The sequence below is a fragment of the Pedobacter sp. UYP1 genome, assembly GCF_040547305.1.
Classification (GTDB): domain Bacteria; phylum Bacteroidota; class Bacteroidia; order Sphingobacteriales; family Sphingobacteriaceae; genus Pedobacter.
Map to the genome: position 1 here is coordinate 1 of NZ_JBEPPL010000022.1, position 57,671 is coordinate 57,671.

Annotated in this window: 42 protein-coding genes; 13 read left to right on the plus strand and 29 right to left on the minus strand. The window is 39.0% G+C overall.

The annotated features are described in order from the left end of the window. The 4 genes from ABIB30_RS25785 to ABIB30_RS25800 form a co-directional block, all read right to left on the minus strand. On the minus strand, nucleotides 1-1,568 hold a 1,568-nt coding region (locus ABIB30_RS25785), incomplete at its 3' end, for a condensation domain-containing protein (RefSeq protein ID WP_354305908.1). 118 nt (nucleotides 1,569-1,686) lie between these two features. Beyond that, on the minus strand, nucleotides 1,687-2,781 hold the full coding sequence (locus tag ABIB30_RS25790; protein ID WP_354305909.1) for a glycosyltransferase family 2 protein: 1,095 nt from the start codon (nucleotides 2,779-2,781) through the stop codon (nucleotides 1,687-1,689). Between the two features lie 44 nt (nucleotides 2,782-2,825). After that, nucleotides 2,826-3,548 (minus strand): thioesterase II family protein, encoded by a 723-nt coding sequence (locus tag ABIB30_RS25795; RefSeq protein ID WP_354305910.1) that lies wholly within the window; start codon nucleotides 3,546-3,548, stop codon nucleotides 2,826-2,828. Nucleotides 3,549-3,593: 45 nt separating this feature from the next. Further along, nucleotides 3,594-4,136 carry a UpxY family transcription antiterminator gene (locus ABIB30_RS25800; RefSeq protein ID WP_354305911.1) on the minus strand — a complete coding sequence of 181 codons (543 nt, stop codon included), beginning with the start codon at nucleotides 4,134-4,136 and terminating at the stop codon, nucleotides 3,594-3,596. A gap of 653 nt (nucleotides 4,137-4,789) precedes the next feature. Between ABIB30_RS25800 and ABIB30_RS25805 the strand changes: the two genes are divergently transcribed. From ABIB30_RS25805 to ABIB30_RS25825, 5 genes are all read left to right on the plus strand, one after another. Next, nucleotides 4,790-4,975 (plus strand): hypothetical protein, encoded by a 186-nt coding sequence (locus ABIB30_RS25805; RefSeq protein ID WP_354305912.1) that lies wholly within the window; start codon nucleotides 4,790-4,792, stop codon nucleotides 4,973-4,975. Nucleotides 4,976-5,848: 873 nt separating this feature from the next. Then, nucleotides 5,849-6,202: an SHOCT domain-containing protein gene (locus ABIB30_RS25810; protein ID WP_354305913.1), complete on the plus strand. Its 354-nt coding sequence runs from the start codon at nucleotides 5,849-5,851 to the stop codon at nucleotides 6,200-6,202. 109 nt (nucleotides 6,203-6,311) lie between these two features. Beyond that, a complete protein-coding gene (locus tag ABIB30_RS25815; RefSeq protein ID WP_354305914.1) occupies nucleotides 6,312-6,644 on the plus strand; it encodes a hypothetical protein in 333 nt (110 codons plus the stop codon). 156 nt (nucleotides 6,645-6,800) lie between these two features. Further along, nucleotides 6,801-8,117 carry an alkaline phosphatase family protein gene (locus tag ABIB30_RS25820; protein WP_354305915.1) on the plus strand — a complete coding sequence of 439 codons (1,317 nt, stop codon included), beginning with the start codon at nucleotides 6,801-6,803 and terminating at the stop codon, nucleotides 8,115-8,117. Next, complete coding sequence (locus ABIB30_RS25825; RefSeq protein WP_354305916.1) at nucleotides 8,101-9,870, plus strand: cytochrome-c peroxidase; 1,770 nt, start codon at nucleotides 8,101-8,103, stop codon at nucleotides 9,868-9,870. The genes ABIB30_RS25820 and ABIB30_RS25825 overlap by 17 nt, the downstream gene beginning before the upstream one ends. An 88-nt stretch (nucleotides 9,871-9,958) precedes the next feature. Here the strand turns inward: ABIB30_RS25825 and ABIB30_RS25830 are convergent, their stop codons facing one another. After that, nucleotides 9,959-10,345, minus strand: a complete 387-nt coding sequence (locus ABIB30_RS25830) for a hypothetical protein (RefSeq protein WP_354305917.1) — start codon at nucleotides 10,343-10,345, stop codon at nucleotides 9,959-9,961. A gap of 301 nt (nucleotides 10,346-10,646) precedes the next feature. Here ABIB30_RS25830 and ABIB30_RS25835 point away from each other — a divergent pair, with 301 nt between their 5' ends. Next, the gene (locus ABIB30_RS25835) at nucleotides 10,647-12,422 is read left to right on the plus strand and encodes a tetratricopeptide repeat-containing sensor histidine kinase (RefSeq protein ID WP_354305918.1); all 1,776 of its coding nucleotides are present in this window, start codon (nucleotides 10,647-10,649) and stop codon (nucleotides 12,420-12,422) included. 95 nt (nucleotides 12,423-12,517) lie between these two features. Here ABIB30_RS25835 and ABIB30_RS25840 read toward each other — a convergent pair whose 3' ends face one another. The 13 genes from ABIB30_RS25840 to ABIB30_RS25900 form a co-directional block, all read right to left on the minus strand. Continuing rightward, nucleotides 12,518-14,806, minus strand: a complete 2,289-nt coding sequence (locus ABIB30_RS25840; protein ID WP_354305919.1) for a Gldg family protein — start codon at nucleotides 14,804-14,806, stop codon at nucleotides 12,518-12,520. A 10-nt stretch (nucleotides 14,807-14,816) separates the two neighbouring features. Continuing rightward, a complete protein-coding gene (locus ABIB30_RS25845) occupies nucleotides 14,817-17,600 on the minus strand; it encodes a M16 family metallopeptidase (RefSeq protein WP_354305920.1) in 2,784 nt (927 codons plus the stop codon). A gap of 7 nt (nucleotides 17,601-17,607) precedes the next feature. Then, nucleotides 17,608-20,271: a MutS-related protein gene (locus tag ABIB30_RS25850; protein ID WP_354305921.1), complete on the minus strand. Its 2,664-nt coding sequence runs from the start codon at nucleotides 20,269-20,271 to the stop codon at nucleotides 17,608-17,610. A gap of 2 nt (nucleotides 20,272-20,273) precedes the next feature. After that, a complete protein-coding gene (locus tag ABIB30_RS25855; RefSeq protein ID WP_354305922.1) occupies nucleotides 20,274-22,583 on the minus strand; it encodes a Gldg family protein in 2,310 nt (769 codons plus the stop codon). 14 nt (nucleotides 22,584-22,597) lie between these two features. Beyond that, nucleotides 22,598-23,521, minus strand: coding sequence for an ABC transporter ATP-binding protein (locus ABIB30_RS25860; RefSeq protein WP_354305923.1), 924 nt, complete (start codon nucleotides 23,519-23,521; stop codon nucleotides 22,598-22,600). A gap of 59 nt (nucleotides 23,522-23,580) precedes the next feature. Next, entirely contained in the window at nucleotides 23,581-24,339 is a 759-nt protein-coding gene (locus ABIB30_RS25865) for a hypothetical protein (protein ID WP_354305924.1), read from the minus strand. A gap of 18 nt (nucleotides 24,340-24,357) precedes the next feature. Next, nucleotides 24,358-25,803, minus strand: coding sequence for a RagB/SusD family nutrient uptake outer membrane protein (locus ABIB30_RS25870; RefSeq protein WP_354305925.1), 1,446 nt, complete (start codon nucleotides 25,801-25,803; stop codon nucleotides 24,358-24,360). Nucleotides 25,804-25,814: 11 nt separating this feature from the next. After that, nucleotides 25,815-29,264, minus strand: coding sequence for a SusC/RagA family TonB-linked outer membrane protein (locus tag ABIB30_RS25875; protein ID WP_354305926.1), 3,450 nt, complete (start codon nucleotides 29,262-29,264; stop codon nucleotides 25,815-25,817). Nucleotides 29,265-29,454: 190 nt separating this feature from the next. Then, nucleotides 29,455-30,630 carry a FecR family protein gene (locus ABIB30_RS25880; RefSeq protein ID WP_354305927.1) on the minus strand — a complete coding sequence of 392 codons (1,176 nt, stop codon included), beginning with the start codon at nucleotides 30,628-30,630 and terminating at the stop codon, nucleotides 29,455-29,457. A 113-nt stretch (nucleotides 30,631-30,743) separates the two neighbouring features. Then, nucleotides 30,744-31,337 carry an RNA polymerase sigma-70 factor gene (locus ABIB30_RS25885; RefSeq protein WP_354305928.1) on the minus strand — a complete coding sequence of 198 codons (594 nt, stop codon included), beginning with the start codon at nucleotides 31,335-31,337 and terminating at the stop codon, nucleotides 30,744-30,746. A gap of 183 nt (nucleotides 31,338-31,520) precedes the next feature. After that, a complete protein-coding gene (locus ABIB30_RS25890; RefSeq protein ID WP_354305929.1) occupies nucleotides 31,521-32,555 on the minus strand; it encodes an AI-2E family transporter in 1,035 nt (344 codons plus the stop codon). A 502-nt stretch (nucleotides 32,556-33,057) separates the two neighbouring features. Further along, nucleotides 33,058-33,816: an SDR family NAD(P)-dependent oxidoreductase gene (locus ABIB30_RS25895; RefSeq protein WP_354305930.1), complete on the minus strand. Its 759-nt coding sequence runs from the start codon at nucleotides 33,814-33,816 to the stop codon at nucleotides 33,058-33,060. Between the two features lie 433 nt (nucleotides 33,817-34,249). Then, nucleotides 34,250-34,837: a Crp/Fnr family transcriptional regulator gene (locus ABIB30_RS25900; RefSeq protein ID WP_354305931.1), complete on the minus strand. Its 588-nt coding sequence runs from the start codon at nucleotides 34,835-34,837 to the stop codon at nucleotides 34,250-34,252. A 452-nt stretch (nucleotides 34,838-35,289) separates the two neighbouring features. Between ABIB30_RS25900 and ABIB30_RS25905 the strand changes: the two genes are divergently transcribed. After that, complete coding sequence (locus ABIB30_RS25905) at nucleotides 35,290-35,793, plus strand: hypothetical protein (protein ID WP_354305932.1); 504 nt, start codon at nucleotides 35,290-35,292, stop codon at nucleotides 35,791-35,793. A 331-nt stretch (nucleotides 35,794-36,124) separates the two neighbouring features. Next, a complete protein-coding gene (locus tag ABIB30_RS25910; protein WP_354305933.1) occupies nucleotides 36,125-36,946 on the plus strand; it encodes an FRG domain-containing protein in 822 nt (273 codons plus the stop codon). Nucleotides 36,947-36,969: 23 nt separating this feature from the next. Here the strand turns inward: ABIB30_RS25910 and ABIB30_RS25915 are convergent, their stop codons facing one another. The 3 genes from ABIB30_RS25915 to ABIB30_RS25925 are packed head-to-tail and all read right to left on the minus strand — an operon-like array spanning nucleotide 36,970 to nucleotide 39,548. Continuing rightward, complete coding sequence (locus ABIB30_RS25915) at nucleotides 36,970-38,523, minus strand: LA2681 family HEPN domain-containing protein (protein ID WP_354305934.1); 1,554 nt, start codon at nucleotides 38,521-38,523, stop codon at nucleotides 36,970-36,972. Beyond that, nucleotides 38,520-38,669: a hypothetical protein gene (locus ABIB30_RS25920; protein ID WP_354305935.1), complete on the minus strand. Its 150-nt coding sequence runs from the start codon at nucleotides 38,667-38,669 to the stop codon at nucleotides 38,520-38,522. Before ABIB30_RS25920 ends, ABIB30_RS25915 begins: the two co-directional genes overlap by 4 nt. A 9-nt stretch (nucleotides 38,670-38,678) precedes the next feature. Continuing rightward, entirely contained in the window at nucleotides 38,679-39,548 is an 870-nt protein-coding gene (locus tag ABIB30_RS25925) for a hypothetical protein (RefSeq protein ID WP_354305936.1), read from the minus strand. A gap of 447 nt (nucleotides 39,549-39,995) precedes the next feature. Here ABIB30_RS25925 and ABIB30_RS25930 point away from each other — a divergent pair, with 447 nt between their 5' ends. Both ABIB30_RS25930 and ABIB30_RS25935 read left to right on the plus strand, forming a co-directional pair. Further along, on the plus strand, nucleotides 39,996-40,697 hold the full coding sequence (locus ABIB30_RS25930) for a hypothetical protein (RefSeq protein WP_354305937.1): 702 nt from the start codon (nucleotides 39,996-39,998) through the stop codon (nucleotides 40,695-40,697). A gap of 65 nt (nucleotides 40,698-40,762) precedes the next feature. Continuing rightward, entirely contained in the window at nucleotides 40,763-45,541 is a 4,779-nt protein-coding gene (locus ABIB30_RS25935) for a caspase family protein (protein ID WP_354305938.1), read from the plus strand. Between the two features lie 146 nt (nucleotides 45,542-45,687). Here the strand turns inward: ABIB30_RS25935 and ABIB30_RS25940 are convergent, their stop codons facing one another. Together ABIB30_RS25940 and ABIB30_RS25945 are read right to left on the minus strand one after the other, a co-directional pair. Continuing rightward, the gene (locus tag ABIB30_RS25940) at nucleotides 45,688-45,879 is read right to left on the minus strand and encodes a phage integrase SAM-like domain-containing protein (protein ID WP_354305939.1); all 192 of its coding nucleotides are present in this window, start codon (nucleotides 45,877-45,879) and stop codon (nucleotides 45,688-45,690) included. Beyond that, nucleotides 45,873-46,247 (minus strand): Arm DNA-binding domain-containing protein, encoded by a 375-nt coding sequence (locus ABIB30_RS25945; protein WP_354305940.1) that lies wholly within the window; start codon nucleotides 46,245-46,247, stop codon nucleotides 45,873-45,875. Before ABIB30_RS25945 ends, ABIB30_RS25940 begins: the two co-directional genes overlap by 7 nt. 448 nt (nucleotides 46,248-46,695) lie before the next feature. On the opposite strand from ABIB30_RS25945, the gene ABIB30_RS25950 reads away from it, so the two are divergent. After that, a complete protein-coding gene (locus ABIB30_RS25950; protein ID WP_354305941.1) occupies nucleotides 46,696-47,043 on the plus strand; it encodes a helix-turn-helix domain-containing protein in 348 nt (115 codons plus the stop codon). Nucleotide 47,044: 1 nt separating this feature from the next. Here ABIB30_RS25950 and ABIB30_RS25955 read toward each other — a convergent pair whose 3' ends face one another. The 3 genes from ABIB30_RS25955 to mnmE form a co-directional block, all read right to left on the minus strand. After that, on the minus strand, nucleotides 47,045-48,241 hold the full coding sequence (locus tag ABIB30_RS25955) for a site-specific integrase (RefSeq protein WP_354305942.1): 1,197 nt from the start codon (nucleotides 48,239-48,241) through the stop codon (nucleotides 47,045-47,047). A gap of 3 nt (nucleotides 48,242-48,244) precedes the next feature. Then, nucleotides 48,245-48,811, minus strand: a complete 567-nt coding sequence (locus ABIB30_RS25960; RefSeq protein ID WP_354305943.1) for a helix-turn-helix domain-containing protein — start codon at nucleotides 48,809-48,811, stop codon at nucleotides 48,245-48,247. 328 nt (nucleotides 48,812-49,139) lie between these two features. Then, nucleotides 49,140-50,510 carry a tRNA uridine-5-carboxymethylaminomethyl(34) synthesis GTPase MnmE gene (gene mnmE, locus ABIB30_RS25965; RefSeq protein WP_068400661.1) on the minus strand — a complete coding sequence of 457 codons (1,371 nt, stop codon included), beginning with the start codon at nucleotides 50,508-50,510 and terminating at the stop codon, nucleotides 49,140-49,142. A gap of 95 nt (nucleotides 50,511-50,605) precedes the next feature. On the opposite strand from mnmE, the gene ABIB30_RS25970 reads away from it, so the two are divergent. After that, nucleotides 50,606-51,727: an AI-2E family transporter gene (locus ABIB30_RS25970; RefSeq protein WP_354305944.1), complete on the plus strand. Its 1,122-nt coding sequence runs from the start codon at nucleotides 50,606-50,608 to the stop codon at nucleotides 51,725-51,727. 75 nt (nucleotides 51,728-51,802) lie between these two features. Here the strand turns inward: ABIB30_RS25970 and ABIB30_RS25975 are convergent, their stop codons facing one another. The 3 genes from ABIB30_RS25975 to rocF form a co-directional block, all read right to left on the minus strand. Further along, nucleotides 51,803-53,146, minus strand: a complete 1,344-nt coding sequence (locus ABIB30_RS25975) for a deoxyguanosinetriphosphate triphosphohydrolase (protein WP_354305945.1) — start codon at nucleotides 53,144-53,146, stop codon at nucleotides 51,803-51,805. A 178-nt stretch (nucleotides 53,147-53,324) separates the two neighbouring features. Then, nucleotides 53,325-55,106 (minus strand): arginine--tRNA ligase, encoded by a 1,782-nt coding sequence (gene argS, locus ABIB30_RS25980; RefSeq protein ID WP_354305946.1) that lies wholly within the window; start codon nucleotides 55,104-55,106, stop codon nucleotides 53,325-53,327. 4 nt (nucleotides 55,107-55,110) lie between these two features. Beyond that, a complete protein-coding gene (rocF, locus tag ABIB30_RS25985; RefSeq protein ID WP_354305947.1) occupies nucleotides 55,111-56,061 on the minus strand; it encodes an arginase in 951 nt (316 codons plus the stop codon). 102 nt (nucleotides 56,062-56,163) lie between these two features. Here rocF and ABIB30_RS25990 point away from each other — a divergent pair, with 102 nt between their 5' ends. After that, a complete protein-coding gene (locus ABIB30_RS25990) occupies nucleotides 56,164-57,555 on the plus strand; it encodes an arginine decarboxylase (RefSeq protein ID WP_111635898.1) in 1,392 nt (463 codons plus the stop codon). Nucleotides 57,556-57,671: the final 116 nt, after the last annotated feature.

Sequence of the window (57,671 nt, forward strand, 5' to 3'; positions counted from 1 at the left end):
TTCAGGATACCCAGGATTGCCACAAGCATCCATTCGCTCCGCTCCAGGCAGATCCCCACCAGATCACCGGCCTGTACCTGGTAATTTAAACGAAGATAATGGCCAAGCTGGTTGGCCAGCCCGTTTAACTCCTGGTAACTTAGTTGTTTCTCTTCAAACACCACTGCTGTACGACTTCCATGTGCTGTTGCCTGAAACTCGAAAAGCTCAGTAATCGTCTTGTCTTTCGGATAACCTACTTCTTCTCCGGTAGCTAACAGCGCTGCTTTTTCGCTTGTATCCAAATATGACAGATCGCGGATCAATAAGTCAGCAGTATTATAGCACGTATTTAATAAATTATTGAAATGTTTTAGTAATCGTTCAACAACAGCAGGAGTAAACAGATCTTCCAGATAATCTACTGATAATATCAGATCTTCACTTGAGGAGTATTCTAACAAATGAAATACAAGATTTTCCAGTTGTTCCCCGCTATTGATATATTCAATTGAAGCATTTAAATCATCAAGCTCATTTTTATAACTATTCTTTTGATAAGAAAAATTAACATGATAAATATTTCCCCTGATATCCAGATCTTGTAAAATATCATATAATGAATAACGCTGATGCTTATAGCAATTCTTTAACTCATTTTTAATGAGAATGAGTACTTCAGCAAAGGTAGCGTGTTCATCAAGATCAACAGAAAAAGGTAAAACATTTACAAATGTTCCGATTGTGTTTTTAAACTTCTTCGTTCTGCGATTAAAAACAGGAATACCAATAATGCCGCTATCATTATTATAAAACTTGTTCAGGATAAATAATATGGAAATGAAATAATGAAAGGGGGTGCAATTGTGAAGCTTAGAAAAAGCCTCAATTTCATTATATAAACGTCGTGGAATAATAAGGTTTCGACGTTTAGAAGTAAGAGATTTTGAATTTTCAGTTATAGTACATGATTCAAAAGCTTTAGATACCGGCCCCGATTTTAATCTGTTCTTCCAAAACGTTGCATCAGCTTCGAATTCATCAGATAGCCTATAAGCTTTATCATCATTAATAAAATCAGCGTACGGATATATATCAGTTACTGAAGGCAGACTAGCATGTGTTATATATGCTGTATAAAGTGTAATTACTTTATTAAAAAAAAGCGACATGGAATATCCATCAAAAATCAGATGGTGAACTTTAACGTACCAATAGCATTTGTCATTGGCAGCCTTAACCAAGCTGATTTTTAAAAGATTCTTATCCACTTCAAATGGAATGTGCATATCCTTGTGAATCCAGTCAAGACAACAGCCATCAGCATCTTTTTCCGTAGAAAAATCAATCGTAACTACATCATAACTGATAAAATCTTTATTATCAGAAAGAGGTATATCATTAAAAGCGTAATATCCAATTGCTATCACATCAGTTGTTGAAAGTACCTCCCTGATTGATCTTACTAATAAAGGTTCATTTAGTTTTCCATCTAAAAATCCATATCCTCCAACGTTATAAAGTAATGATTGTGTGTGTATATTCTGACTTAACCATATAGTTTCTTGTACTGCGGATATATTTTTCATTAATGGAGATATTTTAACAGATACCAATTGAACACGAAATATTAACCGACAGAATATTCACGGTTTATGTTCAGATCACTTATATTTCAGAGAACAACAGCATCACTAATGCTTAGATTTATTCAACTACAATCATTTTACTTCTATCATGATTAAGAAAGACCTCTCCTTCTCCCCATCCAGCACTATTTACAGAAATACGGTCTTCTAAATCATTATCTACGTATATTTTACGGTTAATACACTCTCCATATCCCATTACCACATCGTAATAAACTTCAGTTCCTTCTTCGATCCTTACCCAATGTATTGTTTGCTCTTCTGTTTTTGAGAATACGATTCCAGAATCATCTTTCACATAAGTGATAATTCTGCCATCTTCCAGTTCTAACGTTAAATCTTTGGCTGTTTCCTTATAATTGCCTTGCTTGTGACCATCTTTTTTTATACCCCATCCACCATACGTATTCACCCATTCCTTTTCGTCTTTTGTAACCAACCTATAATCTACCGAGAAAAAAGCATCGCCGTGCAGCAGATACAATACTTCAGCCTCATTAGTAAGTTCAGAATGCACCACATATACATTTTTCAGATTATTTAATAAGAAGTGATTCTCCAAACGTTCCTTCATGGTATGCCCAATAAACTTCAGATACTTTTCGTCATCTATGAAATATCTTTTACCATTGGCCTTTTCCATTCTACTTACCAGGTCGACATCATCAATGCCGTAACCAACAAGAGATTCATCAAACCCCCTTGTCAGATGTAATAACTCTCTTGAAAAACAAAGTTTACCACCCTGATCCCGTAAAGGAATATATGTTTTACGAATGGTAGTCATAATTGTATTTTTTCCATTTCTAAAAAACACCGAGTTTATCCACTCCGCATATTTTGGTCCGGCATAATTATCCGCATCAACCATACAAACGATATCACCGGTAGCTAACTTTAAAGCCATGTTTTTAGAATGAGATAAATCAAAATACTGCGGTTTATCTGTCTTATAATATTTCAGAATATTCGATTCTATGTATTCAGACATGTTTTCTTTTACCCACTCTTCCAATCCATCCTGAGAATTATAATCAAGTAAAACAAATTCAATATTTGGATATCCCATATTCTCTTTGATGTTTACAGGAAGTGTTTCTCGCAAATAGGTAAGTCTATTCATGCAGACAGTACAAATTGATATTTTTTTCATTTCTTAAATTTAATTATGAGGACAGGCTACAGCTTATTTATTTTTTAGATTGATGGAACGATATTATTCCTATAAATTTTATTGGTTACGATCTCCATTATTTCTGCAGGATAGTCCAAAATAAAAAAATGCTTTCCAGGCATCTGTTGAAAATCAATATTATGGGTTGTTTCTTTTTGCCATAATTTTATGTCTTCCATTTTCAAATCTTCATCAGTCCCGGTAATAACTGTAACCGGTATTTCAAGAAGTTCAGTAGTGGTATACATAAAAGTTTCTGAAATCCTAAAATCAGCACGCAGAATAGGTTCGAAATAGTCTAGCAGTTCATCGTTATTCAATACTTCTTCAGGGCATCCGTCGAGATCTCTTATTTCCTGAATAAATGCTTCTTTACTCATTAAATGACGCTGCTTTTCTCTTCTGGAATTGGAAGTAGGACCAGTAGTTCCAGTTATAAAAAGATGTTTCGGGGGTTTATGATTGCCTGCAATTAACTTCTTACATAAAAAGAAAGCCATAATACCTCCCATACTGTGTCCATAAAATGCATATTCATTTTTCCCGATATTTTTAATAATATCGATATACAAATCATCGATCAGATCATCAATATTTGTCATGAATTCTTCTTTAGTCCGCAACCCCCTTCCAGGGTACTCCATAGTAATCATATTAACACCTGGAAAGATAAATTCTTCAAAATCGCGGTACGAATACTTATTTCCACCTGCAAAAGGGAAACAAAACAGATCAAAATTTTTCATCAAAAAAAATTAAGTTTAGTATCTATGAGCTACGCCCACCAATTCTCAGTTGTAAACGAGACTGGCTAACCCGGTAGTCATATTTTCACAGATCAGATAGTCAGGCAATAAAGAAAGAATAATGCTCCTTTCAAGAATGCTTACTCTAACAAGGGCTCTGTTTTCCCCAAGGTATTTCACTATTTCACAATTCAGTCCAATTAATGGCCCATGTTGAATAATCATTTTCTGGCCCGGCTGAAACTGTCTTTCGGAAACCAAAATATCTTCGTCATTATTTAAAACCAATTTCAGATCATCAATTACTTTATCGTTTACCCGCACAATTTCCTTCCCCATTCTTATATAAGACACAACTCCATCTATTTCTAATACTTTTAAAAAAGTATTTATATCATTTAAGTAAATGAAAATATAAGAAGGAAAAAGTGGCACATCTATATATTTTTTTCGATCACTCCATGCTTTAAGCTTTCGGGTCAAAGGGAAAAAGAATTCAATCTCTTTATCTCTAAGCTGGTCACATATTTTTTTCTCGTGACGTGGTCTTGTATAAATAACATACCAACCATCATTAAAGTGCTTCATAAGCAAATGATAAAAATGAAATATAAATAACTATTAAGTTATAACATTAACAAATAAATAATAAATAATCTAAAAATGTTAAAGCTATCGCTGCCGTAAGTCACAAAAAAGCATTAATTACCTGATAACAACTATAAAATTAGTCTGAATAGAAAAACATAATAATGAAAACAGTTATCATTATGAATCAAGTTCATATCGCAATGTATATAATTATTTTATCTTATAGAATTTTAATTTCAATTAATTTCGTAAGAAATTACATAATCCAACAAAATAAATTCTAATCCAAATCCATTATCAGACAGAGGTAAGATGCGCTTCCAAATATTAATTATTAATACAATAAACAAAGAATAAATACATTATAAAACTATTTTTAGAACAATAATTTACTAACAATGCATTTTACTAATAAAACTCACCACAAGAGTGTTATTCATTAATTTGAAAAAAAAGAATGGCTCATTAAGTTAGCCAACAGGCGGCTTATCATTTAGTATCAGATACAAAATATCATTATTATGATGTTTGATAATTCTTTATTAATCCTTAAATTTAATGAATACTCGCTGCGAACTTGTAACAGCAGGTAGTATCATTATTGATTAACACAAGTGGTATCGTTACTGGTTAATATTTTAAATTGAAAAATGAAACAGAAATTCGGAAAACTATTTGTTTTAATCCCCGTTGGACTTCTTTTAATTTCTACTACAATTATTGCAATAAAAACGATGAATTTACCTGACTCGTTAGCAGGAATACTTTTCGGAATAGGGATCGGTCTTGAGGTCTTACCATTTATATTAAGTAAGAAAATAAAAGAGACAAATTAAATCAAGAAGAAACGTGCTGTGTAAGGTAATACTGGCAGTAACAGCATTTCTAAAACATCGTTTATAAAAACAAACTTAGTTCAGGTGAATAGGCCTTGCACTAATTTAAAACGACTTATCCCCTTTATACCAATGAAAACTTTTCGTAAGTTTCCGGAAGGCTTCTACTAAATCATCATTTGTCATAAACTTATTCGTAAAATGGATAGGTTTTTCTGTAGATGTTCCATATTGACTTTTTAAATCTTCCATTATGTGTCAAAAGAATTCCGCCTACACAGGAAGATCAATTTTACACTATAACCCTGTTTACCAGCACATTAACCAAATTTTCGAATTCTGCATTTTTATAGAGTTTCCAATCAATGTCTCTCCTGTTTGAACATGTTCTCCAGTTTGCTATAGATAATGTCTCAGTATCTTTAATACCAAACACTTTGGCTAATGTTTGAAAGCCATCATCATAACTGGAATTGAAATCCGCATATTTTTTATATGCAAGGAATAGTGGGATCTCGCATTCCCGGTATGATATCGAAAATATCAATACTTTTTTAGATTGCATTTACTTTACCCAGGCAGCACCGATTTCACTTCTTACCCATTCAGATTGCAAGGCTTAAGGTGACATAATTATTGCTAGGTATTCCTTTCCCTGATTCCATTTTCTATCTTCCATATTATAGAGTCTTCAACACCTATTTCCCATTTATCATACTATACTTCTATTCCAATTCGCTTTAAATCGCGATTAATTAGAGATAGAAATACGCTTCTTTTTCCCATTAAGCTTAAAAAAAACCTTTGTTACGGAAAACCTGAATTTTAACTTATTAAACACTTGTACTTTGTTTAAAATTCAAAAACAAAATTATGGGATTATTTATAGCTTGGTTTATTGGTGCAATAATAGCTGCAGCTATCGCTGACAACAGACAACTTGGAGCAGGATGGGCATTTTTTATTGCGATAATCTTTAGTCCGATTGTTGGAATCATAGTAGCCCTGGCATCATCCAAGAATATTGATGTGGAGTTGAAGAATAAATTAATTTTGACTCAGGACGAACTAATAAACAGAAAGGGTCATAATAGACTTACTACCGCTGAAGAGATAAAGCAGTATAAGTCTCTTTTGAATGATGGAATTATAACATCAGAGGAATTTAAAAAAAAGAAAAAACAACTTTTGGATATTAACCGTTCTTCAGAAGAATCCCCATCCTAAATTAATAGTATCCATCATTAGTTTCTACTGCTCCTGTAACAATTTAGTAGTTGAAATTTCACCCCGTTAGGAAAATACACCAATAAACTGTAGTTTCACCCATTCACTAATGGATCGCAAAAACAGAATCGGCATTTTCATTTTCACCCTGGGGGTGTTTCTGTTCCTGCTACGGCCCTTTCTGATCTATCAGGCAACTTCTGCTGAAAGCTACAAAGCAGATCCAATACGTGCCTCAAGTTTATTACAGCGCCAGATTAAAAAAAAGGACGATAACCACGAACAAGTGGCAGATATAGCTGTGATCCGGATACTTACTGAAAAGATAGCCGCTTGTCCGATTAGTTACCTATTTAATCATATTACGCAGGTTCCGGCTGTATATTACACGCTATGGAATCAGTTGATCTCCTATCACTGTTTCCAGCCAGGAGCACCATAGATGACATTTTTTTAGCTAAGGTAAGCGGGAACAATTCAGCTAGTGATGATCTTCTATTTAGTTAGGAATGAGATCTATCTGGAGATAAAACTCCCGAAACAAAGTCCACAATAACCTAGTCAATCTTAAATTCAATTTATATTCGTTCGATATTTTATGAGAACAATTCTCAAAAACTCATTTCTTTTACTGACTGTTTTCAGTTTAGGAACAGCACCGGCATTTGCGCAATTAAGTAAAGTGAAACACGTTGTAGTCATCTACATGGAGAACCACAGCTTTGATAATTTGTACGGGCAATTCCCTGGTGCAGACGGTCTGGCACAGGCGAAACAGGAAAATATTATTCAGCTAAACCAGGCAGATCAACCTTGCAATAGCCTACCTCCGATTCCACGCAGCAGCGCTTTCCCAACGAATCTGCCTAATACTTATTTTAACATCGATCAATATATAGCTGCTGATCAGGTGAGCCCGGATGTTACACACCGCTTTTACCAGGAACAGTTGCAGATCAACGGAGGTAAAATGAATAAGTATGCACACTATAACTTTACCAAAGGCTTCGCTATGGGTTATTACAGTACCAAAGATCTTCCGCTCTATGAGCTTGCAAAAAAATACACTCTTTGTGATCATTTCTTTCACAGTGTCTTCGGAGGTTCATTTCTGAATCACCAGTGGTTGGTCGCAGCTGCCACCCCCATGTTTCCCAATTCGCCTGCAAGTATCACAGCAAAAGTGGATGCTGATGGTCAACTAATCAAAGATGGTACGGTAACACCGGACGGTTATGCAGTGAACACAATCAATTCGGTCAATCTGCATCCTGCAGGTGCAAACCCTGCTTTCCTGGTACCGACACAGACCGGTCCCAATATTGGCGACAGAATGTCGGATAAAGGTGTTTCATGGGCATGGTACTCAGGTGGCTGGGACAATACCATCGCCGGCAAACCTGATCCTTCCTTTACTTTTCATCACCAGCCTTTTGCTTATTTCACCCGTTACGCTGAAGGAACGCAAGGCCGTAAAGAACATCTGAAAGATGAAACTGAATTTTTAGATGCTGCAAAAAAAGGGACATTGCCTGCAGTTTCATTTGTTAAACCTATTGGATTGGAGAATGAGCATCCCGGTGAATCGACTATTACTGGTGGAGAAAGTCATGCAGTGGAACTGATCAATGCGGTGTTGAACGGTCCCAATGGTAAAGATGCGGTCATCATTCTGACCTATGATGAGAATGGCGGCTTCTGGGATCATATCGCTCCTCCGCAAATTGATAAATGGGGACCTGGGACACGCATACCGGCCTTGATTATTTCGCCTTTTGCAAAAAAAGGTTATGTAGATCATACTAGTTATGAAACTGTGAGCATTCTTTCTTTTATTGAAAAGAGATGGGATCTGGAGCCATTGAATAACCGTGATAAACAAGCTGATCCTTTGAGCCATGCGTTCGATTTCTAAACTTGTTACCCTTGGTCTTTCTGTACTGTTAGCCGTGCCCCTTCTCTCGCTCCGGCAAGAGAATGTGCGTACAGAACAGATTAAACAACAATTAATTTGCCAGACGGATAGTTTATCGGATGCAATTCAATTGCTGCAAACGACAAAACTGGATATTAGCCAAAGTCAAATATTACAACAACGTTTCCGTATGGTACGGCTAGCTTATAAGCGGCTGGAGTGGGCTACAGAATATTTCGCCCCACTAATAGCAAGGCAAGTAAATGGTCCGCCTGTACCAGAAACTGAACTTAGCGGGCTGGTTATCCAGCCCAAAGGGTTACAAGTCATTGAGCAGTTCATTTTTCCGCATTTCGACCCGGATAAAAAAGCAGAACTGAAAGATTTGCTGGGTCAGCTGGCAATCAATGCGATTGAATTCCGGGAGTATTTCCGACACGCAGACTTACAGAACTGGCAGATTTTCGATGCAGCAAAGCTGGAGGTCTTTCGCATAGAAACAATCGGACTCAATGATTTTGATGATCCGCTTTCAAAAGGATGCTTTACTGAGTCAGCCACAGCATTGCAAAGTTTACAGGAAGTTACTGATCGTTATGGTCGTGTGACTGAATTTAATCCAGCTATTAATTATTTAAAGTATCCGGTGACTTTTGATCTTTTTGATCGTGCCGATTTTATTACCCATTATGCCAACCCACTGACCAGATCGCTCAAGCTATTAAAAGCGAGTATAACAATGCCGGATGTACGTTATAATCGTTTGCTTAATCAGGACGCGGCAACTCTTTTTGACACTAACGCTTTTAACCGCAATGCCTACACAGCTGAGCCAGGAGATTCAGCCACTACAAAAAAGATAATTTTAGGAAAAAAACTATTCTTCGATCCTATACTTTCTGGTAATAATAAACGCAGTTGTTCTTCTTGCCATAAGCCCAACCTGGCTTTTACTGATGGGCTCGTCAAAAACCTGGATGTAAGTGGTAAAAGGACGATTCAGCGTAATACGCCAACGTTGATTAATGCAGCTTTACAACCTGCCCAGTTTTATGACATGCGAGCGCCTTCTCTTGAAGATCAGGTTATGGCCGTAGTGCAGAACCGGGAGGAGATGCACGGCGATATGAAGATAGCTATCCGTAAACTCTGGGCCGATAGCAGTTATCGTAAATTGTTTAGTCTTACTTATCCGCAACAGGAGCGTAAAGGAATTGACACCTCTGAAGTAATGAATGCATTAGCGAGTTATATACGTAATTTAACAGCGTTGAACAGCCGTTTTGACGCTTATATGCGAGGTAATAAATACGCTTTGAAAAATGCAGAAATAGCTGGTTTCAATCTTTTTATGGGTAAAGCACGCTGTGGAACCTGTCATTACTTACCGCTGTTTAACGGGGTACAACCACCTCGCTATATGCAGATGGAAGCCGAAGTGCTCGGGGTACCGCAAAAAAGAGGCGGTAAACGTATAGATCCTGATCTGGGTTTATATAACGTTCAATCTTTAGATTTTAATAAACATGCTTTTAAAACAACAACTGTTCGCAATAGTGCACGGACTGCGCCTTATATGCACAATGGCGTATTCCGCACAATGGAAGAAGTAATCGATTTTTACAACAAAGGTGGTGGTATTGGGGCTGGCATCAGAGTTCCAAACCAAACGCTGGACTCAGCACCTCTGCAGTTGAATCAAAAAGAGAAAATCAGACTTATCGCTTTTATAAAGAGTCTGAATAGTATTTAAGTTTTATAAAAAAGGCCTGTTAGTTAAACTGCCCCCAGAAAGTGTCTGACTTTTTTTGTGCATTGCTAGTTAACAGGCCTTTTTATAATTAGGGTTGTGCTCTTGTTGCTTTGTCAAAGGATAATACAAGATTCTTCTGATCGATTTCTGTTAAAGGAATTTCACGTGTATTTTTCCCGGGACCAGCAGTAAAATAAACAGAGGCCTTAACTATTTTTCCTTTTTCCAGTCCGTCTTCAAATAAAGCAATCCCGAATAAAGTGCTGTCTACTTTAGAAGAAGCAATAATACTTACGGTACCTAAATTATAGTTGCCATTGTTTTTCAAGGTAACAACTCCGTCTTTGTAGGTATAGCTGAGCCCTTTAACTGTCGCAAGATAGGTTTTATTCTTACTGGTGACAGGTTGGTAGGTTTGGGCATAGCCTGAAATCCCAGCAATTAATAAAAGTGAGGCTAATAAGAATTTCTTCATGTGTTTTTTAGATTTGCACAAAAATAGTTTTTAAGGCAAAGATTTCAAAAGGCAGTTGGTATCATTATTTTAACACCAAACTATTATCTTTGCTGCCTGCCCTGTCCTGGTAATTCTTATGTCAATTTTGCGTACGTTCCTCCTCTGTTTATTTCTATCCTGTTGTTTTCAGATACTTTATGGTTTTCAAAAACCTGTAAAGTCAGGCCCTCCTGTACTGGATATCAGTGCCTGCGAAAAGTTAGTTATTCATTACCGTTATGACAAGCCCGATTCTGCTTTGTTTTTTGTAAATCTTGGGATGAAACTTGCAAAAAAGACTAAAGACGAAGAAGGTATAGCAAGAATGCTCAACCAGATGGGTATGATTGATGATAATTCAGGGAATGCTGTGTCTTCGAGACAACACTATCTGGAAGCACTCGAAATCTACAAACGCCTGAATAATTATAAGGGAATTATTAAAGAAAACATCCGGCTGGGTGTTGTGGAGAACAGGAAAGGTAATTCGGCAATGGCAATTCCCTATTTTCTTCAGGCATTAAAAATAAGTGAGCAAAATAAGGATAAGAGCGGAATTATGGAATCATACATTACTCTTGGTGAAGTGTATGCTTTTCGACATGACTATCAACGTGCAATCTCTTATTACAAGAAAGCTGAAGCGATCGGCACTACACTTCCTTTTTCAAGTTTGAAGTTAAATACTTGCCTGAACTTTGGAATTGCCTATAGGGAAACCGGTGAGCTATCCAAAGCCATTTATTACTTTGAAAAAGGTATCAGTCAAAGCAATTATCCTGAGATGATGGGATTAAATATTTCTCTTACGAATGGGCTGGCACAGGTATATGCAAAATCAGGAGAAACGGCAAAAGCCATTGAACTTCAGAAGGGAGCTTTGTTAAAATCAAGAAAGATCAGTAATAGCATCCGGGAGTTTCAGAGTTTAATGGCATTGGCAGAGAGCTATGAAACTTCCAACCGGGCAATTGCACTAAATTACCTTCAGCAAGCACTGAACGTTGGACAAACTAAAAAAGCTAATAAGCAAATTCTTGAAGCCTTATCTCATATCGCTGCCCTTTATGAGAAATCAGGAGATTATAAAGCCGCTTATCGGGTAAAGACAAGGCAATATAGCATCGCTGATAGTTTCTACTACAAGGATATATCACTTAAAATATCTAATCTGCAGGCACAATATGAACTTACGAAGTCTCAGGCCAAAGTTACACAGCTGAAGTTTGTGAACAATGAACAGTTGCTGGAACAAAGAATTATGTTCTGGATAATATCAGGTGTTACAGCTTTAATGCTTGTCCTGGGCTTTTACTTTTTTAAAATCAGGAAATTGAACCGGCTGATGAACAAGGCTAATGAAGATCTTGTACAGTCGAATAATGTAAAAGACAAGTTATTTTCAATTCTTGGGCACGATTTGAAAGCTCCGCTGGCTTCAATTCTCAATCTTCTTGTGCTGATAAACAGAGGCTGGTTATCTGACGAGGAAAAGGCGCTTATGCTCGGTAAGCTGGAATTACAATGTAATGCTACATTAGAGACGCTAAATCTTATTTTACGTTGGGGGCAAATGCAGTTAAAAGGCGTTATGATTAATCAGAGCGATGTAAGTCCGGAAAAGAAAATTAAACGCAATGTTTTGCTGCTGAAGGAAATGGCTGCCCAGAAATCAATTACTATTGAACAGGATATTGAACCGGATTTAAGAGTTTTTTGTGATGCAGATCATCTTGATTTTCTAGTTCGTAATATTATGTCCAATGCGATAAAGTTTACTCCTGTTGGAGGAACTATTCGTATCGCGGTAAAGGCTGATCAGGATAACCAGGTAATTTGCTCTTTTAAGGACAGTGGGATCGGAATAGAGAGTTCACGTTTGAAATCTATATTTAGTGTGAACAATGTGAGTACGATGGGTACGAATAATGAAAAAGGTACAAGTCTTGGTTTGGTTATTTGTAAGGAGTTTATTAATGCGAATGAGGGGAATATCTGGGTGGAAAGTGTAGTTGGTGAGGGTTCTGAGTTCTTTTTTACGCTGAAGAGGAAATAATCGGCTTTGCCCGCCAGCTTGCCCTGAATTTTATTTCGGAGCAAGCTTTTGGGAAAAAGCAAGTACCAACCGATATTTTAAAACGGTTAGTCATATTATTTACGTTTTCTGCGAATCAGGATCACCATTCCCATTAGAAAAATTACGCCTGGAATTACACCATTATAAATTATCTGTAACGCTTTTACACTGGTTCTTGTCAAAGTTGTTGCATTGTCCTTAGGCTCTGGCCTGCTCGTATCTATCGGGAATTCTCCATAAGCAAACCATTTAAAAATACCCTGTGCAAAACCTCCGTTAATAGTGGTCATGTTCATCCTGGACAATTCTGCATTACTTAAAAAGTCGGCGTCCCCAGACACCATGATCCGTTGTTCTCTATTGTTCCGGTTTCTACTGAGCATCAACGCAGTAGGAAAGCTCCCCTTCTGATCTTCAGCTTTAGCATCAAATACAGCTGCTGCCGAATCCAGAACGAGTGCACCTTTTTTCAACCAGCTATTTTCCGGATTTGTCATCAATAGCGGATGAATAGCAAAAGGCCCATTGGAATCATAGCTTAAGGTTGAGGCACCTGGCATGGACACTACCCACTTCTTCAAATAGTAAGGCTGTAATTCTGGAGTCATAGCCACTGCACCGGCAGCTAAAGTTGGTGTCAGCAGGTCATTTGAATAGTCTTTGCTCTGTTGAACAAGCATTCCGTCCAGCATTTTAACCCCTATTGACTCCAGCAATGGATTGATGACGCCTTGCTTACCTGGCTCTCCTGCAACCATCAGATTTCCTCCCCGATCGATATATTTCCGGAGTTTAGCAATCGCCCGCAGACTAAATGCCACTTTAGGATCAGCAATCACCAATGCTGCGATTCCCGCAGGTATTTCTCCATTTTCTAAAGAGACGTTATCTACATCAAATCCCTGATTGACCATTGAGCCTCTGCTCAGCTTTGTATTCGCCAAGGTTTTATAATCTCTATCTCCAATTTTATCAATGCTGCGCTGATATCCATCCGTTACAAAAACAACTTTAGAAGCCTTCACAAGCAGTCGTTTTAGTGCTGCGCCAGTTTCTGCTTCTTTAGGCCAAAAAAAACTATCAGGAGAAAATGTCCTTAAAAAAGTTGATTTGCCCTTATATTTTAGCTGCATCACCACACGTGCATTTTCCCCTTTCAGGTTAATCTTCTGCTTGATTTCGGCGGGCGTTAAAAACTTACGAAGGTCAAGTTTCATCAGGTTAGACATGAACATCACATAATGGTTAAATGTAAAATTCTGCTGTTTCAATTGTTCAGTGATCCCAGGTATGCTATCATAATAGTAGACCCATTTCATCTGAATATTGGGTTTAAACCGCAGGTAAGGTTCCCAACGGGCAATATCTGCAATCCGCTTATTTGGCGTCGCCTGGTTATAAGAGTCTTCCAGACCATTCACATATTCAGTCATCTCCACAGGTTCATCACCCATGTTTTTTAGAATTTCCTGCGTATTTTTACTGATTGTATTCTGTTTAGTCGCCGTTGCATCGTAATAACCAATCATCTGCTGACGGGAGCTTACATAGGTAATGGTTAGACCAACCAACACAATTAGCCCATATCTCATCACTTGTTGCAACGCTGTTTTCGATACCCGCTCCAATTCCAGTTTAGTAATTGTTAAAGCAAGAAAAATCCCGGAAATCACCAGGTAATAAATGACATCACGGCTATTCAGTAATCCCGACATCATACGTGCGGTACGATCCGGCATAGAAAGGCTATGGGTCAGGTCTCGGATAAAATCAATCCCCTGTCCAACTCTACCAATATAATTCATGAAAGCGAGCACGACAAAAGTACTGATCGCAGCTACTGCCTGATAAGTAGTTAAGCTGGATACAAAAATCCCTATGGCTGCAAAAGTATTGAGCATTAAATAAATGGCCAGTAGTGCAACTAAAATATGCGGGTAATCGAAATGAGGGATATAAATAGCTCCAATCACCACAAAAAGACAGATCACTACCATAATCATCAGGTTATACAACATCATGGATAAAAACTTCCCGTAGACCACATGGCTTAATTTCACCGGAGAAGAATACAGTAATTTTATACTCCCACTGCTGGTTTCCCTGCTGATGATGCCCATCGTAATCAAAGGAATATAGAGGTACAACTTATCCAGAACAGCACTCAGGACGCCCGCATATTCCATGTTTACAAATAGCTTATCTGTAAGCGCGTTGAGTGTTTGTCCGCGTGCCAATTCAGGTAACCTGGGGGTAAAGCCCATAGTCATTTGTACAAATAGGATGAGCAACATCAGCCAGGCAATCGGTGAATAAAATAGCAGGCTGAGTTCCAGCCTGGCTATTTGTATTATTTTCTTCATATGTCTATAATCAAGGGTTAGTTTTTTCAGGCATTAAAACCAGTTTCACATAATTTTTATCCTGAATGTATTTTGCAGCCGCTTCCTGAACTGATTTTGTGCTGATACCATTTAAAGCCGCATCATAGTCATAAAGCTGTGTTAAAGGTTCTTTATTCATCAGCTGCGATGCCAGGTAATCTACCCAGAACTCATTGTTTTTAGCACCTGTTTCCAGTCCGGCTTTACGCGCTGCCTTAAACTTCTGGAGGTTTTCCAGAGAAGGACCAGATGTTCTCATTTTATTCAGTTCATCTTGTACGGAAGCAGTCAGCTTCTCTGCATTCTTTGGAGCACAATCAAACGAAACGATCATTGCAAATCGTCTTTTCGGATATTTAGATAAACTCAATTGTACATTTGGGGTATAGGTTCCTCCCTCTTGATCACGAAGACGCTGAATAAGACTGATTTTCAGGGCATCAGCAATTGCACTCATCTTAATTGTATTCTCAAAATTGTAATCGAAATCACCTGAATAGGCTAAAATTACACTTGATTTCTGTTCTGTGCCTTTATACACAGTCTTAGCAATCCGGCCCGCAGGAATATTAATTCCAAGATCCTTAGCCGGCTCAACAGATCCTTTCGAAGGCAGGGAGCCCAGGTATTTTTCCAAAAGTGGTTTAACTTTTCCGGCCTCTATATTTCCTACAAAAAGGAAGGTGAAAGCAGCAGCATTAGCAAACCGTTCTTTATAAATCTCATAAGCCCTATCCAGCTTAATCGCTGCCAAACGACTGATGTTTTGTGGCTTTTTACGCAAATGATAATTTCCTAACACCAGGTTCACTGTGTCCATAAATACCTGGTTGCGATTATCCTCTTTATTGATTAGTTGTTCTTTTGCCCTTCCTAAAAGTGTCTGATAGGATTCTTCATCTTTACGCGGTTCTGTAAAATAAGCATACAACAATTCCAGTGCAGCTGGCAGGTCTTCTTTAGTCGTACTGCCATTGAACCCCTGGTACTGATCTGATATAAAAGGACTCAGCTGAACCTTTCTTCCGGTCATAAATTTATCCAACTGTAAAGCATCATAATTACCAGCACCCGCAGCAGCAACGATATTTGCCGCATTGAGCGCACTTTCATAATCTGCATCCCCAGCTAAAGAAGTTCCTCCCTCGGCAATGCCTTTAAATAGAATCTGATCGTTCTGAAAATCTGTTTTTTTCAACAACACCGTCATGCCATTGCTTAAACTGATCTTTTGAATACCGGCTTGTTTTATCTCTTCTACAGTACTGATCTTTCCTGGGATAGGTTCTTTTTTAAGCAGAGGAAGTTCCAGTTCGTCTGCTTCCATTGGTGGCAGACTTTGCGTATAAACATTTTCCAGCCATTTCTGTAAGGTCGCTTCATCCGGAAGAAATGCTTTATTGTACGCTGATGATTTCGCAATGATATCACGATCCTCAACTTTCATGTATTCCTTCATCAGCTCATTAATTTCATTCAATGTTACCTCAGAAAGTAATTCTTTAGTCAGTTCTGCCTCTTTATTAATACCAGGGGCTGCATTGCCAGTTAAGAAATGTTGCAGATAAGGCTTGATCAGCAGTTCTGAAGCAGTCTTATCTTTTTCTCTCAAAGCTTCATCCATTTGAAACTGGTAAGCTTTCTTAACCCTTTCCAGTTCTCCTTTTGTAAAACCCTGTTCCTCCATCCGGCGAAGTTCCAGCCATATACTTTTCAATGCTTGCTCTGTCTCTGCTGGTTTAGTTGTCAAGTTCACAGAAAAAGAAGTTAAGCCACCCGACAACGGTGCAAAACCGACAATAGGGAGTCTTCTAAACCGGATACTTACCAGCTCTGCCAACAACTTTTTCTTGAGGTTCGCACGATAATCTGCTGTCGTAAGGATGGTGTCAGACAGTTGCTTCTTAATAATTTCTATGGAGATTCCAGTAAACTCTGAATCCAGGAACTGCATATACTGGTTTTTCCCGGTCAGGCTGACACGATAAACAGGACGTTCTTTCTCTTTGTCCGGGTTACGCAGGTCTGAAAATTTCGCCTTAACGCTCTTCTCCATCTGATTCACATCAATATCTCCTACTATTAAAATAGCCTGAAGATCAGGCCGGTACCAATTCTTATAGAAACTGCGAATTTGTTCTGGTGTAACTTTTTGTAACACCTCTTCAGTTCCGATAGGCAAACGCGAACCATAACGGGAATTATTGGTATAAAAGGAAACACTTTTTTCCTGAAGACGTTGTGTAATTCCCTGCCGGAACCGTTTTTCTTCCAAGATTACATGACGTTCACGTTCTACGTCTTCCGCTTCTATATTGGCATCCTGAGCCCAGTCACGCATGATCTGCAGACCATTGGCCAATAATTCCGGATTATCCGAAGGTAAAGGGAGCTGATATACGGTTTCATCAAAACCAGTGTTCGCATTGATATCAGCTCCAAAACGCACCCCTGACCTTTCCAGATAATTGGAGAGTTCTTTTTTAGGAAAATGTTTGGTCCCATTAAAATTCATATGCTCTACAAAATGAGCTATACCCCTTTCCTGATCTGTTTCCAGAATAGAACCAACTTTATTAGCCAGATACATGGTCACTCGTTTTTCCGGTGTTTTATTTTTGCGGATGTAATAGGTAAAACCATTGGACAGCTTACCCATTCTTACTTCGGGATCCAATAACAACGGCTGTGCATCCTGACTCGTTTTACAAGCAAAAGGAATACAAAGCACCACAAGAAATAAAAAGCTTAAATATTTTTGTTTGATGAACATGATATATTTATAAGGATTTAGTCGTTACCAGATTGTTTGCTTTAATGATATCCACGATCTTTTCATTTTCAATGATGATCATTCCCTGCCGGTCGGTTGTAATACCGGAAGCTAGTGTATATGGATAGGTCGGTTTGCCATCTTCCATTACTGTAGGCAGGAAGGAGAACTGCAGGTTATCACACAATTTCCCTAAAGCTTCGCCTACTTCAATAATGTGTGTAGAGACGACAAAGAAACTATTTCTATTTTCTGCAAAAGCTTTAGTGACCGCCAACGTGGCATCGTACGCATCTTTTACATTCGTACCTTTAAACAACTCATCAAACAAGACGTAAAGATCCAGGGATTCGCTCACTGCTTTGGCCACGGTTTTGGTACGCAATACTTCTGCATAAAAATGACTGTAGCCCATATCCAGATTGTCTGAAACGTTGATGGAAGAGAATAAACCATCTTTCACTGAAAACTCCATATTTTTAGCCGCTACCGGGAAGCCCATATGGGCAAGGTAAACTGCAATTCCCATTGATTTCATGAAGGTAGATTTCCCCGCCATGTTTGCACCAGTTAAAAACAGGACATTACGGTCTTTAGTTAAATGCAGGTTATTGGCTATGCCATTTCTCAATCCTGGATGGCGGAAACCTTGCATATTCAAGACCATTTTATCGGCAGGCAAAGCTTTTGCATATACAAAATCATGCTCGGCGGCAACTGCTGCGACACCTGCAAATACATCAAGCTCATAAATGAGTTTTAACAAAATTTCCATCTGGTTCATCATCGCATGACGAATTACATAGTCATTTTTGATGAGTTGTATTAAAGAGGGTTGTTCTTCTTCTTTATTTAAAATGCCCTGAAGTCTGGAATCCTGGAGGATATTTACTGCTGTACTCAGGTTTTTTTGGTAAACTTCTATTCCTGGTTTGGCTTTCAGTTCTGAAAAGAATACCTGAAATGCCTGTAAAACTTCAATAGCAACTGATTGTCCGGCTTGTAATTGAAGCAATTCAGCACTATGGAAAAGCGTTTGCTGGATTTTTTTAATAAAAATTCCCCATGCCACTCTTGGCAATGCAGCACCTGCTCCACCAGCTAAGTAGTCTTCCATCGACTCTACCTGGGATCGGATCACCGGGAAAATCACTCGGTGCTGCTGAAAAAACGCGAACAAAGCACTGCGTTCATTGATCAATTCTGGTTGATTCAAAGGTTGCGCGAACATAGCTTCCAGTGCCTTCTCTCCACCTCTGGTTTGCAGGCGATTGAACAGACTGTAAATAGATTGCTGTTTAAACTTTCCCTGCAAATTCAGATCCTCAATAGTTTGCCTATCTGCAGTAAGATTTGTCTGTGTTTTTTTTGCTTGTTTTTTATCGCTGATCAGTTCCAGTACACCTTCGTTATTAATAATGATCATTCCATGCCTGTCGTCGGTAATCCCTTCGGTTAGTGTATAGGTATAAACAGGTTTGCCATTCTCCATCCGGGTAGGCAAATAGCGGAAAATCATATTGCTGCATTTCTGCTGTAATACAACTCCGGCTTCCATAATGTGTGTAGAAATCACAAATAATGAATGTGGCTTACTGGCAAAAGCTTCCATGATGGCAATGGTGCCTTCATAAGCATCCTTTACATTGGTTCCACGAAACAACTCATCAAAAACGACGAACAAATTCTTTCCGGCCCCAAGTTCAACCGCTACTTTTTTCACCCTTAATACTTCTGCATAGAAATGACTTGCTCCCATGGCCAGGTTATCCGGCAAATTAATAGTAGTGTACATGCCATCACATACCGAGAACTCCATTTGCTTTGCAGCAACCGGAAAACCCAGATGTGCGAGGTACATCGCAATGCTGAGTGATTTCATAAAGGTAGACTTGCCCGCCATATTGGCCCCGGTCAGGAAAACAATATTGCTATCTGGCGTCATCTCCAAAGCGTTAGTCACTGGTTTATTCAACAGAGGATGGCCTAAACCTTTCAACTTTAACCGGTTGGCATCGCGCTTGAGCGCGGTAGCAAATATATAATCCCGTTCCTGGGCCACCCTGGCGATGGAAATATAAACATCCAGGTGATAGATTTGCTGAAGGATTTTCTCTAGCAGCGGACGTTGCTGAAAGCGTAAAATATTGTCGTATTCTACAATTTTACCGGATGAGATTTTTCCTTTACCATAGTCTGTAAAGATGATTTCCAATGCCCTGGAATTCAATAATTCCAGGATTTTTTCTACTTCTTTACCATATGGATTTTGCGATACCTTTGGTTGAACTTCCAGCATAAAGCTTTTTAAGCCCTGTAGAATTTCCGTTAATGCAGTTACACTTTCTCCGGCAGCCTTAAAGTCTGACATGCTGAAGCCCTGATTAGAAAGCCGGCTGCGGGGATCGGTATTAGCCAGGTATCTTTCTGCTTCTTCAAAACGGTTTCCCTGTAAAGGGAAAACGGCTTTATTTTCTTGAAAATACCGCAGAACAGCCACTCTTTCATTGATCAGTTTTTCATCCGAAAGCGGATTCCGAAACAGGTCTTCCAGTAGTGCCGCCCCGCCCTGAGTATAGGTTTTATTAAAAATATGATAGATTGAATCACTCCCCGATCTGGAGAAGATATTCAAATCATCGATCGTTTGTTTATCAGTTATAAAGCTCATAATTATTTACGTTTTCTGCGAATCAAAAGCACTATTCCAAACAGGAAGATTGCACCTGGAATCAGCCCATAATACAATATTTCTAAAGTGCTGACACCACCTTTGGTCAGCATTAATTTATTATCCCTGGATTCTGGACGAGACATACTTACCGGGAATTCCCGATTGGCAAACCAGCTAAAAATACTGATGCCAACAGACCCGTTCATAACTTCTATATTATTCCTTGACAGTTCTTTATTACTGAAGAAATCGGCATCACCGGTTACTATAATATGCTGTTCCTTATTCTTCAATTTCCTGGTTAGCATCAATGCAGCAGGAAAAGCCCCGTTTTGATCACCGTTCTTTGCATCAAATACTAATGCAGCGGAATCCAATACAAATTGTCCCATTTTTATCCAGGCTGTTTTTTCATTCGTCATTAATAGCGGCTGAATAGTAAAAATCCCCTGATGTTCTTCGCTTAAAGCTGCGGCACCAGGCATAGAAACTTTCGCTTTCTCTTTGTAAGCCTTTTCCATGTCAGGCGCCATTGCTACGGCCCCGGCAGCCAATTTTGGCGTAACCAGCCCATAAGAAAAGTCAGCGCTGCTTTGAACAAGTGTGCCATTGCGCATTTTCACTCCCAAAGAATCCAGTAAAGGATTAATAACAGCTTGCTTACCTGGCTCTCCTGCAATCAGCAAATTGCCACCATCTGCTACATATTTCTGAAGTTTAGTTTTTGCAACCGGACTAAACTGAACTCTGGGATCTCCAATTACCAATGCGGCAATACCTGCTGGAATATGGTCATTATCTAAAGAGACACTGTCTATATCAAAGCCAACATTGATCATCGAAGCCCTCCCGGATTTATTATTAGCCAGCATTTTATAATCCCTGTCTCCGATCTTATCCATGCTCCGCTGATATCCGTCTGTTACAAATACTATTTTAGGTGGAGTCACAATCAAGCGTTTCATTGCTGCGGCAATTTCAGGCTCATCAGGCCAGAAACTGGCATCGTCAAAAGTTCTTAGAAAAGTAGTTTTCCCTTTATATTTCAACTGAAATACCAGTCTGTCATTTTCACCTCGCAGGTCTGCCTGTTTACGAATCCTTTCAGGATCTAAAAATCCACCAGTGTCGATTTCAAAAGCCTTCGCACGTTCTAAAAACAACGTTTTTAAGCTTTTTCCTTGATTAATAACATAAAACTGAGGATCACGATAATCATAGTAATAGACCCATTTGAGATTGATATTGGATTTAAAGCGCAGATAAGGTTCCCAGCGGGCAGTAGCTGGAATACGATTTACAGGTGCACCAAAGCTATATGACCCATGTAAGACATTCACATAAGCAGTGACCTCCAGAGGTTCCTCCCCCATGTCTTTTAAAATCTGCTGAGTCGCTTTAACAATTGTATTAACTTTTGTATAGGTCGCATCATAATAGAAAATTACAGGCTGGCGGGAGCTTAGATAAGCAATTGACAATCCAACCATCAGCACCAGCATATACCTGGCTGCATGATAAAGGAAGGGTTTGCTTACCCGGCCGAGTTGCAGTTTAACAATTGTAAAACCAACAAAAATCCCTGAAACAACAAGGTAATAGATTACATCACGACTATTCAAAAGGCCGGCAACCATACGTTCAGCCCTGCTTGGCATAGAGAGGCTGTAAGTAAGATCCCGCACAAAAGCAAGACTTTGCCCGAAATTACCTATGTAATTCATAAAAGCTAGTACGGCAAAAGTACAGATCGCTGCCACCACCTGATAAGTGGTCAGACTGGACATAAAAATCCCGATTGCGGCATACGCACTCAGCAGTAAAAAAGTAACGAGCAAAGCCACCAATGGGTGCGGATAGTCAAAATTATCAATAAATAAGATCCCGATAATTAGAAAAAGTCCCATTAAAGCGATGATCACTAAATTATAAACCAGCATGGCGAGAAATTTCCCATAAATGATCTGGCTCAGTTTTACTGGTGAAGAGTACAGCAACTTAATCGTCCCGCTGCTGGTTTCCCGGCTGATCATTCCCATCGTCACCAGCGGAGTATACAGATAGAGGCTGGAAAGAATACCAAAAAAGATTCCATAAGGAAGATTCCCTAATTTAATACTGGTCGTAAAAAACTTATCGGTTAAAAAAGAAAAAGCGGGAATAAAATCTTGTATATGTTGTATTTCATCTATAGCCGGAATCAGATCAAAACTCATTTGCAAAAACAAGATCATGATCAGCAACCAGGCTATAGGGGAATAAAATAGCAGGCTAAGTTCCAGTCTGGCTATTTGTACTATTTTTTTCATCTGTGTGGTCGTACTTAATTAGAGAATCTGGACAATTGGGCAAAGGTTTCATCTAATGAACTTTTCTCCATATGGAGCTCACGCAACCGCCATCCTTGCTTTGCACTCTCCAGCACGAGCGTTTCAGAGATGCTCCGATCACCATTAAAATATAGTCTTAGCTGCTTTTCAGTCAGATATTCTACTCTGGTGATGCCTTCAACAGACAGCAAGGTATCGGCGGCAGGCGCGTTTTCCATCAGCACCATCATGCTGTGCGGAGCTACATAATTGTCGAAGGCTTCCATAGTATCCGAAAACACAATCCTTCCGCTTTCGATCATTACGATTTGTTTACACAGATATTGAACTTCGGTAAGTACATGAGTGGAAAGGATCACGGCCCGTTCTGTAGCAATGTCCTTGATCAGTCCGCGGACTTCGATAATTTGATTGGGGTCCAATCCGTTAGTTGGCTCATCAAAGACCACCAGTTTTGGATGATGAATAATGGCCTGAGCAATACCTACCCTTTGTTTATAGCCACCGGATAAGTTCTTAATCAGTCGTTTATTGATGTGGGTTAATCCACAGCGTTCTTTCACTTCTTCCATCGCAGCTTTCAGCTGTTTACTTTGGATAGACCGCAGAATTCCACAATGTCTAAGGTACTCATCTACTGTTAAATCCATGTATAACGGTGGAGTCTGCGGTAAAAATCCAATTTCTTGTTTGGCACGTTCAGGCTCTTTGCTCAAATCAATCCCATTAATGATGACTTCTCCTGCGGTTTGCGACAGCACACCACAAAGAATATTCATGGTCGTAGATTTACCTGCTCCGTTGGAGCCTAACAAACCTACAATCCCACTCCTGGGGATTTCTATATTGATGTCACGTATAGCCCAGCTGGTACTATAACGATGCGACAAACCGCTAATACGAACGATTGGTTCCATAGTTAAATATTGGATTAGAAAATGTATTGAAGAGCAGGCCTGAAAAAGCCTGCTTTGTGTTAATAGTTATTGAACAAAAAGGATTTTTGTTTCAGCTTTTCAGTGCTTTCACCAGGCAAGCCGATCAAGGCAATGGTAAAATTTCTGAAGCGCCATGCATTCTCAGAAGGCTTTCCTAAGCCTATTGTAGTATAGCTGGTTATAAGTTGTTGTGATTGCTGGTCCCGGATTTCAAAAGTATAATCGCCGGTTTTTAAAGTTGCGCTATAATTCTTAAAGCCAGTAACCCCTTTATATGCCAGACCTTCTACTTCTTTACGTTCCCCGGCTGATGCCAGATAAACATTTATGGGTTTGCTTCCGGGAGACAGGTTTATAAATCTGATGCCGAATGTACTGTCTGCTGCCTGATGAGCAGGTGGCAGATAGGTGTCCAGCAAATAATCGGGATGCGCAACACTACCTAAAAAGTACAAGCTATTGATACTCCCTTTAGTTAATTTAAGATTGAGATCCAATAATGGCTTAATGGATGACAGTGTATCCGGATAGCTGTAAATCGCTAAAGGCTGATCTTCTTTGGTAATCGCATACCTGCCACCTATATCAAAAACACCATAATAAAACAGGCTGGCGAGATAATAATTATTTAAAGGTACTGTTCCTCTAAAGCTAGGTAACAACTTTTCTTCTCCAGGCATCGCATTGAATAGTGTGAGGTGCGTAATCACAGGTGTTTGGTCCGTTTTTTTGCAGGACACAAAAGCAAAGGACAACAAGCTGATTAATAAGATATAGCTAAGTTTATACGTTTTCATATTGTTCAATTCAGAGGATTAGTAACCAGGGTTTTGAGTCAGTTTATTATTTGCCTGGATCTCAGGAACAGGTATTGGATACAGCAACTGATAATCTCCCGCCCAGGGTTGTTTAACAGGGATAGTGGAGAGTACATCGTGTGCCCTTCCGGTTCTTTTCAGGTCTAACCAGCGGTGTCCCCATTCTGCGAATAACTCTGTTCTTCTTTCTTTTTCAATAGCGAGTAATACAGCCGGTTTGGAAAGTCCCAACGGGAGAGCAGTAATCCCGGCACGGGCACGAATGACGTTCAGGTCAGCAATGGCCAGATCCAGTTGAGAATTACCAAGCGTTAAGGCTTCTGCTCTGATCAAGTACTGTTCTGCCAACCTTAACATGGTGTAATACTCTGTAACCGGACCATTAACAGAAGAGTTCCCGAAACCTATTTTGTACTTATCCACGTAATAAGTGGTAATACCTGCATTGGTAACTGGCATCAGCCATGAAGTTTTTCTCTTGTCCTGGTCTTCAAATTTCCCAACCAGATCATCCGTAAGACGGTAACCGATATACTCACCTGGTATAATCGAAGGATGAGCTTTGAAGGCATAACCTTCGGGGGTGGCATTTCCATGAGGGGTAATCAGATTGCTCTGCTGTAGTTGCCAGATGGCTTCTTTATTATTCATTAAAAAAACATCCGTTAAATCAGCTCTCAGTTCAAATAAAGCAGTTTGATTAATTACTTCCGTTGCAGCTGCGACGGCATTCGCATAATCTCCTGTAAAAAGATAAACTCTTGCCAGCATTGCTGTTGCCGCCCATTTATTGGCACGAATGCGCTCTCCGAGTTTTGATCCCGAAAAATCACCAGCCAGGTTTGCTTTTGCATCCTGCAAATCTTTAATGATCTGCACATATACTTCAGCTTTGGGTGTACGGCTCATTTTAGCCGTCTGATTAAAATCAGCTGAAAGTGCCAAAGGGACATCTCCAAAAAGATTGACCAGGTAGAAATAGCTATAGGCCCTTAAAAACTTAGCCTCAGCGGTCAGTTTTATTCTGAATTCAGTATGGAGTTTTGAAGAAGTGGAAGCACTAATTCCCTCAATAATGGCATTGGCATTGTAAACATTCCTATAAGCGCTAATCCATAATTGGCGCGTGTCACCATCTTCTGTTGGTATTTTATTGATGTAATATGGACTCGGATTAATGGCAGATATACTCAATTCATCAGCTCCCATACTGCATAATAAAGTAATTGAACCACTTCCAAAACTAATACCTCCTTCAGCATTAATTAATTGAGAATAGGTGCCAGTTATCGCAGAATTAGCCTGATTGTCATTGTCAAAAACCTTATCCGTAGTAATCGTATTGATGGGATCAGGAATGGCGATCATATCCTTACAAGAAACACACGTCAGCATTACGGCAACCATCAAGGTATAGCTATTTAAATTTCTTTTAATTGTCATCTCCATAGGAATTAAAAAGTTAACGAAAGGCCACACAAATAGATTTTGGCGGGTGGAAGCGCCCCAAATTGCTGTACATCAGGATCAAAACCTTTGACATTGCTGATCACAAATACATTCTGGGCATTCATATAAACCCTCAAAGATTCTGCACCTAATTTCTTTGCCCAATTTGGATTCAGTGTATAAGAAAGGGCCAGATTAGACAGCCGGACATAAGAAACCGTTCTATACCTGCCATCGGAATTTGCAAACATACTTGTTCCTTCATTGAACATCGTGGTTGCTTTTGGATATAAGGCATGATCACCTGGTGCTTTCCAATAATTCCCAAGGATTTGTCTTGGCAGGTTACCTAAGTTTCCAGCATATACGTCTGCATTATAATTGGGATCAGCTCCTATAAAATTGTTGTAATTAAAGGTAGTACTCAGGCTAAGATTTTTGTAGCTAAGACTACTAGTCAGTCCAGCAGTAAGTTTTGGAGAAAGATCTAAGGCAATATATTGGTCTCCCTGACCAGCTAGTCCCGTATTTTGTGTAACACTACCATTCTGGTCGTAATCTTCCATTTTATAAACTCCAGTCAGCGGATCTACACCTAAATAGTGAAAAAGGTATTTGGTATTGATAGATTCACCCACTTTCATTGTATTCACAAAAGGGGAATGTGAGATATCCGGATAAGAAACTAATATATTCTTATTTCTGGAAGCAAACAGCGCAACCGACCAGTTAAACTTCTCATTTTTGATCAAGTTCGCATCCACCGTCAAATCCCAGCCTCTGTTGTCTACAATCGCAGGCCAGTTAGCAATTACACTTGGAAAACCAGTATAATTCGGGATAGGGAATTGGATTAATTGGTTGTCGCAGCGTTCGCGGTACATATCGAACTGGACGTTAATACGATTTTCTAAAAAACCAATTTGTATGGCGCCTTCCATTTTTTTATTCACCTGCCATTGGTAATTTGGATTTAAGGCCAGAACGCTGACCAGAGAACCAGAACCATCATAATCAGGTAATGGATCAGCGTAAGATTTATTTTTAGCCCATTGAGCCAAATACTTATAGTCTCCAATTGCATCACTGCCCGTTAAGGCATAACTTCCTCTCAGCTTCAGGAAACTGATAAAGCCTGGAAGTGTTTTTCTTATGGCCGATTCTTCAGTTAAAATCCATGCTGCTCCAATAGAACCGAAATTACCAAACTGGTTGCCTGGCCCAAAGCGGGAGGAGCCGTCTCTGCGGAAGTTGATGTTAAGGATATATTTCTCTTCCCATTTGTAATTGAGCCTGCCAAATACGGCAGCATATTTATAATAACCAACATTTCCAGTTGGATTAAAAGTTGCAGGTGCCAGATTAATTGATTCCAAAAAATCATCAGTATCATAACCAATACCCGTTATAGAATTGGCCCTCGTTATATTTTTCTGCAAAGACCCGCCTAACAATAAGGAAAGTTGTCCGTTGCTTATTTTCATCTTATAGTCCAGCTGAGGCTCTACCAGGATATTCATATTGGTATTGTCGCCAAAAAAGGATGATCCTGTTGGTTTAGTGATCGGATCCTGCGCGCGGATATAGCTGAAGTACTTATTGGTATTACTGCTGTAATTGTATCCAAAATTGGTAGAAAAATTCAGGTTATCGAGAATCGCATAGCTCAATCGCAAGTTACTGGTGACCATGTGGGTATCAGAATAATATGGATTATCCAGCACACCAAAAGGAAAGGTCACCTTTGAATCCGGAGGCGTTCTCCATGGCTCAAAATTAAAGAGGCCATCGGCTCCATAAATATCCGGCGCATTGGGTGGTAACATAGTCATACTGGGAAAAGCAGTGGTATTGACGGTTGTATAAGTATACATGCCTCCAAAATCGACCTTAAACTTCCTGTCTGCGGTTTGATGTCCCAGGTTAAAGGCTAATCCTGCCCTTTGATTACTCCCTGTACTGGTCAGGATCTCCGTCTGCTTTCCATAATTGGCACCAATACGAAATTGGGTTTGTACATCTCCCCCTGTTAAACTCATCGTCACATTCGACTGTTTACCGATATTCCCCCAAAGTATTTTTTGCCAGTCAGTTTGTTTATTCTGGTCCCAGTATACCAGATCAGGTGCATTGATAATGTCGGGAGTGATATTGTCATTTTTAAATGCTTCTCTTCTGATTTGAAGATATTCCTGAGTACTGAGCACATCCCAATGTTTGGTCACTTCACTATAGGCCTGCTCTACTCCTACAGAAAATTTAGTCGCTCCAGGCCTGCCCTTTTTCGTCGTAATCAAAATTACCCCATTGGCGGCCCTTGAACCATAAATAGCGGTTGCATCACCGTCTTTCAAGACTTCGATACTTTCAATATCTTTGCTATTGATATTAAACATTGGACTTTGACCTCCGGTAGGAGAAAGCAGGTTCTGTGTAATTCCTGTAGAACCGGTCTCGTAAGTGGACATTCCCCCTACCTCTAAATTATTTTGAGGCACCCCGTCTATTACGTATAAGGGATCAGAAACAAAAGCAGAATTAATTGATTTCCTTCCTCTTATCTCTACTTTTACCGGGCTGCTCGCATATCCATTGGTTGGAGTTACGATTACCCCAGGAATCCTGCCTTGTAAGGCCAGTAAAGGATTCATCACCGGTTGTTGTTCCAGCTCTTTTGAGCTGATTTTAGAGATGTTACCTGTACTTAAGCGGCGATCTGTGGTTCCATAGGCCTGCACTATAACTTCATCCAGAAATGATACTGACGGCTCCATCATTATAGTCAGGTAAAAGCCTGAAGCTGTTTTGACCACACTCAGGTTTTTGGAAAATGAACTGGTATTGGCAGCCATTTTTTCAAATTCACTCAAACTAACCTGTAAAGAATCAAAGCCGACGAAACTGAAGGTAATTACACTATTGTCCTCCATTTTAGGCAGGAAAAAATCGCCCTTACCGTTAGAACCAGCTCTTATTTTTTTATTTTTCACCTTAAGTGTAACACCACTCAAGGGTTCGTTGGTCTTTTTATTGATTATATTTCCGCGCACTTCTATATCACCAGCAAAAATTGCCACCACACGGTCCAGGATTGCCGGAGCTTTTGCCTTCAATAAAACTGTTTTATTTTCAATCTTGTAACTGATCGGCTGGTCGTCAAAGCACTTCTCCAGAACCTCTTCTATAGCTGCATTTTTTACAGATACAGAGATTGGCTTACTGGACTTCATCAGCGCCTCACTAAAAAGGAAGTCGTAACCACTTTGCGACCGGATGTCCTTTAATACTTTCTCCAACCTGGCATTTTTGGTATTCAGGGTAATGCGCTGAGCGAAACTACTCGCACTTACCTGCATCATTGTGGCTATTAAAATAACGGTGGTGAATCGTATCATTAATAAAATCTTATTCGCATACTTTTTAAGTACGGATTGGTTCGTATAGGTTTTATACATTTCATCTGGTTTAGGACAAAGTCTTAGCGGCCGATGAAACCGTAACATTGCATTAACTCACAATATTTGCTAAGTTTGTTTGTCTGGTTTGGTTGATAGGATCTCAAATTTTTATGAGCGTATTCCAGATTCGGTCAGGAGTGTTTCGAGCACTTCTGGCCTCTTTTCAGGATGACGCAATAAATAGTAGCTATTTCTTTACGATAATCCTCCTTCCTTCAATTTTGAAGTGTACATTCCCTGTATAATCAAGCATATTCAGTAATTCAGATATATTTTTATCTCTGGAAATCTCGCCTCTGAATTTAAAATCAGGATCAGGCGGGGTTTCATAAACTACCTCTACATCATACCACCTGGAAACTTTAGCCATGATAGATTGCAGGTTGTCATTGAATTTGAAGTAACCATTTTTCCAGGCCAGTACATCTTCAAGGTCTACGTCAGTAATCACTTTCATCCTTTCTGGAGACACCTGGGCTTGTTCACCAGGTTTAAGAATTAGGGACTCAACACCAGGTTTTGAGGAATTCATTCCATTTGCAGAAACTTTGACACTTCCGGATAGCAAGGTGGTTTTGACAGTTTTTTCATCGGCATAAGACATGATGTTAAAATGGGTTCCCAATACTTCTACCATTTGCCCTTTTGCAATTACCCTGAATGGAGATTTTTTATTATGGAAGACTTCAAAATAAGCTTCTCCCGTTAACTCTACCTTTCTTTCCTTAGCTGCAAAACTTACAGGGTACTTTAAAGTCGAGGAAGCATTTAAAAACACTTTCGAACCATCCGGCAAAATCACTTGCCACTGGCCACCCCGGGGCGCTTCAATCGTATTGTATTCCGAGGTACTTTTGCCAGAGGCATTTGGCGCAGTCTGATAGATTAACTGGCCTTTTGCAGTTTTACTGATCGTTACGCCCTCCTGTTGTGCCAGCTGCCCATTGATAGCATCTGTCAAGCTTATTTTTCGTCCGTCAGACAAAGTAAGTACGGCCTTGTTTTTACCAGGATTGATATCATTTTTAACAAGCTGAGGTGTGGCAACATTTTTATGATTTCCATAGAATAACACTGCTGTTACCGCAATCACTAATACAGCCGCAGCAGCTATACTATAGCTCAGAAATGAATTTCTTTTAGGGCGGATATCTAAAGAGTGTTCAGTTAGTGTGGGTTCAGTTTGCTGATCAATATTTAGCCACATCTGATGTTTTACATTCAGATAGTCGATGTCTTCAGGATCTTGTTGCTGGATTTCAGATTGCTGAACAAACCAGTTTTCGACCAGGCGCATTTCTTCTTGTGAAGCAATGCCTTCAGTATACTTTTTGATCAATTCTGTCGCCTGTTCCTTATTCATCTGAGTTTTATCCTGATTTATAAGTAATAGCGATGAAAAGTGGTAAGGGCGTAGATGAAATTGATAAAAATCAGAAAATAATTTTAATCAACTGATTTACAGAGTTAAAAAAATTAATATCTCTTGGAAAGTTCAATGATAATTAGTCCGAGGGGAACGTAAACGGCTAGTTTCGAACGAAGAATTTTCAGGGCATTATTGACTTGCTTTTTTACAGTTTGGTCTGAAAGACCTAGTTTTCCGGCAATTTCAGCATGAGAAAGGTTATCCCTGCGGCTCATTTCAAATATGATTTTCATTTTAGGAGGCAGATTATCAATCTCCCGCTGTACAATGATTTTCAACTCCCGTTCATCAATTTCCTGTATCGTTTCCATACTAACTTCTGAAGCATATTGTGCTAAGGACGAAATGTGATCATTTTTAAGTTTGTTGCGCTGTATGAATTTCAACACGCGGTTTCTAACCCCAATGTAAAGGTAACCTGCAATATTATTGTTTTCCTGAATCAACTCTGGCTTATCCCAAAGGCTAACAAATAAATCTTGCACAAGATCTTTAGATGGCTCTTCGTCCCTTAGCATTTGATTTACTTTGTAAAACATCAGCACTGCATATCTGTTATAGATCTCTGCAAACGCCTCATGATTTCTGTCTTTTATAAGACGAACCAATTCCGCATCTGTAAATTCAGAATACATTTTCATTATCGATATTCAATGCCACCGAGCAATTTAAAAGAAATAAAACAAGAGTTGAGAATTAGGAGGCGGTTGTTAGCTGTTAGGTAACAATATGATAATCGCCTCTTAACAAACTTACATAAATATTTTTAAAATATTTCATCCACAGTATCCTGTACTAATTGGCCCGTTCTATAAAAGGAAAATCTATTGCTCTGTTTCCATTTTTTTCACATACAATTCATCAACAAGGATAATTATAATCGCCAGCAGCGGTACAGCCAGAATAATCCCAAGTGCTCCGGATAAGGTACCCATAATAACCTGACTGATAATTGTAAGTGCGGGAGGCAGATTGATCATCCGCTTTTGAATTAACGGGGTAACGATATTACTTACTATAGTTTGAGAGATGACATAAATCAATGCTACAATAATTGCCGTATTTGTACTTACAGTAAGTGCCAGCAAGACACCTGGAATCATTGCTGCCATAGAACCAAAATTCGGAATCAGTTTCAACATCCCGGTAAACATTGCCAAAACCATTGCGCCTGGAATTCCCATTACGGTCAAACCTGTTGCAATCAGCAATGTAATCAGCACCATAGATAACATGGTACCTTTTAACCAACCTTTAAGTGCAGTACTGATGCGGTCAATTGCAACTCTTGCCAGTGATTTATTTTTAGGCGGTACCAGCATAATAATTCCATTTTTATAAATGGAAGGGTTTGCAGTAAAAAAGATAGCCAGTAATATAATCACATACAGATTACCCATTATGCCAAAGCTGGTACTAAAAAACTGCTGGGCAGTAGAGAATAGTTTTTCAGAGTTATCACCGGAAAGATAAGTAAGTATTTTACGGCCGGTATGGGTTTCATCCATTTTAACCTTTGCTGCTGTAATGGTATTAGGCAGTGAGTCTGATAGTACCGAAATCTGATCCTGCATTTTTGACCCCATAAACCATAACAACGTACCCAGAAACACAAAAGATCCTCCAACAGATATGATCATACTCAACCTTCTGTTTAGCTTCGTCTTACGCTCAATCAAATCACCAAAACCATGAAAGTAAACGGCAATCAGTACACCCGCTAAAATCATTAATAAAACATTGAAAGCAACTCTGGCAATAAGTATAACTACAACCAGCAGCGCAACAATGGCTACAGTTTGCCAGACCTTTTGGATATAGGATAGTTCTTTATTGGTATTATCGGATGATGAATTCATAATTTTCAATTTTATAATATTCCGGAAAACGGGATATACCAGGTACAGAAATATTATTCAGGCTATAAACTGAAGCTTTTAGGGAGAGCGTTTAAGAATAATTTCAAAAATGCAAAGATAGTTAACAATAAGTTTATTTTTCCATTTTATCATGAAATAGCGAATATCACTATTAAGGAACTGACAATGAAGGCGCTTCAGTACCCTACTTTATCCAGACAGGCTAGCACGACTAAAATCGGCTTATCTTAATTTCGCCTTACAAAGGTATTTGTTACATTGAAAGCCGCAGCCGCCCCCCTAATTCTTCGGTCGCAATAGCGACCTTTTCTTTGAGCTCGATAGCAAAAACTAAAATTACTTTATTTTTATGGCACACAGGGCAGGTTTGATATCTATAGTCAAACCATGCCCCTATGCACTTTTTAAAGCTTAATAAAATTCTGGTCGTTTAGTAATCAAAACCTGGAAATCATTGGCCAAAAATTGATTAAAATTTGATTTAAAAACCATACATACCACCAGAAACGCCAATTTGCTCTCCTGTAATCCAGGCTGCATCATCCGAAGCAAGAAATAAAACAGCTTTCGCAATATCTCCGGGCTGGCCTCTGCGGCCAAGAGGTGTTTTGGCAACAAACATTTTCTCATATTCACTACCAGGGGTTACACCTGCACTAGCTGCACCTTCTGTATCCGTAGCGCCTGGTAAAATAGAATTGATACGAACATTCTTTGCACCCAGTTCTTTCGATAAAGCAATCGTCATAGCGTCTAATGCAGCTTTAGTTGCAGAGTATAACGAGGCGCCCGGAAGAGGGTATTTGCTCGCACCCGAACTTATATTGATGATATTGCCGCCCTTATCGCCAAACGCTTTTAAAGATGCCTGGATAGTCAATATAGGCCCCAGGACATTGACGTTGAAATGCTGATGAAAAGCTGCTACAGATATCTGTTCAACAGGTAAGTATCCCTGATAGACCGCGTTGTTTACCAAAATATCCAACGGGCCGAAAGCTGTATGGGTTTCTTCAAAAAGCCTGATGACATCGGCCTCGTCAGCTACATCTGCTTGTACGGCAATGGCCAGGCCTCCATTGTCGGTTATCTCTTTAACCACCCTATCTGCCTCTTCTTTACTTGAGGCATAATTCACAACCACTTTTGCGCCTGCTGCCGCAAAGTGTTTTGCGATAGATGCACCTATTCCTTTTGCTGCACCGGTAACTACCGCTACTTTGTTTTCCAATTTACTCATGATTTCTATATGTTAATATATTATATTCTTCAGGTGTATTTCCGTTCTGAAGTATATACAAAGATGCAGTCCCTTAACTGACGGCTTATTGACATGAATCATTAAGTAGGTTTGACTTAGGTCAACTCATTATCATGACCTAAATCAACTTAATTATACAAACAACTGTAAAACAACAATTTAAAACAGAAGTAAATACCCAGGAAACAAAAATCAAGAAAGACCACAATATCATATTTTGCTTTGTTGGGTATTTTTTGCATTCAAAAAGTATATCGATGAGATTTCTAAAGCAGCAATTGAAAATCATCACCTTTCTGGGAAAGCTATATTAAAGCATTTTGTTGCGGGCATTTTATGGGAGGCTCCTGTCCGGGTAAAGAATAACGTGGCATTTCTTATTTTAACACCGAATTTCATCCTTTCATAAGATCTATTTAAAAGAGTTTTTTCTTATTCTGCTCAATGTTTCCGGAGATAAACCCAGATAAGAAGCGATCATGTTTTGCGGGAACCGTTTTAGAAAATGAGGATAATTGATAATTAGGTCCTCATAACGCTCTTCAGCTGTATAGCTATAAGCGGCCTGCATCCTTTTCTGGGTTGCAATGGTGTAATTTTGACTAATGATGTTCTGCATCGCTGAAAAGGCTGGGATATGCTTAAGAAACTCCTCAATTTGAGCATTGGTTGATTGAAGAACCTCCAGATCCTCCAGTGCCTCAATATTAAAGCGACTTGGCGTCAACAGGTAAAAACTTTCAAAATCAGCCAACCACCAATTTTCCAAAGACAATTTCAATACATTTTCATGCCCCTTTTCATCTACAGTAAAGGTTCTGGCGGATCCTTTTACAATAAACCCAATATATTTGCATACATCTCCTTCTTGTAAAAAGTATTGTCGTTTTCTAAGTTTTTTGGGCTTGAAATGTGCCATCAACAAATGCTTGTCATCTTCTGAAAGCAGTTTGTCCGATATTTCTTGAATGTAATCGAAAAGCACTTCAAAATTAGACATCGTTAAAGCATATAATAATTCGCAATTTACTCAAGCTACCTGGTAAAAACTAATATCCAAAATTGCATTGATTTAGTTTATAAATCAATAGGATAGGATTTAATTGGTGGTAAGAACTACTTCCCAATACAGAATTTAAACGACACTGATAATCAGTAAATTAAATAACATAAGAAACAAATAGGGAACAATTTTGAATATATTAACAATAAAAAAAATAATAAACATTACAAAGATCAAAACTAATGTATTTTAATTAAAAATTTACTTTGATATTACAAATACACCTCTTATATTAATATCCATCTTTTAAAGTCCAGCAAAGTATGATGAATGTCAACCTCAGGGACTATTGTAGCTAAAATCCCGGTCGTAGTATTAGTTTAACCTATAAAATTGTAATTTTGTTACATACGTGAAAGCAGTTTTATCAAAAAATCTATTTCTAACTTATGACCATTTTAAGCTTTGCAGTCTTTAATCCTAAAGAATGGGGCACGGTGTCTGATTGGGTAACGATTATAGTTTATACAATCACAGGATACCTGATATATCGCACTTTACGCTCTCAATTGTCTATTCAACAAATAGAATCAAATCGAGCTGCTAGAGAAATACGCCCAGTGTTTTCACTTCTTACAATTACATCCGGTAATCTCTATACTATAAAGCTTGTTTGTGAACATAATATAGCATTCGATGTGCACACTTCATATAATATTGATGCTTCTATGGACAATAAAGAAAACCTAATTTTTCAAGGCAAAAGTCATTATACGTTTATAAAACCAGGAGCACCTTCTTGGGATTCTAGTGGTAACGTAGGTGAATATATGCCAAATGGCTTTCTACAAGTTAGATTTAAAGATGAAGATGGTAGGCAATATCAACAGCGTTTGTCCTTCTCCGAAGACCACTCTGTTGAAAACGATTTGCCCACGCTGATAAATCGATAATTATCATCTACCTGATTGATATCCTATTATTTTGCCAAAATCAATTTTATTTACATCATAAGTGTTAGTGGTTATTGGGCAATTTAACTGTATTAGGTTCCTTGATCACGCAAAGATTTCAATTTCCATTTTCTATGTTCTGTCAGCCGGATAATAATACCCGCCAGACCTACTAGAATTAAAATTCCCAGCACCGACAGTAATGCACCATTTCCACAACAAATGTCAACTCAATCAGGATTATTATTCCCCTTATATAGATTATGCGACGACTCGGATTCCATTTGCTATTAAGCCAAAAAATGTTGAATTTGGTAGTAAAATTGATACGATGAACGCTACTTCAACCGATTCTGTGACCGGATTTCGCAACCTCCGGGAACTTTACCTGGGGCTGCGGGAATGTGAAGCTTGTCCTCCACTTGCTAACGGGATGCCACGGTTCCTATTTAGGGCAGAACGTGATGGATATCCCAATACCTTTACTTCAATGGACCGGCACTATCACGACCAGAATTTGTCACTTGATGCTTTCGACGAACTGGAAGACATCACTGCATTTGTCATGCAGCAGCCATTCCCGGATAAAAAACTGATCGGCCGCGAAGCTGGTGCCTTTGCACAACACTACGGCCTGCCCACACAAATTTTTGATTTTACATCGAGTGCCAAAATCGCGATGTTTTTCGCAGCTAACCTTGCCAAACACACGCCTCCCGCATTAGGAGGGAATATGGCTATCCTGAATGTTGAAAGGGCATTGGATGCTGGTTGTACAATCGACGACCTTAGACATCACAGTTACGCAAAGCGTTCCTGCATGCAATCGGCATACGGCATGCTCTATATGGGTTTTAACTCAGAAGGATTTTATTGCCTTAAAGATCCTGAAATCATTTCCAAAATAGGCCTTGCTTGGTGCCCTTTTGTTCATTTAGAGAACGATGTTGCCTTTTTGAATGAGATCGGAGTAAACATGAACATACTTTCGACAGAGGGCGATCCGTTCACAGGTCTTGCCCAGGAGTTTATAGATGAATTTGTGGTTTCCAGGGGCCATTTAAGCCAGGAGGCTGCCAGAATTCTTTCCATAAATGTTCCCGCGGTTGGAAGAAGTCAGGAGGAAAATTTCAAAAGATGGGCATCAGCCTAAGTCTTTCCTTCTATCTGCCATCATTAACCTCTGAGAAAGTCAGGTACTATTCCGGATTGTACAGGATAGGAGGGTTTTCCTGAATGATCTCTTCTTCTTTCTTCGTGTACTATTGCTATGGCAAGATAAATAATGGCGGCTCTAGTTAGCTTTAATAAATTTAAAGTTTTAGCCTCAAAATCCCGTTTTGATATTGCGTAGGAAATATCTTCTTCGGTAAAAAAATTAGGGAGAAGCGGTCTGTCTGAAACGACTTTAAATCCCTTATGCTCTATATAGTTGCGGATTAAGGCGATTTCTTTTGCTTCAGGATCTAACACCGTATCAAAATCTCTATTTTTCTCATAAAGGTCTTTACTCAGCCAAAATAACCCCCTTAGCGCCCAGTTCTCACTTTTGGTAAAAAAATCACGCAGAATCATCTTATCTTCCTTTTCATACCACAGCCCCCTAAAACTCACCTTCGACGGCTTTATATGAAGATCCAAATAATCGTTCAGTAGATATGCAATCTTATCCAGTATGGAATACGACAATCTGAATGCAATCTTAAGCTGCTCTATAGAGTAAGAATAGCAAATCGACTCCATGGTATCGATAAGAGGAATGTCAATATCTGACAGATGTTTACCGGCAGTCGATTGATATTGAAAAAAGGAATACCTGGCGGTTCCGAATTCCTGCTTGACCTGGTTATATAAATTCAAACTAACTGGTGCCCGTTTAACCGACAGTGTCAGGGTTGGCAAATGAAGGCAATCATGACTTGCTCTCGCAAATGGACCAAGATCGTTAAGGGGATTGATGAACAACTGGTTTTCTAAACACCATAATCTGTAGTTTTTCAAAGCCTGATTATCTCCAAGATCAAAATCATCAAGATCGGGGAACCTTTTAAGATAGGAATCATGAAAATTCCTGCCGATATATGATCCCAGATAATCACGATAGTATCTGAATCCTTCTTTTGCTTCTATATGAAGGCTATCCCCATATTTTAGTGCTGCGACGAAGTAGTGGTAAGCAAATACCTGGAATAGATTAGCATGTATAGTATCAAATAGTACCTTCCCATAGTAAGATAAGCCATTGGCTTTGTTTCCGATGGCCATCGCAAAATCCGGTAGAATAGCCAGGGCCTTGTTCCAATATTGTTGGGCTTCGACAAACCGGCCGATAAAGTTTAAAGATCCGGCCAGATTGGTATACATCTGACACTGCCGGTTTGAATCCAACCCATTGAATCCTGTTGAATTAATCGCTCTCCGTAAGCACAGTATTTCGTTTTCCAGTTCCTCTATCTGAAACTGCCATCCCTGGGCAGACTCAGCATATTTAATTTTTCGTTTTGAGCTCCAGGCATTCGCCAGGAAGTAATTGATCAGAGTGTAATTCTCATCCACCAATTTATCCATTTCAATCTGACCGGCAAGATTAATCCCGTGTTCAAGACCCTGTTCGCTTGAATGGTCATGCGCCAAGTCAAAAAGTGATGCAAGTATTTCTAATTGTTCCGATTGCGACAACAATTCCATACTTGTGATTTTCATTAATTGTACTAACGTCACCCTTTTCATAATTCAATTTTGCTAATTTCTTCAAATCCTGGGTGACGCTCCCACCGGATCTCGCCATGCTTGTCCTTTACGGCTGCACGCAGCCTTTCAAGATTACTTCCCTCTAATGTTCCCGGCTTCACATCTGAATTGATGCCTACCTTCATGTTGTATTGTCATAACTCCAACGCATTTACAATGCCGTCAATGGCTTCTTCGACATCATAGTATTCAAATACTATTCTAATGACATCTTCTGTTCTCAGATCAGTGATGATATACCTGTGAACGACTTTGTTTCTTTCTTTATAAAGTAATTCAAGCCGGTCAAAAAGCCCGTGATCAACAATCTTCTGATCTAATGCCATCTGATAGATACGCCGCTCCATGATAACCTTATCCTGTTCATCTTGAAACAGTAAAGGCACATCAATTTCGTCATTCTGATCCTTTAGCTGATTGGTGAGCATGATGGCAAGTCTCAACAGCGCATCAATTCTATTTGCAGTTAGGATAATGATTTCAATAAAGGAGCCATTTTCGAGTGCCTTATTTCTAAGATCAATTGCTGCCGCTATTGCAGACATAAACATTACGTACCTGCGTTCGGCCAAAAGTCTATCACGATCTTTTGGTTTGATGTATTTTATAGACCGGAGGCAACCCCGAACGTTTTCAAGTTGTTGCTCTGCCTGCTCAGCAAAATCCTTTTTATAGATGTATGTGGACAGTAAAAAATGATCTTCAATCACGGCCATCCAGATATATGATACCATGTCCCCTATTTCAAAAAGTCGCTCATGGAACTTTAGTTCTTCACCACACTTATGAATTGGCAATTTGTTAGCTACCATCAGGTTAGAGATTTGTTCATTCACCGGTTTGCAGCTTACCTGAAATGCACCCATATCAACGATATAGCCACCAAAAGCGTGTGGCTCTGATGGTGTACGGTCCATACCGGGATTCTTGTATTGAAATCCTATTGGGGTGAGCATTTGAAACTTCCCGTACTGATCTGTAAATAATTTCAAATCTTCATTCATATCGCAACTTATTAATTAAAATCAAGTTTATTAACTCCGACCACAAAGATAAACGGCAAACTACGCAGCCTATTTGCGCAGTTTAATAAACAAATTATTTCTTGAGTTTAACTAACAATTGGACTTTAGATACTGACTCAGATAAAGAACAGAACGGGAATATGAGCAAAAAAACCTTCCTCACTATTTTATACAGGGTTTAGGTACTAAGCTTATTGAGATCAAAATCTAAGAAGCCCTCCTTAAGGTGGTTAAAAATAAACACCCCGCGGTGGGTGACTAGGTCGCTACCATAATACTCAGGAATCACTGAAGAAAAATGGTTGGCATACCAGTACCATCTTCTAATACAAAATATGCAAAATTCTGATTATCAATTTTTATACTATTTTAGTAAAAAAAAATCACTTTTGTCATAAAAATAATGAAAATCCCTTTTTAACACTTATGAATGAGAGTCACCCCGTACTTGTCAAAGAAGTACTGACAAAGAAAGAATTATCCTATATCCGGAAGTCAGTTGCACGCTCAAATTTTATCGACTGGCTGAAAAGCAACTACCGATCCATCCGTTGCTATCATGCTGCCCGGCCAACGAATATTGACTTGTACTTTGAAAATGGCTTCCTGCCTGGTGACCTCCAGAAATCGCTCGCATCTTTTGAAGAGCTATTAAAAGAAATTGGCTATAAAGGGCTGGTAGATCTACAGGAAACCATGGAGCTATTCGACGGTAAAAGCAACCGCTTTATTTACTTCATACTGGACAAATACGATTTTATAGACCTCGCGCCCCACTATTGGATATACGGCAGTGAATTTATGCTTTGCCTTGCACAAAATACTGCATTTCATATTAAAGAATATCTCAGGAAAACGGGTATACCAACCATTTTTGCATGCGATATTCCGTTTATCAAAATTGAAGATAGAGAATTACTTAGCCTACACGATCGTATTTTACAGACAACTGGTACACTTGAACAAATGCTCAATGACATTTTCTCTAACTATTCGATTATTATCGAAGGTCATGTGGATGCTGCTTACATTTCGGGGCACGAACATCCGGTAGAAAGGGTTTATGATGCGCATGATAGCCGTTATTATCTGAATGATATAAAAACGTGTTCCAGGTGCTCAAATTGATACCGTACATTCGTTTAAATTAGTTGCAAACAATATGATTACATTTGTTAGATAAGCGCAACTCAATGCAAAGGGAAAGTTTTATTTTAGCTATAGGGATTGATAATTATCCCGGCCCTCATTTTGGGCCGTTGGATAATGCGAGCGGCGACGCTAAACGCTTTTCCGATCTGCTAGTTAGTCGCTATGGTTTCCAGGAGGTTATACCGCCACTGCTGAATGAACAAGCAACGCAGGAAAATATTACTAACGCCCTGGATGGCTTGGCCTTCCGGATCAGTAAAGAGGATAATCTGATTATTTACTTTGCCGGGCACGGCGGAAAAAACCCTACCAGCGATATCGGCTATTGGGTGCCTATTGATGAGGGGCAAAAAACATTTCAAAGGATTCAAAACAGCTACGTACTGGACTGTATCGAAGGAATAACCGCCAAACACATCATATTGATTTCCGACTCTTGTTTCTCGGGAACCCTATTAGAAAAGGATCGGGCAGGCAACCCCGACCTTTCCCATGAATATTTAGACAGTTTAAATTCCGGCTGGATACTGGTTTCCGGCGGCATTGAGAAAGTAACAGATGGCGAAAAAGGGAAAGGCACTCCATTCAATCAAACCATCTGCGAGTTTTTGGAAAAGAATATTCGCGCCAGCGTAGCCTCTGGAGAATTTTTTAATGAAGTGATCCGTATTACGCGTGAGCGCACACTACAGTCGCCAGGAGTTGCACCTATCAAGCGGGGCGAAATCCATCACGGCGGCCAAATGATCTTTAGGTTGAATGAAGCCAGCGACGGTGGAGGTATAAGCAGCATTAATAGAGCTGCTGTTGCCTATGTAAAGCCGGTATTCCCTATTCCAAACACTGCGTTACCAGCGGCGTACCTGTCACGCACACTGACGTATTACGACATTCAAAAGCCAGCAGTTACCTGGTTTTACGACCCGGAAGTTGGCGAACTGTTCTTAAAAGACGTTATAACAACTCAAAAAAGGACCGTCATTTTAGGAAGTGCCGGTTCAGGCAAGTCAATTGAATTGCTACAATTGATGAAAACATTGCAGGAAGCCGACGATAATGAATTGATCCCCATTTATAAGAAGTTCAATACCTATACCGACGAGGATATTGATAATTACCTTCCAGAAAATTGGCTTCAGGTAGATAAATCAGCCATGGTGTTATTTTTGGACGGGCTTGACGAGATCCAGCCGAAGTTCTTTGCAACAGCCTTACGAAAGCTGGGAACGTTTTCAGATCGTTATCCTCAAATAAGGATTGTGGTATCGTGCCGCGCCAATTTTTATGAATTACCTGATCCGAATTTCTCAGGCACCTTAAATGGTTATGCCGTTTATACTCTTAATGATATTTCGCTCGCACAGATAAAAAATTATGTTACCGATAAACACGGTATTGATGGAGATAAGTTTATTTATGCCATTTACGAACGAGGTTACCTTGACCTAGTACAAAAGCCCTATTTCCTAAATATCCTGGCAAATTACTTCTTAAAACACGGCAATTTTGATTCGGGCAGAGCTGCTATTCTGGAAGATGCGGTCAATCAATATGAATCGGCCAATAAACAACAGTACCATGCAACCGATATTCCTATAAAACATAGAGAGCTGTTGCCATTGCAGGAGAAGATCGCTTTTATACTGGAGCGCACCGGAAAAAATTTCATTGAAGACCAGGAGTTAACCGACATATTGACGAGGGACGAATTTGAAGCGGCTAAGTATCTTTCGGCGTTCAAATTGGAGCCGGATAAAAGGCAATGGCACTTTGAACACAATAATATTCAGGAATATCTTGCCTCCAGGGTGTTATCACGTCTACCTTTTGACGCGATGATGAATGTACTAACGGTTTCTTCGGCAGGTGAACAAAAGATCAAACCTAATTGGGTGAATACCCTCTCATTCCTAATTAGCATAGGCGAAAAGGAAAAAATTAAGCCATTGTTGGATTGGTTGATTGCTAATGACCCTGAGATCCTGGTGCGTTTTGACCCCGATAGGGTGCCAAAAGAAAACAGGATAGCATTATTCAAAGATATATTTCATTTCTACAGCCAGAAACAGGTTTGGCTTACATCTAATAAATTTTCAGATACTGACCTTGCACGTTTCGGGCATTTTGAAGAAGTGTTTATTTTCCTTCTGGCAATATTGAAAGATGGGGATGCTACACGGATAGATATTTTAAATGCCATTCATGTGTTATACAGGTTTGATATCAACAAGTTTGACGGCTATAAGGAGGAATTAAAAGAAACATTAATTTCGTTGATCAAACAACCAGATTTTAATAACAGCGATATATATACCGTCATCGGTACTTTATCTAAGTTAGGCATCGATGATCGGGAAACCATTGAGTACTTGTACCAACAGTTCGGACACCGGGAAAACCAATATTTAAGAGCCGCTCTTTACAAGATCATTGGTAATTCTGAGTTCCTGGATAATTATGTTAGGGTGTTTACAGGTGGGCTACGTATGAATGGCTTTAACTATCAAAGCGAAGACCGGGATTCAGTTACCCTGATGGATGAAGGCATGCAACTTAAAGAGGCTCTGGAAAAAATTAAAAAGCCAGCAGCAATAAAAGAACTGCTTACCATTATTGGCTGTGACATTAACACGGTACATCGCTTTTTTTCAGAATATAAAGAAAGCATGGACAAAATACTGCGCCACGTTTTTGATGCTTATATGGAAGACAAAAGTCTCTTTAAATTGATTGTTCAGTTTTATGCCAGGCAGGCTACCGAGACAAACAAGCCACATATTGAACAATTCCTGGCTTTTTTTGATAAAAACGGTATCAGGTGGGAAACAACTTTTTACCTGCTCAATGAGCCTTCGATTAGGAACTATGAAAAAAGTTCCGGCATTAGCGCGCTGGTAAATGAAAACGTAATCGATAACCTGGTCGCACAATATTTAAAAGGCGTTGTTTCCAAAGAAAGTCTTGAAAAAGTCTATATGGACTTCAAATGGAGAGAGGGTTACAACGGCGGTTATGATGCTATACTATCATATTTCAAAGAGCAGCTCTCCCAAACGGATATCGTTATTCAAAACGAACCCGAGATCGACCGCGCTAAACTATTCCGCGAAGCCGCCCAAAAAGGCTTCGATCTTTTGTTTAGTAAAGAGGCCTTCATTGCAGAAGTAAATCAAATATTTGATTTTTTTGAGAAAGATGAAATTATCGGCGAGGATTTACACTCATATAAAAATGGGGAATACGTTGATCTGAATCAACGATTTAGCACCTCCTCCGTCGACCTCATCAGGGAATTTACCTACCGCGGCGGCGTTGCCCAGAGGGAATACCTCAACCATTGGATGAATGAAAGCGAAGAATTCACCTATTTCCGAATTCAATTGATCAAGTCGCGACTGGCTGCTTTGCCGGAGTTGGTGATTTCTAATGAGCAAGAGCAATATATCAGGAACTGGAGTCAGGCAAAAGCACATACGGGAAGCCTGCTTTGGTATTTTATGAACCGGTTTAAAATAGAATTACCCATAGAGCGGCTGCTTACGTTTACGCAATATTATAATCAGGGTGATGAGATCAATATCGAAACTGGCGGGTTTATTGAACTGCTGGAGAAATTTGTACAGCCCAATGAGCTAAGGGAAAAAGTAGCGGCGAACTTAAATGATGGCATAGAGAATATTTTAACATGGACATCAAATGCAGGTTATGCATTGAGAAATGATCTTACCAAATCCTTCCCGTTGATATTGTCGCAAATGGAAGGTTTTAATGAGACCGAATACAAGTTTGCTGATTTACTTAAACTATGGTTCAGCAAAACGGGAGATACCAAGCGGCTTATTCAATTTGTTGCGAACACGAAATCGGAAAACATGAAAGAGCGCGCGATCCGATTACTGCTTGATTCTGGTGAGGAAAATGAATACCTCATAGGATATTTTACTACAATAACAGAAAGCGAGGCGGCCAGCGAAGAAGAAAAAATGGACGCGGCAAACCGGTTATTAAAACTGGGGATCATCGATGGTTTTTATATCATTGCCAATCACTTTTTGAAAAATCCAAGTCCCCTTTTTGATTTCAGGCGGCACTTGCGAAATATCAATTATACCATAGATCCCCAAGTTATTCCAGTGTTAGTGGACTTATTATACATCGGCAAACAGCCGGAATATAAAAAAGATGTATTCAATGACCTGGAAACGAAGGTGCTGGATACCCTGTTTGAAATAGGCGTGCAGTCAGCAGAAAATTTCAATATGGTCAAAGCTGCTATTGATAAATTTATCACGGCTAATAAAGGTAAACTTGCAAACATCAATTTCCTCCATTTTACGATAACGCGGATGCAGGAACAGTTAAGTCTTCGGCTCTCAAAAGAACTCAGCGTGAAAGAAGCATTGCAGGAGTTTCAATCATTGGACAAAACAGGGCCGGCGGAGGCTACCCAAGTTAATATTAAGGTAAAAAAGCTTATCATCAATAAAGGAATGAAAATTGGAAAAGTAGTTGCAGAGCAAGGCAGCCAGGTCAATATTGCAGATGTAATAAAAAAAATAGAATTTAATCCCGTTTTGAAGTCGGCAACAAAGGACGAATTTGAACGAATAAAGCAGTTGCTCGTTCAGCTGGATGATGACGAATTACGGTTAATTCAGTCTGAGGCGGAAACACTGCCCGCAAATTCTTCAGATCTCAAGATTTATGAAAACATCCGCGTACAGTTCGATAATTTCGCCGTAAAGCATGGGGTGCCTATTGTTGACGGCATCGCAGCCACTGCCTTATACGAGGTGCTAAAATCTATATTCAAATTTTAAGCGGTGGATCTTAATGAATAAGGAATGATATGACTAAGATGATTTAAGCGGTTCGATTTGCTGAATTAGATCTGCGATATTGACCTGCCCACCGTTTTCAGCCACCACCTTGTTAATTTGGAGGCTTGTTTCGACGTTCAGCGTGTTCATGGATATTCCGCACAAATGGGACCACCTAATGGTGCAATGTATCCAAGCATATATACACCAAAATCCGTAATAAACTTATTATCAACATTATCCAGATATATATCTTTCATTTTTCGTTTCTTTACTAAAAACTCCTGTAAATAACGTTCAGTAGAATAGTAATTTTTTAATGTACCTGGTTCTAGCAACTAGCAAGCTCGACATTATGATAGTTCATCAAAAAATTTAAAGAACAGAGATCTTTATCTCTCCCCTCTACTCTTGCTTTTATCAATTCAGCATTCACGGCTTTATTTTCATGCCTAAGATCATTGTAAGCGTTGTTGAGATTGTTAACTAAAAGACGCATCTTTTCTCTTACCATTAATTCCTCTGCTCCATTACCTGAAAGTGTTTGTTTGCCCTGATTCCAAGTTGACGTATACACCCGTTGCTTAGTTGAAATATCTGTAAATGCACCATCCACGGTAATTCTTGCGAATAGTGGGGCCTTTCCATTTTTAGCTTTGTCCTTTTTTAAGAAAAAAGAAACACTGAATGTGTGGGTACTTTTCATGCTTTAAACTGTTTTAAGCCCGTTTATGCCCCTTTATGCCCTCTCACGTTTTTTATTAAAATCAGAGGCAAAATTTAGAAGCAAAAAAGGCGGTAAAATAAAAAACTCAAACAGTGACTTTTACTTTTTATCGAAGGACAATTATAGCTGAAAAAAATAGGGTGTAGAATAGGGCATAAAAACCTTGATATTCTTTGCTTTTCTTTGATATGACTAAAACGAAAAAACCCCCTAAATATTGATATTTAGAGGGTTTTTGATAGAATTTGACATCTATGTTGTCTGGGTGGCAGGATGCTGTACTGACATTTTAATTATTTTTTTTCACTACTTAGATCCTCCTGAAATATCAGGGCCGATAGATTATTTTTGGGTACTACCTATTAGTGCTCAAACTATCTCAATATAGGCATCTATCTTGTTTCATTCTACAACAAAACAGATGCCCATGGAACCCTTTAATTTTGATAAACTTCCAGAAGTCGTACGTCAACTATTTGAAAAGGTAGAAGGTATTGAAGCATTGTTGAAAGAGCTCCAACCCAAAGAGGAAAACGAAAATGAATTAATGACGATTCAGGAAGCCGCAGATTTTCTAAAAATTACTGTGCCTGCATTATATGCTAAGGTTAGCCGTCATGATATCCCGGTGAATAAGCCTGGTCGAAGACTGTACTTCAATAAAAATGAATTAAGAAAATGGATTGCTTCTTCCAGGAAGAAAACAGTAATTGAATTGCGAAGGGAAGCTGAGGAGCGTATGAAAGCTATGGATAAACGAAGAAACTTCGTTTAAACTATGACTGATTTGAAATAAGCTCTTCGTTCCTGTGAACAATAAATTGGAATTTCACTTCTGGAGTCGTTTTCTCTTTGAAGTCTGGTGTTTTAAGGTTGATTCTATCTGCCGCAATTCTTTTGGTCTTGTCAACGATTTTTGCATAGATTTCGGTATTCTTAAATACCTTATGACCTAGCATTTTGGAAACTGTATAAATGTCTGTTCCCAATTCCAACTGAATAGTTGCAAATGTATGTCGAAAACTGTGGAAGGTGATATTCTTTACAATTCCAGCATTTCTAAGCCAATTAATAAAAAAGGTACGGAGCTTGGAGTACTTTAAACCTAAGAAAACAAGTTCCTCATGCTCTCCTCTTTCCCCCGTAAAAGCTACGGCTTGGTCAGAGATCGGCAAAATTTCTGCACTTTCTGTCTTTTCTTGTGAGAATTGCAAATGATATTCTCCTGGTTTACCTCGGACTTCTGACCATTTCAGACTTTGAACATCTGAAAAGCGTAATCCTGTAAGTCCAGAGAACAGCGATGCTCTTTTCATTAGCGTCGAACTGGACGGGGTATCGAAAAGTAATTGCAATTCTTCCAGAGTAAGGCGTTCACGATGAGTTTCTTTGGGGCTGATTGGCTTAACAAGAGCGTGAAGATCCTGACTGATGTATCCCTTTTTATAAGCGATCCGAAGAACTGCCCTAAACTTTGCATAATAACTAACTGCTGAATTTCTTTGAATAGGTCTTCCCCACCTGCTAATCCCTGGCCCACTTAGCAAATAATTTTTAAAATCCTCACACAAAAAATCAGTGACTTCCGGAAACCTAAGATCATGCCCGGCAAAGGCAATGAAATATCTTACACCCATTGCCCAGTTATCGGAGTCTGATTTTTGTTTTTTCCGGGCTTCTATTTTAAAAAAATCAATGAAACCAGAATCTCTCATAGCGTCGGATAGAAAGCCGTATTTGCGATTTTGTATATCAAGCTGTCTTTGACTGCATACAGTACGGGCAAGGATCATAGTTTCCTTATTATGTTCCCGTTCCCATTGATCGGCTGGGCTATCAAAGATATATAGTTTGAGCGTTTCAAAACGCTTTAGATTTCCGTTAATTGGGTTCTTTAAAGGTGGGTAATAGTCTAAAATCAGACTATGTCTGTTTTTAGTAATAGCTTTTTTACGTAGGGTGACTTTAGACATAACTTAACGGTTTTGGTTAAAAATGCTGTGGAGGTCGGATTTCAGGACATAGGTGTACCAGCCATTTTGAAATTTGTTGAGGTTGTTTCTTTTGATCAGATCATAAAGAGCTTTTTCAGAACAGTTAAATTGATCTTGCGCCTCTGCCATTGTGTAACAATATTTTGGATGAGGATTCTTTTTGGGTTTCTCTCTTGTTGTGACTTCAAATTGCGGTTGTTCAAATATTTTATCAATTTCTGTTCTTTTAATAATGGTTTTTCTGCTACTGAGCCTCACTGCTTTAATTTTACCACTTTGAAGAATATTATATAAGGTTTTGGTGCAGAGTCCCAAGAGTTGGGCGGCTTGTTTAATGGTTAAGAACTCTATTAAGACCGGATGGTTTATAACTGAAGTTAGATTTTCTTTAACTTGTGCATCGGATACTTTGATCTTTGTGTCACGGATCTTTTGTTTAGCATATCTACCATTGCATCTTGGGCTGCAGAACCTCGTTACAGTGGTTTTCGCCCTGAACGATTTTCCGCAATATTCACATATTCTTTGGATGTTGATGTTTGAACTCATTGCCTTATTTTCTGTTCTTTCTCATTATCCTGCCGACACCTTTTTTTAGCTTAAATCATCGGTAGTTATCTCTCCCTTAATTCACCCTTTTTAGGGTAGTTAAGAAGAAATAAGAGGAATTAAGGGTAATTAGATGCCATTAAGCGCAATGTTTTACCCTGTGTTTTTTTGAGGGCAAAATTTTGCGCTTGAGGTACAAATGAGGAACAAATGTGTGAAAAACTATGGCAACTATCCAAGAATTTGGACAAAAGAAATACACATAATTTATTAACAATAAGCTACTTACTACTCAATACTTAACATGATTATTCGTAATTATACAAGGTTACTTCCCAATACAGAACTTGCTAAATATATTATCCAGTAAATCATCAGTAGTAACCTTCCCGGTAATTTCCCCCAAATAATAAAGCGCCTGTTTAATATCAGTCGCCAAAAAATCCGAAGTAACCGGATTAATCAGACCTTGCGAAACGCTATCCAACGACTCCTGCGTCTTCCTCAACGCTTCCACATGCCTGATATTCGTAACCATTGTATGATTCTCCGACAACTTGTCCCCTATTACAGTCTCATACAGCAACTCTTTCAACTCCTCTACATTTTGATTTTCCTTCGCGGATATCCCGATAAACTTAATCTCTGAAGGCAAATTTAACTCCTTTAACCTGTCACTAAATGACAAATCAATCTTATTCGCTACTGCAATAAAAGCTAACCCTGGTTTGTATAAACTTGCAATATCGTCCCTAATCTCGTTCGCGGTTAAATTCAGCACATCGAATAAATAAACTAAAACAGCAGACTGACTAATCTTTAACATCGTCTTCTCTACTCCTATCGCTTCTATCGTGTCTGTAGCTTCGCGTATGCCCGCCGTATCAATTAATCTAAAGTTGATACCATTGATATTTAAAACTTCTTCTATCGTATCCCTTGTCGTTCCTGCAATCTCACTGACAATTGCCCTGTCCTCATTTAACAACGCATTCAATAACGTAGATTTACCCGCATTCGGTCTGCCTGCAATCACTGTATTGATGCCTTCCTTAATCACATTCCCCAATTCAAAAGAACGGATCAGCTTATTCAATACTATCGTAATCTTATTAATTAATTCCTGCAACTGATCTCTGTTTGCAAACTCAACATCCTCTTCAGAAAAATCAAGTTCCAATTCAATCATAGAAGCAAAATGGATCAACTGTTCACGCAAAACATTTAATTCCGTACTAAAACCTCCCCTTAACTGATTCATCGCGACACTATGTGCAGCCTGTGAATCTGAAGAAATTAAATCAGCTACAGCTTCCGCCTGAGATAAATCCATCGCACCATTTAAAAACGCTCTTAAAGTGAATTCTCCTGGTTTCGCTGCCGAAGCACCTTTTTTTATCAATAAATTAATAATCTGCTGAATGATATAATTTGACCCGTGGCAAGAGATCTCTACCACGTTTTCTTTCGTGTAAGACTTAGGGCCCACGAACAAACTTACCACGACTTCATCAATCACGATGTCACCATCTTTAATCAATCCAAAATGCAGTGTATGTGTAGGTTGGCTCAACAGATCCTTTCCGCTAAATACGGAATTTGCGATCGCAATAGCATCTTTCCCAGATAAACGGATCACGCCAATGGCACCCGCTCCAGGTGGGGTTGATAAAGCTACTATTGTTTCATTTGTAATCATAACGGACAGAACTTAGTTTAAGATTGCGTAAAAATACCCAAACATTTGCTATCTTTTCATGTTTAACCCTTGAAAATTAACATTTACATTACAATATGAAAGAATTACCGCTCACTGTCAAGCGATCAATTGAGTTACTAGGTCTGGTGCTTATCGGTGCCTTATTCGTCGTTGCCAGTGATATTATAATGCCTGTTATCATGGCATTCTTTATCAGTATCATGCTGTTGCCTGTTTATCGCTGGCTAAGGAAATATAAAGTTCCGGAAATCATCGCAATCGTCTTTCCTATTTTACTGGTCGTAATTTTCATAGGCATCATCGCCTGGTTTTTCACCGCACAAGTAGGTAATCTGGTTTCAGATTTTCCCGAAATCAAGAAAAACGTGGCCCAGCATCTAAAATCGTTAAGTGAATGGATAAGTAGTGTAAGTCACTATTCACCTACTGAACAACTTACTTTTATTAATAAAAAGAGCAACGACCTGTTAAATATGGCCGGAGGAATGGCAAGTGGCGCAGCTTTGACATTGAGCTCGGTATTTGTCTTTGTAGGGCTTCTGCCAATTTATATTTACCTGATGCTTTTCTATAAAGACATCTTATTACGCTTCGTGTTTATGTGGTTTAAAACTCCTGATCACCCGAAAGTTAAAGAAGCTATCTATGAAACTGAATCTATTATCAAAAATTACCTGGTAGGCCTATTGATACAAATCACTTATATGACTGTCCTTTTAGGTGGCTTACTGATGCTTTTTGGCATCCAGCACGCCTTATTAATTGGGATTATCTTCGCCATACTAAACCTGATCCCTTATGTCGGGGCTTTAATCGGAAACATTATCGGTGTACTTTTAACTGTAACCGCTTCCACTTCCCTCGCTCCTGTAATTACAGTTTTAGCTGTTATTGCAGCTGTTCAATTCTTAGATAATAATATCCTGATGCCAAGGATTGTCGGTTCAAAAGTGAAGATCAACGCTTTAGTCGCAATCTTGGGTGTAGTAATTGGAGGTAGTGTTGCAGGAGTGTCCGGGATGTTCCTGGCTATGCCGCTCATCGCAGTACTTAAAGTTATTTTCGACCGGACAGAATCATTTAAACAATGGGGTGTATTATTTGGTGATGAAAGACCTGCGAAAAGTCCAATGACTTTTCCTATCTTCAGACGCAAAGGAAATGTAAAACTAACCTCTGGAACACAGAAAGATTAAATAACGATATTAAAATTTGTTGCTAAATTTTAAAAACAAGAAACCCCGGGAGTGAATGCCTCGGGGTTTTCTTTTTTAACTCATTGAAGGAAAAGAGATTCCCTTTATTTTTCTAAACATCTCAACAGCGTATATATCAGTCATACCAGATACGAAATCCAGTACGCATAATATCTTTGTATAGTCGTCAGTGGCTTTGGTCTTAAACTGATTTGGAATTAATTCTACTAATTTCCGGTGATACTTAGATTCATTGTTCAAATAAGCAGGAATAAATTCCTCCAGTAAACCGCCCATTACCTTATAACCCGCAACCTCAATCTGTACAACAGAAGAATAATTGTAAATCTTTTTAATAGAGATACGCTCAATATACTTCATGATAGACAAGAAAGGCTCTTGAATAGCATCCAGCAAACTCTTATTGAAATCACCGCTTAAAATGGCTTCCTGATTGTTATAAAATACCTGTGAACACTGTCCAATCAAAGTACTGATTGACTTTGCGCGCATCAGCGTAATTTTAGCATCATCATCCTCCATCTCCGCTAAACGCTCAGGCAATTTAACATCATTACATAGCGGCAATAATAAATTTTCTACCTCTTGATAAGTCAGGATTTTCAAACGATGTGCATCTTCCAGATCAATGATATTATAACAAATATCATCTGCAGCTTCTACCAGGTAAACCAAAGGGTGACGCTTATAAACTAGCGGCTCATCCGAAACTTTGATCAGTCCCATTTCTTCCGCTATCTTCTTAAACCCGCTTTGTTCTGCCTGAAAGAAACCATATTTCTTCGTATAGATATTGGTTTTATCATGTCCTGCGATAGAGGCACAAGGATACTTTGCAATAGAAGCCAGTGTAGCATAGGTCAAAGCAAAGCCCCCGGTCCCTTTTCCGGCAAAAGCATGTGTCAATATCCGCAAAGCATTGGCATTCCCTTCAAAATTGATCAGATCCTGCCATTCGGCCTCAGTTACCCTATCTTGATAGATCTTTCCATCTCCTGTGGTAAAATAATGAGAAATAGCAGACTCTCCGGAATGTCCGAAGGCCGGATTTCCAAGATCATGTGCCAGGCAAGCCGAAGCGATTATATTACCAATTTCGGCAAGTAATGGAATAGTTTCATCTACATTCGGATCGATTTCTTTAATTCTGTTGTAAAAGATAGTACCTAATGACCGGCCTACACTCGCAACTTCCAAACTATGAGTCAGCCTGTTATGAACAAATACGCTCCCCGGTAAAGGAAATACCTGTGTTTTGTTTTGCAGCCTTCTGAAAGGAGAAGAAAAGATAATCCTGTCATAATCACGTTGAAACTCAGATCTGGCTTCTTTTTCGTTGCCAGCAAAGCGATCTTCATTTCCCCACCTTTTGGCAGACAATAATTTTTTCCAATTCATAAATTGATCAAATGATTAGCTGCAATATTACAGCAAATTATAACGCAAAAAAAAGAGGGACTGTTAAAAATACACTGCCCCAAAAAGTTAGACACTATTTAGGGCAGTGTATTTTTAACAGTCTCTCTTTTATATTTTCAATTCAAAATTTAATGTTTATTAGCAAAAAAATAACTGATTACATTCTTTCAGGAACTTCAATTCCTAAAATACGCATACCAGATTTAAGCACATTTGCAGTTACCCAGCTCAGATTTAACCTGTGTTGTTTAAGCGCTTCATCTTCTTCCTTCACAATTGGCGGGATCTCATGATAAAACTTATTAAACATCTTAGCTACTTCATAAATATAGTTCGCCAGCGTAGCCGGACTAAACGCTTTAGCGGAAGAAGCAATCTCAGCAGGATATCTTGATAATAATATGATCATTTCCAGTTCAGTCGCTGATAAAGCGATGTCCTTAGAAACATGCTGTCCATGCTTATATTCAGCTTTGCTTAACAGAGATTTAATCCTTGCATGCGTATATTGGATAAACGGCCCTGTATTTCCCTGGAAATCGATAGATTCAGCAGGATCAAATAACAAACGCTTCTTAGGTTCAACCTTCAGCAGGAAGTATTTCAAAGCACCCATTCCAATTTTATAGTAAAGGCTTTCTTTCTCTTCTTCACTGAAATGATCCACTTTACCCAATGCTTCAGTTTTCTGTTTAGCTGTAGCGATCATTTCCGCTATCAAATCATCCGCATCAACTACTGTACCTTCACGTGATTTCATTTTGCCACTTGGCAGATCTACCATTCCATATGATAAATGATATAATCCTTTTGCCCAGCTCTTGCCTAACTTATCTAAAATCAGGAACAGAACTTTAAAATGATAGTCCTGCTCATTACCTACTACATAAATAGATTCATCCATTTTGAAATCGTCATACTTCATTTGTGCAGTACCCAGATCCTGAGTGATATAAACTGAAGTTCCATCCGCACGAAGTACCAATTTCTGATCCAGCCCGTCTTCTGTCAGATCGATCCAGACAGAACCATCCGGTTTCTTAAAGAAAACTCCTTTAGCCAAACCTTCTTCAACGGTATCTTTTCCTAATAAATAAGTGTTACTTTCATAATAATACTGATCAAAATCAACACCCAGGTTTTTATAACTTACAGCGAAGCCATCATAAACCCATCCGTTCATTTTCTTCCACAAAGAGATGACCTCTTCATCACCAGCTTCCCAGGCTAATAACATCGCCTGAGCTTCCTTGATTAAAGGCGCATTCTTTTTACCTTCATCTTCAGTCTGACCAGCTTCCTTCAATGCTTCGATTTCCTTTTTATATTCTTTATCGAAAATCACATAATACTTACCAACCAGGTGATCACCTTTTAAACCAGAGCTTTCAGGTGTTTCACCATTGCCCCATTTCTGCCAGGCCAGCATAGACTTACAGATATGGATACCTCTGTCGTTCACTAAATTAACTTTATACACCTCTGATCCACTAGCTTTTAACAGTTCAGAAACAGAATAACCTAATAAGTTGTTACGAACATGCCCAAGGTGAAGTGGTTTATTTGTATTGGGTGAAGAATATTCGACCATTACTTTTTTACCATTTGATGGAATAGTACCGAAACTCTCTTTTAGCAAGTCAGTCTGGAAAAGATCAACCCAGTAAGAGCTCACGATGCTCAGGTTTAAGAATCCTTTAACCACGTTAAACGCAGTTATTTCTTCAATATGCTCCTTAAGGTATTCTCCAAGGTCATTCGCGGTTGCTTCAGGTGATTTTTTAGAAAAGCGGACTACAGGAAACACAACGATCGTTATTTCTCCTTCAAATTCGCTGCGCGTATCCTGAAGATTAACTTGTGCTTCAGGTAAATCCTGATTGTATAGTTCTTTGACCGCATTGATGGTCGCAGTAATAATATGTTGTTGGATATTCATAATTCTATTCGTTTCTAAAGGCATTCGTTGCCTTAATTAAAATTTCAAATGCATGCTCAGCCATTTGATTCTCCCTGTCAAGGGTCGGGTTAACTTCTACTATCTCAAAACAACATACCTTTTGATAAGCAAGGAATCTGGACATTAATCCACCAGCCTCACGCTCAGTAAGCCCCTGAGCTACGGGAGTTCCGGTACCTCTTGAAGCCGTAGGGTCCATAGAATCCACATCAAATGACACATAAATCAGATCACACTGATCCAGGTATTGCATCGTTTCAATGACGATTCGTTCTACTCCTCTTTTCCGGACATCAGCAGTGCTGTATAACTTTACCTTATTTTTCTTCAGTAAATTTTCTTCCGGTTTCTCCATATCCCGGGCAGAAATCAGCACAAGATCGCTATAACTAATCTTCGGTGCAATTTTACCGACGTTTTTTAACTGATACCAGTAATTAAGAGTTTCCTGATCAAGTTCATTAACTTTAGCATCAAGATTGTCCTCATCAAGTACCATTGCAAGTGGCATTCCGTGCATATTTCCAGACGGAGTAGTATAAGGAGAGTGCATATCTGAGTGTGCATCGATCCAAATTACCCCTAATTTTGATTTAGGGAAAGCTTTTTTTATTCCTGTAATCGTTCCCGCAGCAGTACTGTGGTCACCCGCCAGCACAATTGGGAATTCATTTCGGCCTAATGTTTCAGTTACTTCATCCGCAACCCTTTCTACCATTGTCAAAATGCCAGAAATCCGCTTAGCGAATGGACTACCCGTGTTTTCAAGTAATAAATGGTTCTCATTCGGAACCTCAACTGACTTATGTTTCTTAAAAAACCTACTACCAAAATCCAGGGCGGCAATCTTTATCGCGTCAACGCCCAGGCTAGCACCACGTGTACCTGCGCCCAACTCCGACTTAACTTCTATAATCTTTAAGCTCTTCGTCATAAAATAAAATTACCAGTGTATTTTAAAGTGTTTATCTTTGGCACCAAAATTAACTCATTTTAATTTGTCAACCCTTTAAATAATTGTTCAAAAATATAAAAAATGCAGAGTTACTCCGAATTTCTTGATCTAAGTGTAGGTTTTCCTCAAGAAGGATACAGTGTCATCGATGACGAACTATACTTTCAGGATCTGAATTTAATGGAAATGATTGAGACTTATGGTACGCCATTACGTTTCACTTATCTTCCGATGATCACTAAAAAAATCCAACAGGCGAAACTGTTGTTTCAGACCGCGATCATCAAGAACAATTACCGTGGAGATTATAAGTATTGCTATTGTACAAAAAGTTCTCACTTCAGACACATCGTCGAAGAAGCTTTAAAAAATGGCATCCACTTAGAGACATCGTCCGCGTTCGATATGCCGATGATTGAGGCCCTTGAGAAAAAAGGCGCCCTTACCAAAGACATTACCGTTATCTGTAACGGTTTTAAGACTTATCAGTACAAACAATATATCATTGATATGTTGCATGATGGGTACAAGAACATCATTCCTGTGTTAGACAACAAAGAGGAATTCAACCTTTTTGATGACGAAGTAGAATTGGAAACACCTTGTAATTTAGGTATCCGTATTGCAGCAGAAGAGCAGCCGGATTCACAATTCTATACCTCACGTTTAGGTGTACGTATGGAAGATGTAATCGACTTCTACAACAACAAAATTTCTGCTAATCCTAACTTCAGAGTTAAATTACTGCATTTCTTTATCAATTCAGGAATTACGGATTCTCCGTACTACTGGAATGAGCTGGAGAAATACGTAACCTTATACTGTAAATTCAAGAAAATTAATCCTGAGCTGGATACTTTAGACATTGGTGGTGGTATGCCATTCAAAGATTCTTTAGTATTTGATTTCGATTATGAATACATGGTGAACGAAATCGTTAAACGTATCAAAGAAATTTGTGCAGAACACGATGTAGTAGAACCAGATATCATTACTGAGTTCGGTAAATACACAGTAGCAGAAGCTTCCGGTATCCTATACAAAGTATTAGGACGTAAACAACAGAATGACCGTGAAAAATGGTTAATGCTGGATGGTTCTTTCATTACGAATCTTCCTGATGTATGGGCTTTAAACCAAAAATACATTCTTTTACCAATCAATAACTGGGATGCTGAATACGAAAGAGTGAATCTTGGTGGTATTACCTGCGATGGTCAGGATTATTATAACCAGGAAGCGCATATGAACTCTGTATTCATGCCGAAAACGCGTAAAGTACAATACCTTGGTTTCTTCAATACTGGAGCTTATCAGGAAGTACTGAGCGGATACGGTGGAATTCATCATTGTCTTTTACCAAGCCCTAAGCATGTGATTATCCGTCGCAACCGTGATGAGACGTTCAACTTTGAGGTATTTGGAGAAGAGCAAAACAGCAAGCAAGTATTAAAGATCCTGGGTTACACCTAGCCCCGGATTACGATAAGAAATACCAAATCCCGTTCGCAAGAGCGGGATTTTTTTTGGCTTATAAAAAAATATCCTCAGCTATCCCTGCCTTCTAAAGCCAAAAATATATTGCAACA

Excerpts from the sequence above, each read along its gene's own strand:
- ABIB30_RS25790 (WP_354305909.1), bottom strand. The coding sequence starts at position 2,781 with ATGAAAAAAATATCAATTTGTACTGTCTGCATGAATAGACTTACCTAT.
- ABIB30_RS25795 (WP_354305910.1), bottom strand. The coding sequence starts at position 3,548 with ATGAAAAATTTTGATCTGTTTTGTTTCCCTTTTGCAGGTGGAAATAAG.
- ABIB30_RS25800 (WP_354305911.1), bottom strand. The coding sequence starts at position 4,136 with ATGAAGCACTTTAATGATGGTTGGTATGTTATTTATACAAGACCACGT.
- ABIB30_RS25805 (WP_354305912.1), top strand. The coding sequence starts at position 4,790 with ATGAAACAGAAATTCGGAAAACTATTTGTTTTAATCCCCGTTGGACTT.
- ABIB30_RS25810 (WP_354305913.1), top strand. The coding sequence starts at position 5,849 with ATGGGATTATTTATAGCTTGGTTTATTGGTGCAATAATAGCTGCAGCT.
- ABIB30_RS25815 (WP_354305914.1), top strand. The coding sequence starts at position 6,312 with ATGGATCGCAAAAACAGAATCGGCATTTTCATTTTCACCCTGGGGGTG.
- ABIB30_RS25820 (WP_354305915.1), top strand. The coding sequence starts at position 6,801 with ATGAGAACAATTCTCAAAAACTCATTTCTTTTACTGACTGTTTTCAGT.
- ABIB30_RS25825 (WP_354305916.1), top strand. The coding sequence starts at position 8,101 with ATGCGTTCGATTTCTAAACTTGTTACCCTTGGTCTTTCTGTACTGTTA.
- ABIB30_RS25830 (WP_354305917.1), bottom strand. The coding sequence starts at position 10,345 with ATGAAGAAATTCTTATTAGCCTCACTTTTATTAATTGCTGGGATTTCA.
- ABIB30_RS25835 (WP_354305918.1), top strand. The coding sequence starts at position 10,647 with ATGAAACTTGCAAAAAAGACTAAAGACGAAGAAGGTATAGCAAGAATG.
- ABIB30_RS25840 (WP_354305919.1), bottom strand. The coding sequence starts at position 14,806 with ATGAAGAAAATAATACAAATAGCCAGGCTGGAACTCAGCCTGCTATTT.
- ABIB30_RS25845 (WP_354305920.1), bottom strand. The coding sequence starts at position 17,600 with ATGTTCATCAAACAAAAATATTTAAGCTTTTTATTTCTTGTGGTGCTT.
- ABIB30_RS25850 (WP_354305921.1), bottom strand. The coding sequence starts at position 20,271 with ATGAGCTTTATAACTGATAAACAAACGATCGATGATTTGAATATCTTC.
- ABIB30_RS25855 (WP_354305922.1), bottom strand. The coding sequence starts at position 22,583 with ATGAAAAAAATAGTACAAATAGCCAGACTGGAACTTAGCCTGCTATTT.
- ABIB30_RS25860 (WP_354305923.1), bottom strand. The coding sequence starts at position 23,521 with ATGGAACCAATCGTTCGTATTAGCGGTTTGTCGCATCGTTATAGTACC.
- ABIB30_RS25865 (WP_354305924.1), bottom strand. The coding sequence starts at position 24,339 with ATGAAAACGTATAAACTTAGCTATATCTTATTAATCAGCTTGTTGTCC.
- ABIB30_RS25870 (WP_354305925.1), bottom strand. The coding sequence starts at position 25,803 with ATGACAATTAAAAGAAATTTAAATAGCTATACCTTGATGGTTGCCGTA.
- ABIB30_RS25875 (WP_354305926.1), bottom strand. The coding sequence starts at position 29,264 with ATGTATAAAACCTATACGAACCAATCCGTACTTAAAAAGTATGCGAAT.
- ABIB30_RS25880 (WP_354305927.1), bottom strand. The coding sequence starts at position 30,630 with ATGAATAAGGAACAGGCGACAGAATTGATCAAAAAGTATACTGAAGGC.
- ABIB30_RS25885 (WP_354305928.1), bottom strand. The coding sequence starts at position 31,337 with ATGAAAATGTATTCTGAATTTACAGATGCGGAATTGGTTCGTCTTATA.
- ABIB30_RS25890 (WP_354305929.1), bottom strand. The coding sequence starts at position 32,555 with ATGAATTCATCATCCGATAATACCAATAAAGAACTATCCTATATCCAA.
- ABIB30_RS25895 (WP_354305930.1), bottom strand. The coding sequence starts at position 33,816 with ATGAGTAAATTGGAAAACAAAGTAGCGGTAGTTACCGGTGCAGCAAAA.
- ABIB30_RS25900 (WP_354305931.1), bottom strand. The coding sequence starts at position 34,837 with ATGTCTAATTTTGAAGTGCTTTTCGATTACATTCAAGAAATATCGGAC.
- ABIB30_RS25905 (WP_354305932.1), top strand. The coding sequence starts at position 35,290 with ATGACCATTTTAAGCTTTGCAGTCTTTAATCCTAAAGAATGGGGCACG.
- ABIB30_RS25910 (WP_354305933.1), top strand. The coding sequence starts at position 36,125 with ATGAACGCTACTTCAACCGATTCTGTGACCGGATTTCGCAACCTCCGG.
- ABIB30_RS25915 (WP_354305934.1), bottom strand. The coding sequence starts at position 38,523 with ATGAAAAGGGTGACGTTAGTACAATTAATGAAAATCACAAGTATGGAA.
- ABIB30_RS25920 (WP_354305935.1), bottom strand. The coding sequence starts at position 38,669 with ATGAAGGTAGGCATCAATTCAGATGTGAAGCCGGGAACATTAGAGGGA.
- ABIB30_RS25925 (WP_354305936.1), bottom strand. The coding sequence starts at position 39,548 with ATGAATGAAGATTTGAAATTATTTACAGATCAGTACGGGAAGTTTCAA.
- ABIB30_RS25930 (WP_354305937.1), top strand. The coding sequence starts at position 39,996 with ATGAATGAGAGTCACCCCGTACTTGTCAAAGAAGTACTGACAAAGAAA.
- ABIB30_RS25935 (WP_354305938.1), top strand. The coding sequence starts at position 40,763 with ATGCAAAGGGAAAGTTTTATTTTAGCTATAGGGATTGATAATTATCCC.
- ABIB30_RS25945 (WP_354305940.1), bottom strand. The coding sequence starts at position 46,247 with ATGAAAAGTACCCACACATTCAGTGTTTCTTTTTTCTTAAAAAAGGAC.
- ABIB30_RS25950 (WP_354305941.1), top strand. The coding sequence starts at position 46,696 with ATGGAACCCTTTAATTTTGATAAACTTCCAGAAGTCGTACGTCAACTA.
- ABIB30_RS25955 (WP_354305942.1), bottom strand. The coding sequence starts at position 48,241 with ATGTCTAAAGTCACCCTACGTAAAAAAGCTATTACTAAAAACAGACAT.
- ABIB30_RS25960 (WP_354305943.1), bottom strand. The coding sequence starts at position 48,811 with ATGAGTTCAAACATCAACATCCAAAGAATATGTGAATATTGCGGAAAA.
- mnmE (WP_068400661.1), bottom strand. The coding sequence starts at position 50,510 with ATGATTACAAATGAAACAATAGTAGCTTTATCAACCCCACCTGGAGCG.
- ABIB30_RS25970 (WP_354305944.1), top strand. The coding sequence starts at position 50,606 with ATGAAAGAATTACCGCTCACTGTCAAGCGATCAATTGAGTTACTAGGT.
- ABIB30_RS25975 (WP_354305945.1), bottom strand. The coding sequence starts at position 53,146 with ATGAATTGGAAAAAATTATTGTCTGCCAAAAGGTGGGGAAATGAAGAT.
- argS (WP_354305946.1), bottom strand. The coding sequence starts at position 55,106 with ATGAATATCCAACAACATATTATTACTGCGACCATCAATGCGGTCAAA.
- rocF (WP_354305947.1), bottom strand. The coding sequence starts at position 56,061 with ATGACGAAGAGCTTAAAGATTATAGAAGTTAAGTCGGAGTTGGGCGCA.
- ABIB30_RS25990 (WP_111635898.1), top strand. The coding sequence starts at position 56,164 with ATGCAGAGTTACTCCGAATTTCTTGATCTAAGTGTAGGTTTTCCTCAA.